Source organism: Pseudodesulfovibrio hydrargyri, assembly GCF_001874525.1.
GTDB classification, from domain to species: Bacteria; Desulfobacterota; Desulfovibrionia; order Desulfovibrionales; family Desulfovibrionaceae; genus Pseudodesulfovibrio; species Pseudodesulfovibrio hydrargyri.
The window spans coordinates 1,805,406-1,861,241 of the sequence record NZ_LKAQ01000004.1 but is presented as its reverse complement, the minus strand read 5'-3'; the positions used below and the strand labels follow the sequence as shown (position 1 = coordinate 1,861,241).

The following is a 55,836-nucleotide window of genomic DNA, read 5'->3' as shown; positions in this document are numbered from 1 at the left end:
GCGACCACGGCGAGGACAAGGGACAGGCCGATCTGGACCAGGGCTCTGGTTGACTTGCTCATGACGTCCCTCCTCTAATATCCGATGTGGATGGAACCGGTCCGCCAGGCGTACAGGCCCATGGCCGTAAAGGTGCCCGCGGCGATGGCCAGGCCGTAGCAGAGCCTGGGCAGGGCCTTTTCCGTGGACGTGGGAGCGAAATTGAAGCTGCGCGTCGCGATGAACACGAGAAAGACGTTGGCGATGTTGCGCAGCACGGCCATCATGGTCTTGCGATCAAAGGCCAGGACGCCGAGCGCGTACACGCCGCCCGCCATGCAGGTGCACAGAAACGCGGTCAGCGTGGCGTCCAGGCCGAGCCAGGCCCCCACGCCGGCCATGAGCTTGACGTCGCCCGCGCCCATCACGCCCAGGAAATAGGGAATGGCCATGGCCGCGAACCCGAGGGCGAAGCCGCTCGCCGCGAACTTCAGCCCGGCGAATCCGCCGAACACGGTGTGCGTGGCCAGCCCGGACAGGATGAGCGGGAAGGTCAGCCAATTGTAGATGCGTTGATTCCTGATGTCGGTGACGGATGCGGCGACGAGTGCCGTTGCCAGCACGGCGGTGACGAGAATATCCATGGTTCCCCCGATGGCCAGGGGCAGACCGACTTGGTTGTCTCCGCTTTCCCCCGGAGACAAAACCGGGGCTCGCGGGACCATCCCGCCAGCCCCGGTTCGGCTGCTCTGGCTGCTTCCGGTTGAAAGTCTAGCTTGCCGGGGTCGTCATGGCCTCGGCCATCTTGGTCTTCACATAGTTGAAGGTGGCGACGACCTGCTCCCCCAGGAGCTGGGTGGCGCCGGCGATGCCGGCGGCGATCAGGGCGGCGATCAGGCCGTATTCGATGGCGGTCGCGCCTTCTTCGTCACGGATGAGGTTCATCAGCTTGGTCATTGTCGTTCTCCTTGGTTTAAATTCGAGTCTTAAATTTTTTTCAGTGCCTTTCAGCACCAGCCACGCCCTCCCTTGAGCAACCCGCGTGCCAGAGCGGAAAACGAGTGAACAGCTTCAATTCAACCACTTGTTATAAAAAGGAATAAAAATTTCCCATTCACAATCAGCCAGCCCCGCCCCCCGTCCGAATGACCTTCCAACGCCTCGAAATCTACGAATAATAGAGTCCCGTCGTGGAACCTTTCACTCCGATCAAATTATTTAGTATACAAATTCAATATGTTAAAGTATCCATTTTTAATAGATCAACTTGTGCAAAGTGGCTCGAAGGGACCTTTCCGGAGTTGAAAGGCGAGGAAATCCCCTGGATGAAGGGAGTAACGAGGTGTGGGAGACCACAAAATGTGGAGGTTGACTCGGCGCACGCCGCCCGCAAGGGGCGGACCGGTTGAGGCTGTTAAGCTATTTTTTGAATAATATCGGATCAATACGGTGCTTTTGCAGCTTGTTCCAAAGGTTCTTGGCCGACACGCCCAGGGCCGTGGCGGCCTCGGTCTGGACGCCGCCGCAGACGCGCAGGGCGTTCTCGATCAAGGCCCGCTCATACTCGATGAGGGCCTGTTTCAGGGGCAGTCCCTCGCCCGTGGGCACGCACACCCCGCTGTCACCGCACGGCCGGGCGTTGGAGAAGGCCTGGTCCACCTCGGCCGGGGTGATCCGGGTGGAGGTGCAGAAGATGGCCGCGCGCTCGATGGCATTGGCGAACTGGCGCACGTTGCCCGGCCAGTCGTAGTTGAAGAAAATCTCCATGGCCTCGGGCGAGACCCCGGCGATGTCCGTGCCGAGCCTGCGGTTGGCCCGGTCCAGGAAGAATTCGGCCAGTTGCGGCAGGTCGGACTTGCGTTCGCGCAGAGGCGGCAGAATCAGGGTGGCCACGTTGAGTCTATAGTATAGATCGCTGCGGAATTCACCGTCCCGAACCCGCTGCTCCAGCTCCTGGTTGGTGGCCGCGATGATGCGCACGTCGTACTGGATGGGCTTGGCCCCGCCCACGCGCTCGGCCTGCTTCTGCTCCACGGCGCGCAGCAGCCGGGGCTGCAGGTGCAGGGGCATGTCGCCTATCTCGTCGAGCATGAGCGAGCCGCCCTTGGCCAGCTCGAACTTGCCCTGCTTCATGGAGGTCGCCCCGGTGAAGGCCCCCTTCTCGTGGCCGAACAACTCGGATTCAATGAGGGTCTCGGGGATGGCCGCGCAGTTGATCTTGACGAACGGGGCCTTGGCCCGCGCGCTCATGGCGTGGATGGTGTCGGCCACCAGTTCCTTGCCGGTGCCGGTCTCGCCCATGATGAGCACGTCCGCGTTGAGTTCGGCCACCCGGCCGATGCGCTCCTTGACGGCCATCATGGGCGCACTATGGCCGATGATGTTGTGCAGCGGGCTGCCCCCGCCGCGCCGTTTCAGCTCGGCCAGCTCCACCTGGAGGCGGCGCTTCTCCAGGGCGCGCCGGACCACCACCTCCATCTCGCGCAGGGAGAACGGCTTTTCGAAATAGTCATAGGCCCCCTGCTGCATGGCCGTGACCCCGGTCTCCTTGGAGCCGAAGCCGGTCATGACGATGACGTCCACACCCGGGGCCGCGTCGGCCAGATGTCCCAGCGCCTCCAATCCGGACATGCCGGGCAGCTGGATATCGTGCAGGATGAGATCGAAACCCGATGCCCCGGCCTTTTTCAAGCCCTCCTCGGCACTCGCCGCGGTCTCCACCGCGTAGCCCTTGTCGGCCAGCGCCTCGACCAGCATTCCCTGAAAGGCGCGGTCGTCGTCGACCACAAGTATTTTCTCGGCCACCGGTTCGCTCCCTGATGGTGTAGTTCCCGCGTGAGGACAACCCTACATGAAACAGGGGCGCTTATCCATAAAAAATAGATAAAGCCGTCCGGACGATTCCTCCACAGGCATCTCCATAGGTGGAACACAAAAAAATTTACCCTGTTTAAACGACATGTTGTGTGCATCCTTCTGACGAAACCATCCTGGTTTGGCACGCACGATGCTTTATACGGTGGAACCGGCCTTCCGCCGGGCCAATTCCGGACTGCAAGGAGAACGGGAATGAGAAGAAGAGATGACAGACGCCAGGGCATCGCCGCAGTCGAATTCGCCCTGCTGCTTCCCGTAATAGTGCTTCTGATCCTGCTTCTGGTGGAGGGCAGCAATGCCATGCATACCTACTCCGCCCTGGTGGAAGCCAGCCGCGAAGGGGCGCGCCATGTGGTCATGGAAGGCGAGAACGCCGACGTGGAGGGCCTTGTGGCCGCCGTCCTCGCCGATCTCGATTCCAATGGCCTGTCCACCAAGGTGACCACCGACACCGTTGCCAACACCGTCACAGTAGAGGTTTCCTATGTTTACCAGATGTTCGGCTCGCAAAGCGGCCAAGACATGTTCGGAAACGACACCGCCCCCACGTTCGTCGCACAGACCACCATGCCGCTCCCGTAAGGGAGCCCGCCGGGGCTCCACCAGCGCCATCATGGCTCTGCTGCTCCCCGTCCTCATCGGGATGGTGGGCATTGCCGTGGACATGGGCAACATGTACATGACCCACACCAGGCTGCAGGCCGCGGTGGACGCGGGCGCCCTGGCCGGGAGCCTGGAGTTGCCCTACGACCCGGATCTGTCCAAGGGCGTGGTCCGCCAGGCGGTGGAGGACATGGTCGCGGACAACATGGAGGGGGCCGTGGTCACGGACATCTCGGCGGGCACCGAAATCCGCAGCGTCAAGGTCACGGCCCGGGCCGAAGTCAAGGTGCTCCTCATGGAGGTCCTGGGCATGGCCGACGGCTATGTGGAGGCCAACGCCATGGCGGGCTTCAACAAACTCGAGGTGGTCTTCGTCATCGACAACTCCGGCTCCATGAAGGGCACCCCCATCGACCTGGTCAAGCGGGCCTCCAACGAGTTGGCCGACCTGCTCATCCCGGACGGCACCACACCGGACACCAAGGTCGGCCTGGTGCCCTTCCGCGGCAAAATCCGCCTTGGCGAAGCCGTGGACGGCTACGCCAAGGGCTGCGTCAACGCGGACGGCTCCCTGAACCAGGGCATCCACGAGGACTTCATGGACGAATACTACGCCCTGCCCTATTACTACCGGTCCTACATCACCCTGGACACCTGCTCCAACATCCCGGCCGTGCTGCCCCTGAGCAAGGACAAGCGAACGATCGTCGCGGCCATCGACTCCCAGACCGCCACCGGTGCGGCCTCGGGCACGGTCATCTCCGAGGGCATCAAGTGGGCGCGCAACATCCTCACCCCAACCCCGCCGTTCACCCAGGCCGGGGACAAGGAGGACTTCCGCAAGATCATGATCGTGCTCACCGACGGCGACACCGAGGACGGCGAGTGCGGCGGGTCCTACCGCGCCTCGTACCGGCCCAACAACTACTGGACCAACGCCTACTACGGCATGGGCGTGGACACCGCCCACTGCAACGACGGCGGCGTGCTCAACGCGGACATGCTCGCCGAGGCCCAGGCGGCCAAGGACGCGGGCATCGAGATCTTCTCCATCCGCTTCGGCTCCTCGGACAACACCGACATCAACCTGATGAAACAGATCGCCTCGAGCAAGCAGGGGACCGACGACCACTACTTCGACGCCCCGTCCGTGTACGACATTCCCGACATCTTCAAGCAGATCGGCAAGCAGCTCGGCTGGCGCCTGCTCTAAGGGAGGTTTAGCCATGCACAAGAACCGCAACAACACCCGCCGAGCAGGGTTGGCAGCCGTGGAAACCGCCCTGATCCTGCCCATCCTGTTCATGCTCGTCATGGCCGTGATCGAAGGCGGCAATGCCGTGTACGCATACATGACCGTGCAGAAGGCCGCCCAGCTCGGCGCCCGCTACGCCGCCACCGGCCGGGGCGCGGAAGAGGGCACCCGGCTGAACGACATCATCGAGGCCACCCAGGCCGGGCTGACCACCCTGAAGCAGTCCAACATAGTGATCTCCGTCCGCTCCTGGCCCGACGTGCGGGCCACGGGTGACGGCATCGACAACGACCCGGGCGCGCCCTGCCAACTGGCCGAGGTGGCCGTGGTCTACAACTACGAGCCGTTCACCCCCCTGGTCGCCCCGCTGCTGCCGGACACCATCCCGCTCCGGGGATTCGACCGCAAGGTCAACGAGCCCTGGAAGCCGTGCAACTAAACCGGTTTTTCCATAGTCCCGAAAAAGGCCCTACCAAGGGCCTTTTTCGGGACTCCACTCCGCCCTCGATCAATATTTGGTATTGATATATGCCTTGACCTGCATTACTTTCCTTTCGGCCCGAACATGCAGAAAGATCAATAAGGGAGTCTTCAGCCGTGGACGATTATCCGGCTATTCTCGGTGTATATTCATTGTCGATCGAGGCCGATGTGGGCACAGGCGGCACTTCCGTCAGACATGAGAACGTCACCTACTGGTACGCCCGCCAGCTCTCCCCCGAACAGTTCGAGATCCAGCCTCTCAACGCGCACCACGTCCCCTCGGGCGTGCGCAGCGTCCTCGGCGAGTTGGACTTCCTGAGGCAGTATACTCCGGAACCGACCTACTACCGGGTGCATACGGTCCCGGCCCTGGAGACCCTGCGGCGCAAGATCGAGATGGGCCAGGACGCCTTTGTCAACGGCGACCTGGATGAGGCCGAACGGCAGTTTCTCAAGGCCCTGATGATCGACGACAGGAACATCGAGGCCCACTACGGGCTGGGCGAGGTCTATTCCGAGAAAAAGGATTTCGACAAGCTCAAGAAGGTCCTGGACACCCTGCTCGGCCTGGAAGAGGCGTTCACCTTCGAGTTCCGCCAAAAGTTCAACTCCTTCGGCATATCCCTGCGCAAAAACGGCCACTACGACGAGTCCATCCGCTACTACGAGAAGTCGCTGGAGATCGTGGACACCGACGAGAACGTCTACTTCAACCTGGCCCGCGTCTATTTCGAAAAAGGGCACAATGACCACTGCGTGACCAACCTCGAACAGGCCCTGAAGATCAACCCCGCCTTCGTCGAAGCGCAGAAGTTCCTCAAATACTGCCAGAAACACGCCTAGCCGACCTTCCCTTCCCCGGGCCACACTTTTTTTCGCACCAGTCCTTGCCAAGTCCGGTTTGGTGCTTATTTATCACGTATGCTCAAGTGTGATCAGCTCGGCGTTTCGCGTCGGGCCTTTCCGTACCTATACCCAGGAGGCGACTATGCCCAACATGGATTATCCCGGACCGTGCCTCTCCTGCATCGATCACAGCTGCGGGCTGTGGGATGAAAACGTCTCGGAGAGCAAGGACGAACGTTCTTCCGAAGAGGAAGACCGCGACCGCAACTAGGACCCCCGACCAAACAGATACACCAAAAAAAGGCCCGGACACCCGTCCGGGCCTTTTCCTTTACCGCGCCTCCGGCGGCCGGGGGAAGGGGAGAGGGGAACCCTTTGAAAAGGGCTTCCCCTCTCCCCTTCCCCCGGACCCCCCATCCCCTCTCCCCTCCTAAACTTTTTTATCGCCGCTTCGCGGGGTTGGCCGCACAAGAAAAGGGCCTCCGACTCTCATCAAGTCGGAGGCCCTTTTTCTTCTCTTTGGAGCGATTCGGGTGCGCAGTACCCGACAGCGGCTCAGTCCCCCGCGCCCGGGATAGGCTTTCGAGAGTGGGTCAGCTGTGCATTTTCTTCCGGCGGGCGCTGACCGCAGCGTAGCCGTCTACGCGAGGATCAGCGCCCGCCGGAAAAAATGTGCAGATGGCCCGCTATCGGAAGCCGCTGGCCTACTCCTTCACAGAACCGGCCAACAAGCCCCGGATGAAGTACCTTCCTAGGAAGATGTAGATGGCCAGCACCGGCAAGGCGGCCAAAATGGAGCCGGCCATGGGGAGGTTCCAGGTGACGGCCTGGCCGCCCGCCAGGTTGGCCAGGCCCACGGTGATGGGGTTGGCCGTGTGGCGGGTCAGGCAGATGCCCCACAGGAATTCGTTCCAGATCTGGGTGAACTGCCACAGGGAGGTGACCACGAACCCGGGGATGGACAGAGGGAAGACGATGCGCAGGTAGATGGAGAAGAAACCCGCGCCGTCCAGCCGGGCCGACTCGATCAGGGCCGTGGGAATCTGGGCGTAGAAGTTGCGGAAGATGAGCGAGGTGATCGGCAGCCCGTAGACTATGTGGGCCAGGATCAGGCCGGGCAGGCCGCCGTACAGGTTCATGGCCCGCAGGGTCTGGAACAGCGGGATCAGGATGACCTGGTAGGGGATGAACATGCCGAACAGGAACAGTGTGAAGATCACGTCCGAGCCCTTGAACTTCCACTTGGAGAAGACGTACCCGTTGAGCGAACCGAGCACCGTGGAGCCCGCCGTGCCGCAGATGGTCAGGATGAGCGAGTTGATGAAGTCCGGCCTGAGCTTGGCCAGGGCGTCGGAGAAGCTCGACCAGTTGACCACGGACGGCCATTCCCAGGCCGTGGGCAGACTGATGTCCGCGGGCAGCTTCAGGGCGGTCACGGCCGCCATATAGGCGGGCATGAGGAAGAACAGGGACAGCAGGGCCAGGGTTCCGTACAGGAACACGTTGCCGAGGGTGAATTTCCGGGCGGTCATCTAGCGCCTCCCCTGCTGGCGGTATTGGCCGACCAGGTAGGGCACGATGAACATGGCCGCGATGAGGAACAGGACGATGGCGATGGCCGCGCCCTTGGAGAACTCGTTGCCCCGGAAGGTGGTCAGGTACATGTTCAGTGCGGGGTGGCCGGTGGCCGCGTTGTCCGGCCCGGTCATGGCGAAGATCAGGTCGAACATCTTCAGCGAGATGTGGGACAATATGATCACCGCCGAGATGGTGATCGGTTTGAGCATGGGGATGGCCACGTGGCGGTAGTAGCCCGCGTGGGACGCGCCGTCGAGCATGGCCGCGTCGCGCAGGTCCTGGGATATGCCGTTGAACCCGGCCAGGTACAGGGCCATGGTGTAGCCCGAGTACTGCCAGATGGTGGCGATGATGATGCCCAGCGTGGCCAGGTTGAAGCCGTGCTCCTCCTCCATGAACAGGGCGTCCGGAAGGATGGAGCCGAAGACCCAGACCAGGGCCCCGAGCACGATGCCGGGGATGAGCCAGCGCTTCATGGCCCGGCCCGCGTCCTTCTTCAGCTTGAACACGCCGACCAGGATCAGGATGAAGGCCGCCACGTAGACCAGGATGCGCAGGATGTCCTGCCAGTTGAAGACCAGGACGGCCGACTGGCTGGACAGCCACTTGAAGGTCAGCGGCTCGAAACCGAGATACTTGGGCAGGACGTTGACTCCGCCCTGGGGGGCGAGCAGCCAGCGCCAGATGGTCCCGGAGACGATGAAGGACAGGGACATGGGGTAGAGAAAGATGGTCCGCAGCAGGTCCTCGCCCTTGGGCTTCTGGTCGAGCAGGATGGCGATGAACATGCCCAGGCCCACGGCCCCGGCCAGGAGCATGACCGAATAGTAGACCGCGTTGACCAGGTCCTGGCGAAAATTGCCGCCCAGAAATCCGGTGAACAGATCAATGTAGTTCTCCAGGCCGACGAAATGCTTCTGCGGTTCGAGCGCCATGGCGCCCGAGCCGCCCCAGTCGGTCATGGAGGTCCAGATGGTGTTGCCGATGAACCCGTAGACGAAGACGCCGACGAGGATCATGGACGGCAGAAGCGTCAGGAACGCTTTCAGTTTATCGAGCGAGGCTTCCCGCATAGGCAAATCCGGTTGGTCGGGCCGCGCCGTGCCGGGAGCTTTCCCGGCGCGGCGCGGCTGGTTCATATTCTAGCTAGATGCCGGCTTTCTTGGCGAGCTGCGCGCACGCCTTGGCAGCGGCCTGGGGGTTCTTGGCCTTCAGGAACATCTCCATGATGGAGGCGAAACCGTTCTTGAAGGTGTCGTTGGCGGCCACGCCGTGGACCAGGGAACCGACCACGCGGTTGCTGTTCCAGTCCTTGGCCGCGGACTGGGAGTACGCGTTGTACTTGGACAGGTCCGAGTCCTTGCGCGCCGAGATGGACCCCTTGAGCGGGTTGAAGGCGTCCGAGCCCTCCTGGGAGCCCAGGACCTTCAGCCAGGCGACGGCGTTGTCGCGGTGCGGGGAGCCCTTGGGCAGGCCGAAGGAGTCGGCCAGGAACATGAAGGTGCCCTCGGTGCCGGGAGAGGCCAGCCAGCCGTACCCCTCGCCCGGGGCGAGCTTCTTGGTGGTGGACATGTAGCCGGCGGCCCAGTCGCCCATGATGTTGAAGGCGGCGCGGCCGTCCACGACCATGTCCGTGGCCTGCTGCCAGGACAGGGAGGAGGCGTCCGAATTGGTGTACTGCAGGACCTTGCCGTACAGTTCCCACGCCTTGACCACTTCGGGGGAGTCGAAGGACAGCTTCCCTGCCCACAGGGCGTCCCAGTTGTCCGCGCCCATGGAGGCCAGGGCCACTGATTCCCACAGGTGGTTGGCGGTCCAGTTCTGGGCCAGGGCCAGGGGCACCACGCCCTCGGCCTTCAGCTTGGGCGCGATGGCCAGGAAGTCGTCCCAGGTCTTGGGAGCCTGCACGCCCCACTTCTTCAGGTTGGCCGGGATGTACCACATGACGTTGGAGCGGTGGACGTTGACCGGCACGGACCAGATGCCCTTGTCGGTGCCGATCAGCTTGATCAGCCCTTCGGGGAAGGCGTCCAGCCAGCCCTGTTCCTTGAACAGCGGGGTCAGGTCTTCCATGCGGTCGGCCTTGACCCAGGTGCCGATGAGCTCCTGCCCGGCGTGGACCTGGAAGGAATCCGGCGGCTCGCCGCCGAGCATGCGGGTCTTGAGCACGGCCTGGGCGTTGACGCCCGAACCGCCGGTCACGGTGGCGTTGATGACCTTCACGCCGGGGTTCTCTTTCTTGTATATCTCGATCAACGCGTCCAGAGCCGGACCTTCGTCGCCTGCCCACCAGGAGAAAATCTCCAGTTCACCCTTCAGATCGCTGGCCTGGGCCGCCTGCGGAGCGCCGATGAGCAGCGCGGCCGCGAACACGATCAACATTTTCGCAAAAGCCTTTTTCATACGTACCTCCTAAAGGTTTGCAAACTCCACTTCGGACAATCAGATATCAAGCAAATCAAACGGTTGTCGAACCGCAAATTTAATAAATCGCCTCTTTCGTCTCCGGGTCGAACAGGACCATCCGGTTGAATTCGAAGCCGATGGGCACGATCTCGCCGGGGTGGGCCACCACCCTGCCCTCGACCTCGGCGATGAGTTCGTTCTCGCCGTCCACCACGATCTCCAGGTGGGAGTGCCCGCCGAGAATCTCGGAGACAACCACCTCGCCCTGGCACATCCACTCCTCGGGCAGCTTCTCGATGCGGTCGCCCATCTTGATGGAGTCCGGGCGAATGCCCGCGAGCACGGGCGAGCCGTCCTGAAGGGGGCCGCCCTGGGCCTCGGCCACCGGGAACTTGGACGGCCCGGCCTGGACGTAGCGGCGTCCGTCCTCCACCCGGAAGGTGCCCTCCAGGATGTTCATGGGCGGGTTGCCGATGAACCGGGCCACGAACGCGTTGGCGGGCCGCTCGAACACGTCGATGGGCGTGCCCACCTGCTGGATGTGGCCGTCCTTGAGGATGACGATGCGGTCGGCCAGGGTCATGGCCTCGATCTGGTCGTGGGTCACGTAGATGGTCGTGGTCGCCAGCTTCATGTGCATCTTGCGCAATTCCATGCGCATCTGGGTGCGCAGCTGGGCGTCCAGGTTGGACAGGGGCTCGTCGAACAGGAAGACGTCCGGCTGGCGGACGATGGCCCTGCCCATGGCCACGCGCTGGCGCTGGCCGCCTGACAGCTCGGACGGCTTGCGGTCGAGATACGGGGTCAGCTCCAGAACGCGGGCCGCCTCGTCCACCTTGGCCCCGATCTCGTCCGCGCCCTGGCCGCGCATCTTCAGGGAAAAGCCCATGTTGTCGCGCACGGACATGTGCGGATACAGGGCGTAGTTCTGGAAGACCATGGCCACGTTGCGGTCCTTGGGCGAGACCTGGTTGACCAGCCTGCCGCCGATGAACACCTCGCCGCCGGATATCTTTTCCAGCCCCGCGATCATGCGCAGCACCGTGGACTTGCCGCAGCCCGAAGGGCCGACCAGGACGATGAACTCGTTGTCCGGGATGTCGAGATCGATACCGTGGACCACTTCCACGTCGCCGTACCGCTTGACCACTTTCTTCAATTGCACGTTAGCCATGTTGACCGTCTCTTTTTGCCTGTGCGCACTGCTGCGCTACTTCACGAAAAACCTGTACAAAATCGTTTGCCTGTACGCCTCGCCCGGGCGCAGCGCGACCTCCGGGAAGGGGGCGTGCCCGGGTGCGTCCACGAACCCCTGGGGCTCGAGGCACAGTCCCGACCGCTCAGCATAAACCGCGCCGCCCTTGCCGGGCAAGCCTTCCGGGATGTGATTGCCGGAATAGAACTGGACGCACGGCTGCGTGGTCAGGACCTCCAGGCCCCGGCCCGAGACCGGTTCGACCACCGAGGCCGCCGGCCGCAGCCCGGCCCGGCTGTCGAGCACGTAGCAGTGGTCGTAGCCGTGGCCGTTCACGAGGGGCAGGAAATCCTGCCGGATGCGCGCGCCGATGGCAACCCCGGCCTTGAAATCGAGGGGCGTCCCGGCCACCTCGGCCAGGCACCCGGTGGGGATCAGTTCCGCGTCCGTCTCCAGGCAGCGGCGTGCCGGAATGGTCAGGACGTGGCCCAGGCAGTCCTCGCCCGGCCTCCCGCTCAGGTTGAAATAGGAGTGGGCGGTCAGGTTGACCGCCGTGGTCTTGTCCGTGGCCGCCGAAAAATCCAGGCGCAGACCGTCGCCTGTCAGGGTGTAGATGGCCGAGACCGCGAGGTTGCCGGGATAGCCCTGGTCCCCGTCCGGGCTCTCGTGGCGCAGGACCAGCGCGGGCCCGACCCGGGTCTCGATGGGCTCCGCCTTCCAGACCCGGCTGTGGAACCCGCCCGCCCCGCCGTGCAGGTGGTGGCGGCCGTTGTTGCGGTCCAGCGCGTACTCCCGCCCGTCCAGGACCAGGCGCGCCCCGCCGATGCGGTTGGCCACGCGGCCCACCAGCCTGCCGAAATAGCATTGGTCGTCCAGGTAGCCGTCCAGATCGTCGTAGCCCAGGACCACGTCGGCCAGGTTCCCGTCCCGGTCGGGCGCGGTCAGCCGGACCAGCGCGCCGCCGAAAGTGGCGATGTCCGCTTCCATGCCCGCCGCGTTGGACAGGGTGTACAGTTCCACCGGAACGCCGTCCCGGGTTGTGCCGAAGGGACGCGAACTCAGTTGCATAATCCCCCCCTTGGGGCGGAGCTGCCCCGCACGCGCAATTCGGTCTTGAGCACCACGGTCCCGGGCACGAAGTCCGCGCCCTCGTCAAACTGGCGCAGCAGCAGGGACACGGCGGTCCGGCCCATTTCAAAGGCGGGCTGGTGCACCGTTGTCAGGGGCGGGTCGATGAGCGCCGCCACCGGGGTGTCGGAAAAGCCCACCAGGGCCACGTCCGCCGGGATGCGCACGCCGGCCTCCTTGAACCGGGTGAACAGGCCCACGGCCACCGGGTCGTTGATGGCCAGGATGGCCTCGGGCAGCTCGTCCATGGCCAGATAGCGCTCGGCCCCGGCCCGCCCATCCTCCTCGCGATACCCGCCGTGCAGATGGAACTTCTCCTCCAGCGGCAGGCCGTGGGCCGCAAGCGCGTCGCGGTACCCCTCGAACCGCTTGCGGTTCAGGGCGATGCCGTCCTGCCCGGCCATGTGGCCGATGCGCCGGTAGCCGGACCGGATGAGATGCTCCACCGCGCCGTAGGAGGCCGCGTAGTCGTCCACCACCACCTTGCCGGTGTCCAGTCCCTCCACCACCCGGTCGAACTGGACCAGGGGCACGTGCTGGCGCATGGCCCGCGAGAGGTGCTCGTGGGAGGTGGTCTCGGACGAGATGGCGATGAGCAGCCCGGCCACGCGGTTGGCCACCAGCGCCTGGACGTTGAGGATCTCGCGGGCCAGGGTCTCGTTGGACTGGCAGACCATGATGGTATAGCCGTTGTCGTAGGCGAGTTCTTCTATCCCACTTATGACGCTGGAGAAAAATTGATGCCGAATGGCGGGTACGATGACCCCGATGACGTTGCTGCGTTTTTTCTGCAGGGACTGGGCGAGCTGGTTGGGGTGGTAGTGATACTTCTCGGCCGCCTCGGCCACGCGTTGCTTGGTGGCCGGGCTGATGTCCGGGTGACCGCGCAGGGCGCGGGATACCGTGGACGGCGACACGCCCAGCGTCCGGGCCAGGTCCTTGATGGTGAACTGGCTCATGCCCGCCCCTCCCCGTCGATCATGTCGAGTGAGATACGCTCGAAGCCGGGCCTGCGGACCTTGAGCGGCATGACCGCGCCCTGCCCGAATATCTCCTCCATATACTGCGCGTAGGCCGCAAAGCACGCATCGGGCACATAGGCCTGGATGGTCCCGGCGAACCCGCCGCCCTGGATGCGGCACGCGCCCCGGCCGCGCAGGAACCGTTCGGTCAGGGTCAGGGCCAGGGGGATGGGCTGGTCGAGCGGATCGGTGGCCGAGATGCAGTTCTGCAGCAGCCGCCAGGAGGAATCACCCGCCCTGCGGACCAGCCGGAGAAAGTCGTCCATGCGCCCTGCGGCCAGGACCTCGGCCTGTTCGGCGGCGCGGTCGGTCTCCTCGATGAAATGGATGAGCCGGAGCACGCCCCGGTCCCCGGCGGCCTCGCGGATGCGCCCGGCATGGGCCAGGACCGCGTCCACGGTCAGCCCGCGCGCGTGGGCCTGGCCCAGGGCGCGGGCGGCCCGGCCCATCTCGTCCGGGATGGCCGCGTAGTCCGGGGTCAGGTCCGCGTGGCTGCCGCCGGTGTCGACCACGGCCAGCCGGTATCCGGTGCGCTCGAAGTCGAAGTCCACCTCCCGCACCACGGGCAGGGCCGGGTCCGCGAAGTCGATGGACAGGATGCCCTGGGCCGCGCAGGAGATCTGGTCCATCAGTCCGCACGGCTTGCCGAAATAGGTATTCTCCGCCGCGCGGCCGGCCACGGCCAGTTCCAGGGGCGTGCACTCCCCCCCGTTGAAAAGCTCGCTGAAAATCCGCCCGACCAGTATCTCGAAGGCCGCCGAGGAGCTCAGCCCCGCGCCCATGGGCACCTCGCCGTCCACGCAGGCGTCGAACCCGGCCACCTTGCGGCCGCTTTCGGCCAGCCCGGCGGCCACTCCGCGCACCAGGGCCATGGAGGTATCCGCCTCACCGGCCCTCGGGCTCAGGTTGCCCAGATCCACAACAATTTCGCCTTCGAACCCTTTGGACCGGATGCGCACCACCCCGTCGTCGTTGCCTCGGGCCACGGCCAGGCAGTCGAAGTGCACGGCGGCGGCCAGGACCACGCCCAGGTTGTGGTCGGTGTGGTTGCCGCCCAGCTCGGTCCGACCGGGAGCCAGGACCAGGACCGCCGGGCCGGGCCCGACACGGGACTCGAAACAGTCCAGAAGGTCGAGATAGCGGGCGCGCTGGGCCGCCACGTCCCCGGGCCGGTACAGCTCGGCCAGGACCGGGTCCAGTGCTCCCCGGCGCAGGGCCTCGGCGTAGGCGGCCGCGGTGGCCATTACGCGCCCTCTCCGGTGCCCGGAGCGTCCATGTAGTGGACCTCGGACAGCTCGCGCAGCCGGGCGGCCGCCGACTCGGCGGTCAGGTCGCGCTGGGGCATGGCCATCATCTCGTAGCCGACCATGAACTTCCTGACCGACCTGGAACGCAGCAGCGGCGGGTAGTAGTGCAGGTGAAAATGCCAGTGCGGATACCCGCCGCCATCGGTCGGGGCCTGGTGGATGCCCATGGAATAGGGGAACGAGGTCTGGAAAAGATTGTCGTAGCGCACGTTCAGCCGGACCATGGCGTCGGCCAGGTCCCTGCGCTGGTCCGGGCTCATCTCCAGGATGTTGGCCAGGTGCCCCTTGGGCAGGATCATGGTCTCGAAGGGCCACAGGGCCCAGAACGGCACCAGGACCGCGAACGAGTCGTTCTCGAAGACGATCCGCTCGCCCCGCGCCAGCTCGGTCTCCAGGTAGGCGCACAGCAGGCACTTGCCCTTGTCCCGCAGGTGCCCGGCCTGGCGGCGGTCCTCGACGGCCGGGTACATGGGCACCCCCCGGGTGGCCCATATCTGGCCGTGCGGGTGCGGGTTGGAGCAGCCCATGGCCGCGCCCCGGTTTTCGAATATCTGGACGTAGCCGATGTCCTCGCGCCAGCCCAGGTGGGCGAACTCGTCGCACCACACGTCCACCACCCGCGCGGCCCGGTCCCTGCCCAACCTGGCCATGGTCAGGTCGTGGCGCGGGGAATAGCAGATGACCCGGCAGGTGCCGGTCTCGGCCTCGGCCACCAGCAGGCCGTCGCTCTGGGGAGCCAGTCCGGCCTCGGGCGGCTCGGGCAGCAGCGCAGCGAAATCGTTGGTGAAGACAAAGGTATCGTCGTACAGGGGGTTGACCGCTCCGCCCGCCCGGCCGTTGCCGGGGCAGAGGTAGCAGTGCTCGTCATAGGCAGGCAGGGCCGCCCGGTCGGGCGCTTCCTGCTGGCCCTGCCAGGGCCGTTTGGTGCGGTGCGGAGAAACCAGGACCCACTCGCCGGTGAGCTGGTTCAGCCGCCTGTGCGGATGGTCCTCGAAAAACATGCCTTCCCCTCAGCCCTAGATGGTCGCCCCGGAGGGAAAGCCTTTCCCAAGGCTCCCGGCCCCTCCGGATCCGGTGCGATCGGCACCGCAAACGTTGCCGCAAACGTTTGCGGTGCGTCTGAAAAAAGATCACAGAAACGACACTTTGTCAACCGGGGGAAGGGAAAAACGATCCCCGTCAAGGGGATGGGGAAAGGTCAGTCCAGGCCGGGATAATCCAGCCTGATCCGGTCGTAGCGGCCGCTTCCGCGCAGCCTGCGCAACCCCTTGTTGAAGCGGGCCATAAGGGCCTCGGCATCGGGCAGGCGTCGGCTGAGGATGAGGTGGTTGGTCTCGGTGAAGATCGGCCTGGGGTTGTAGACGACCCGGTCCGCGCCCGCGCCGATCCGGTTGACCAGGATGAAGAGGCCCACGGCCTTGTTGCAGGCGTAGACGTCCACCCGCCCGGCGATGAGCATCTTCATGCCCGCCTCATAGCTCGAGGCCACGTCCAGCTTGCCCCGACCGCCGGCCATGGCATCCTTAAACGGGAACTCCTCGGCGCTGCCCAGGGTGATGCCCACCCGCAGGTCCCGCACGTCTTCGAGCCTGCGCCAGTCAAAAGGGACGTCCCGGAGGTGGAAAAAGACCCTGGTCGAGGAGAAGACCGGGTCGCTGAACAGGAACCGCTTTTCCCGCACCGCCATGGGCATCCACCCGGCGGACCCCGCGGCGGGCCCGTGATCGGCCGTCTCCAGGGCGCGCCGCCAGGGGAGAAAGGTGAAATCGGCCGCGATCCCCTCCAGGGCGAAGCTCTCCCGGATGACGCGGTTGGCGAATCCGCCGCCGGGCAGGGAGGCGGAATAGAACGGGGGCCACTCTCCGCTGGTCAGGAGGACGGAATCCGACAGGCCGTCGGCCAGGCAGGGAACGGTCAGCAGGAGCAGGCACGGCAGAAGCAGGCGCAGCGGCCGCGCCATGAGGCGCGGCCGCAACCGGTTGTCCCGGAGACGCCGTGCCGGGGCCAAGACCGGCCCCGCTACCCGGCCACCTGGGACAGGACCTGGCCTATGACCGCGGCTGCCAGGATGGAGAAGCACAACCGCGCCTCGGCCTGGCCGAAGAACACGTCGAGATAGATGACGTCGTCATGCTGGAAGCTCGTCCCGGCCACGCCGGTCAGGGGGGGCAGTTCCAGGGTCTCGGAGAGGTCGAACTGCAGGGGAATCATACCCTCGCGCTCCGGGCCCGAGGCGGCCTGCGACATCTCGGTCAGAGCCTCGGCCATGGGGCCGCAGGCGGACAGGGCCACGGGCAGGTACAGCTGGCCGAACTGGAACAGGCAGACCTCGTGGTCCTCCAGCAGCGTGGCTTCGGGCGGATCGGCCAACAACTGAAACAGATAGGGGCCCTTGCCTTCAAACTCGATTCTCTGGCCTTGATCGGACACGGCCCCTCCTAGTCCAGGTAGGAACAACAGTAGTCGGTCACGGTGCTGACCTTGAGACGGAACTTGGCCTCACCCGGGACATTGAAGCTCTGCCCGGCGGTCACGGCCACCCATTCGTCGAAGCCGGGCAGCTGCACGCACAGTTCGCCTGCGGTGATCTCCATGAATTCCGGCTTGTCGGTGCTGAACTCGTATTCGCCGGGCAGCATGATGCCGAGCGTCTTCACGCTGCCGTCATTCAAGGTGATGACCCGGCTGGTGACTTTGCCGTCGAAATAGATGTTGGCTTTTTTGTTAACGGTGACGTTGGCGAATGCGGTCATGCTCTCTCCGGTTGTTGGTGGCTGGGTCGCGGGGATATCCGCGCTTGCGTGGTAACGAATTCCGGTTATACTGGGTGGCGGCAATCACCGTCAACCCTGGGAGAGCCCATGAAGAAAATCCGCATCGGCGTACTGTCCACCGCCAAGATCGGCCGCACCAAGGTCATACCCGGCATGCAGCGGGCCAACAACTGCGAGGTCGCGGCCATCTGCTCCCGCGACGCCCAGGCCGCAAGCCGGGCCGCCGAGGAGCTGGGCATTCCCAAGGCCTACGGCTCCTACGAGGACCTGTTGGCCGACCGGGACATCGACGCGGTCTACATCCCCCTGCCCAACCACCTGCACGTGGAATGGACCCTCAAGGCCATGGCCCGGAACAAGCACGTGCTCTGCGAGAAGCCCATGGGGTTGAACGACGGCGAGGTCAACCGGCTGATCAACGCCCTGGCCGCGCATCCCGACATCAAGGTCATGGAGGCGTTCATGTACCGCTTCCACCCGCAATGGGTGGAGACCAAGCGGCTCGTGGACCAGGGCGCCATCGGCGCGCCGACCGCGATCCAGTCCTTCTTCTCCTATTTCAACAACGACCCCGGCAACATCCGCAACAAGGCCGACATGGGCGGTGGCGGACTCATGGACATCGGCTGCTACCAGGTCTCCCTGTCGCGCCTGCTGTTCAACGCCCAACCCCGGCGCGCCTTCGGCTGGATGGACAAGGATCCCTGCTTCTGCACGGACCGGACCTTCTCGGGCATGCTGGACTTCGGCGGCAGGCTGTCCACCTTCACCTGCTCCACCCAGCTGGCCCCCTACCAGCGGGTCAACCTCCTGGGCGAACAAGGCCGCATCGAAATCATCATCCCGTTCAACGCCCCGCCGGACGCCCCCACGGAAATCCTGCTCCAGCAAGGCGACGAGACCAAAGCCATCACCTTCGACCCCTGCGACCAGTACACCCTCCAGGCCGACACCTTCGCCCAATCCATACTCGAAGACACCCCCGCGCCCATCTCCATCATGGACTCCTTCGCCAACCAACACACCGTGGACGCCCTGTTCCAAAGCGCCGAAACCGGTACCTGGCAAAACTGCTGACCGGCGGTTGGAGCCTCCGGCGGCCGGGGAAAGGGGAGAAGGGAACCCTTTGAAAAGGGGTTCCCTTCTCCCCTTTCCCCGGACCCCCATCCCCTCTTCCCTCCTAAACTTTTTGTTGCCGCTTCGCGGACGGCAACAGAACGATAAAGCTGCCTTCTCCCGCCTCGGCTAAAAACGCCGCCTTCTCATAAATTCTTGACCCGCGTCCTGCCTGGCGGCGTCGGCAACCGTCCCGAAGGGTTCGCGCCGAACGGCCCTCCGAGGCCCATGGACGCCCGGCGCGAACCCTTCGGGACACCGCCGAGCCGGGCCCATCCAACACCCGCGCGAAAAGAGCCGCCTTTCCACTCACGCCCCTTCGCCAAAGGCGACACAAAAGGTTTGGGAGGGTCCAGGGAACCCTTTTCCCAAAGGGTTCCCTGGCCGTCGGAGACGCCCGCCCGGCGAGGGCCCGCCGGAGACATCATCCGTCTATTTGGCGGGGATGTACGTCACGCCCGTGGTAGGCAGCGGCTTGAGCATGCGTTGTTGCCGGACGTAGTCGATGAACGCCTGGGCGTCGACGAAGCCGGTGTCGTAGCTGGACGCCGCGGATTTGAGGATATCGAAGCCGTCGCCGCCCGAGGCGAGGTAGGAATTGGTGACCACGCGGTAGGCCCGGGCCGGGTCGAGCGGTGTCCAGTTGCCCGCGTTGTCGAGGGTATCGATGCAGAGCACGCGTTCGCCTTCGGGGCGGCGCATGTCGGCGGTGTAGCGCAACCCGCCGGCGTAGAGGAACGCTCCGCCGCCCCGGTCCACGCCGGTTTCGAGCGTCTGGCGGACCTGTTCGCCGGTCAGTTCGAGCAGCACCAGGGTGTTGTTGAACGGCAGCAGGGTGTAGGCGGTGCCCATGGTGATGTCGCCCTGGTCCACGGATTCGCGCACGCCGCCCGCGTTCTGCAGGGCGATGTCTGCGGGCTCGCCGGTACCCTCGAGCCGGGCGAGCATGGACCGGCAGACCAGGGGCGCGATGAGGCTGCCGCGCGGCAGGGATTCGCCGGAGTCGGTCGTGCCGGGCACGCGGATGTGCGGCAGGGGCAGGACGGCCTCGCCGATGACCTCGGTGCGCATGGCCTCCACGCCTTCGCTGAACGGGCCGAGAAACTTGCGCGCGACCGGGTCGGCGGGCACCACGGCGGCCTCGGGATCGGCCTGGATGAAGGCCAGCAGTTCGTCGCGCTCCGCGCCCTGGAGCGCGACTTTCTGCCCGGCGTCGTTCTTGCGCTTGAAGCCGTCGGCCAGGATCAGGAGGGGCTTGCCCTCGGCCCTGGTGACATGGCCCTCGTCGTCGAAGGTCAGGTCCAGGCGGCCGAGCACGCGGCCCCATTTCCAGGCCGTGACCACGTACACGTCGTCGCCGTCCGCGCCCTTAACCACGGTCGGGTAGGCGGCGGCCGGGCGCAGGCCCATGGCCTCGATGCCGGAGTTGCCGAGCAGGGTGTGGGAGTGGCCGCCCACGATGACGTCCACGCCCGGGACCTCGGCGGCCAGCCGCTTGTCCGCCTCGAACCCCTGGTGTGTCAGGAGCACGATCTTGTTCACGCCGCGCGCCTGAAGCTCGCGCACGATGAGGGTGGCCGTGTGGACCGTGTCGGTGAATCGCACCTCGCCGGGACTGGAGATGGATTCGGTCTCCGGGGTGATCAGGCCGACGATCCCGATCCGCTCGCCACTTCGCTCGGCGATGACGTAGGGCCGGACCCGCGCGGCCAGGGCCGGGACCGCCGATCCGTCCAGGTTGGCGCAGACCACCGGGACCTTGGTATAGCCGAGGACCCGGGCCAGGTACGGCGCCCCCCGGTCGAACTCGTGGTTGCCCGGGACAAAGGCGTCGAAGCCGAGCCTGTCCAGGAACTCCATCTCGGGTTTGCCCCCGTACTTCATGTAGTAGAGGCCGCCCTGCACCGCGTCGCCCGCGTGAAGCAGGACCACGTCTCCCCTCCCGGCGCGGACCGCGTCCACCGCGCTCTTGAGGCGCGCCCAGCCGCCCAGGCGGGCGTAGACGGGCTTGCCCTGCAGGGCGAGCGTTTCGGCGGTGGGATCCAGGTAGGAATGGGAGTCGTTGACGTGCAGCAGGGTGACGTCAAAGGCGCGGGCCGTGACCGGCCAGGAAAGGATGAGGACGGCCAGGACAAGTCGGGCAGCAAGGCGTATCATGGGAACCTCCGGCTATTACGGGCTGGGTACCAGCATTTCCTTCAAAATGGAATGTCTGCGTGCGGGGAACGGCCGTCCCCAAGGGCGCGGACCGCTGTGTGAACAATTGTGACAATTCCGCAACGCGCATTGTATTGCAACGCGTTTTCCCGGTATGGTCGAAACACTCATACTCAAGGGAGATTCTTCATGAGCAACGACATGACCATCAGCAAATACCTCGAGCCCAAGGAGCTGGCCGCCTTCTTCCGCGAGCTGGCCGACGCCGTGGAGAACGGCGGCCACGACGAATTCGCCTGCGTGGACGACTTCCGCAAGATCAAGATCGGCGTGAAGAGCGAATACGGGCAGATCAGCCTCAAGGCCAAGTTCAAGGCGGCCAAGCCGTGCGCGCCCGATGTCGTGGGCGAGGACGGCGAGATCGTCAAGCCCAAGTACAAGGACCTCAAGAAGCGCATGCGCGGCAGCTTCAAGATGCTGGTCAAGATGGCCCACGAAGGGACCATGCCGCCCAAGGAGGCGGTGGACGCCTTCCTGGCCGACTCGGCCCTGATGGTCACCTACCCCGGATACGGGGACGAGTATTACGAGAGCTACGGCAAGGCGTGCGCGGAGCTGAAAGCGGCCTTCGAATCCGGCGAACTGGAGCGGATGCACGCGGCCGTGGACGCCCTGGTCCATGAAAAGAGCCGCTGCCACGCCAAGTACGACTGAAACACCCGACCCCGGATCATGCCCATGAAACTGATCAAGACCGACCCCAAGGCGTGCGACTGCCGGACCATCCCGGTAGAGGCCGACGAGGAGATCACCGAGGCCGACGAAAAGCGGTTCTTCGCCGTGGTCTCCACCGACCTCGAACCCTGGCAGGTGGAGCAGGTGGTCTCGCCGAAGAACGTCCACGTGCGCCAGGAGAGCCTGCTGGCCACGCACTGGCACCCGGAGTTCGTGCCCATGGAGCACATCCGCGCCCGGGTGGACGCCATGTTCCCCAACCGCACGGACGAGCTGCTCATCCCCACCCAGCACAACCAGCTCATGAGCTGGGACGGCTACACCGGGGTGGAGGTGGACTGCTTTTCGTCCGGCTTCAACCGCAAGGTCCAGCTGCTGCTGCACTTCGCCAACGAGCGGGTCGAGGACGCGGGCGTACTCAAGTCCATGCTGGCCCACACCTTCAAGTACCGCTCGGGCCAGCTGTTCGAATTCATGCACACCATCACCCGGCCGGACGGGGCGCGCATCGAACGCGCGGCCAAGTCCACGGGCGCCGACCGGGAACTTATCGATTTCGTCCGCATCAACGTCTCCAAGGTGGAGCGATTGCTGGACAAACACTGGACCGACGTGCCGCGCCAGTCGGTCAAGAACAAGCTCTTGCGCAACTGGTTCGACGCCATGCGCAAGGAGCTCGGCGATACCGCGACCGATCGCGTCCAGGCCTATCTCAAGGCGGTCAAGCAGCTGGTCAAGGAGGGGTTCGACCTGTCCTTCTTCTACCGGGCCAGCGAGGTCATCGAAGAGGTCCGGGGGCTTGGCGGCTGCATCGTCATCCCCCACCCGGAACAGTTCTGGCCCATTCTGCTGCGCGACTACGACGTGGACGGCATCGAGGTCTGGAACCCCCAGTCACAGGAATACACGGAGTTTCTGATCTCCGTGGTCAACGAACAGAACGGGCGGCGCGCGTCCGGCAGGGACAAGCTCATCTTCATGGGCGACGACTGCCACATGGGCGAGAAGACCAAGCCCGAGGACCAGCAGGACCCGGAAAAGGCGGGCCGCGAGATCGGCTACCAACCGGCCTGGGAGGACCTGCGCATCCGCAAGAAGCTCATCGTCAACAACATCTCCAGACGCTCTGTGATCAAGGAGTACAAAGCCCGCCTGGCGGGATAGGCAGGCAAGGACATCCCCATGGCAGAAGAAAAGTTCGTATTCGATTCGCTGCAGGACTGTGAGTCCATCAAGGAATTCCTCGAATCCCTGATCGAGGGATTCGAAAAGCACTCCATCGACCTGTCCACCAACGGCGACGAGATCCATCTCGCGCCCCAGGGACTGCTCAACTTCACGGTCAAGGCCAAGAAGAAGGGGGCGGAGAACAAGCTGTCCATCAAGGTGTCCTGGAAGGACGCCCCCTCCATCCAACCGGCCGAAGACGCCTTCCTCAAGGTCCGCTGAGCCCATGATGACATTCGAAGGACTGGACGAGAACTTCAAGTTCATCGTCTTCGAGGTGGAGAACCAGGCCCGCTCCACGCAGAAGTTCATGGATGCCCCGTCGCGCAAACGGTACGCCAAGATCACCTCTCGCGACGACTACATCGACAACCTCAAGACGATCATCGAGAACAAGTGCTACTCGCGCATCCACCTGGACCATTCCCTGGACAAGCGCCAGCTGAACAAGATCCGGGCCATCCAGGTCATCTGCGTGAACCTGGAGAAGATCGCCGACTATTTCGTCAACATCGTCAAGCAGATGCAATATCTCGACGACCAGTCCTTCGTGCAGCGCTACGACTACACCGAGGTCTTCGAGATCATGCTCTCCCGGCTGGGGGCCATCCTGGACGCCTTCCACGAGGAGGACATGTCCAAGGCCCTGTACATCTGCAAGGCCGAGCCCATGCTCGACGACGTGTACAAGGTCCGCTTCGACCGGGTCATGAACGAAATGGGCATGGGCCGCGACGCGCAATCCCTGGTCACGGTGCTGTTCATCTTCCGCTATTTCGAGCGGGTGGGCGACGCCCTGCTGAACATCGGCGAGGCGGTCATCTTCTCCCTGCTCGGCGAGCGCATCAAGATCGAGCAGTTCGAGGCTCTGCAGCAGACCCTGACCAAGTCCGGGTTCAGCGACTCCTTTTCCGACATCGACTTCAGCGCCATCTGGGGCACGCGCTCGGGCTGCCGCATCGGCAAGGTGGAGCAGCGCGAGGCCGAGCTGACCTCCGAGGAGAAGAAGCAGGGGTCCATCTACAAGGAGGGCAACCTGGAGAAGATCCGCAAGGAGCGGGAGTCCATCCAGCGCTGGAAGCAGCTCTTCCCGGACCTGGTGGCCGACATCTACGGCTTCCACGAGGACGCGGACAAGGGCTCCATGCTGGTGGAGTTCCTCAACGGCTGCACCCTGGACGAAGTGATCCTGTCCGGCGACGACGAACTGGTCCGCAACGCCCTGTTCATCCTGGAAAACACCGTGCTCGAGACGTGGACGAAAACCATGGTCGACCTGCCCATCAAGACCAATTACATGTGGCAGATACAGTCCCGGCTGGAGGGCGTGCTCCAGACCCACCCCGAGTTCTGGCGCTCTCCCAAGTCCCTGGGCGGGTCCGAGGTCCGTTCCACCGAGGCACTGCTGTCGGCCTGCGCCAATGCCGAGGACGAGCTGGAAGCGCCCTTCTCGGTCTTCATCCACGGGGATTTCAACATCAACAACGTGGTCTACAACCACGAGGCCCAGCAGATACACTACATCGACCTGTACCGTTCGCGGGACTTCGACTACATCCAGGACGCCTCGGTCTTCCTGATCTCCAACTTCCGCGTGCCCCTGTTCGACCGCGACCACCGCGATCGCATCAACGCGGTCATCAAGCAGTTCTACGGGTTCATCCGGGAATTCGCCCAGCGCCACCGTGACGCCACGGTCCAGGCCCGGCTGGCCTTCGCCCTGGCGCGCAGCTTCTACACCTCCACCCGGTTCGAGCTGAACTACAAGTTCGCCAAGGAGATGTACAACCGGTCCATGTTCCTGCTGGAAAAGATCGAGCAATACCGGGGCGGGGCCTGGGAACAGTTCTCCCTGCCCGAGGACGTCCTCTACTACTAGGCAATCAAGGAGCCGTTTCGTGAAGATAGGAGTCATTGGCATCGAGGGCGGCTGGTCCTCGGAAAAACTGGCGGACACCGTGGCCGAGAAGACCGGCGGCGAGCGCGTGCTCATCAACATGGAGGACGTGCGCCTGGACCTGCCTTCGGGCGACGCCTTCTACAACGGGCACAACCTGACGGATTTCGATGCGCTGATCATCAAGAAGATCGGCGCGCGCTACTCCCCGGACCTGCTGGACCGCCTCGAGGTCCTGCGCTACCTGCACGAGAAGGGGCTCAGGATTTTCAGCTCGCCCTACTCCATCCTGCGCGCCCTGGACCGGCTGTCCTGCACCGTCTCGCTCCAGCTCAAGGACATCCCCATGCCGCCCACGACCATCACCGAATCCGTGGACCAGGCCCTGGTGGCGCTTAAGAACTACGGCGAGGCCGTGTTCAAGCCGCTGTACACCTCCAAGGCGCGGGGCATGTCCGTGCTGCGAAACGGCCCGGACGCCCGGGCGGCCATCGAGGAATACCGGGCGGAAAACCCGATCATGTACATCCAGAAGACCATCGACCTGGGCGACCTGGACCTGGGCATCGCCTTCCTGGGCGGCGAGTACCTGACCACCTATGCCCGGTGCAAGACCAACGGGGCGTGGAACACGACCACGGCCTCGGGCGGCAAGTACCGGCCCTACGAGCCCGCGCCCGAGATCATCGAACTGGCCCGCAGGGCCCAGGCCGACTTCAATCTCGACTTCACCTGCGTGGACGTGGCCATCACCGACAACGGCCCCTACGTCTTCGAGGTCTCGGTGTTCGGGGGCTTCCGGGGCATCCAGGAGACCAGCGGCATCGACGCGGCCGCGCGCTACGTGGACTACGTCATGGAGAGACTCAAATGAAGCTGACCGGCACGACCCGCGGGCAACTGGCCGAGGCCGTGAAAACGGCCTGCCCGGCCATCCGTGAACTCCACCTCGATTTGGGCGGCTGCCGCATCAGGGTGGCCTGCTCCACGGACGGACTACACGACGCCCTGACCGACTATTTCAAGGAGTTCCTGGCCGAACCGGGCGAGGCCCGGATCGTCATTTCGGCCCACGAATGCCCGAATGTGGAGAGCGATCTCGCCTTCAACGTCAAGCGGCCCGATCCGGGCAAGACCAAGATCAAGGAGGAGTGGGTCGACCTGCCGGACGGGCGCGTGGTCCGCAAGCGGTTGACCGGCATGCACTTCCTCTTCGGCCAGGGCGAAAACGTGGCGGTGGGGCCGTGCCTGGAGAATGCCAACCAGGTCATCAATTTCGTAAACAACCGGTTCATCGAGTGGAAGCTCAACCGGGGCGGTTTCCTGGGCCACGCGGCCGGGGTGCGTTGGGGAGAACGCGGTATCTCGCTGGCCGGGTTCTCGGGCGCGGGCAAGTCCACCCTGGCCCTGCACCTGATGAGCAAGGGGACCACCTTCATCTCCAACGACCGGGTCATGGTCGAAGCGGACGGCAAGGGGCTGGTCATGTACGGGGTGGCCAAACAGCCGCGCATCAATCCGGGCACGGCCCTGAACAACCCGGACCTGCGCGGCATCGTGGAGCCGGGCCTGCGCGAGAAATTCCTGTCCATGCCCCAGGACGAGCTCTGGCAACTGGAGCACAAGTACGACGCGCTCATCGACGAGTGCTACGGCCCTGGCCGGTTCGAGCTGCGCTGCCCCATGGACGCGCTGGTCATCCTCAACTGGCAGCGGGACGACTCGCCCCTGCGCGCGCGCCTGGTGGACCCCAGGGAGCGCACCGACCTCTTGCCCGCGTTCATGAAGCCCACGGGGCTGTTCTACCTGCCCGACGACCCGGCCCGCCGGGACGATCCGGACGCCGGGGCCTACGCCGAACTGCTGGCCCGGGGCAAGGTCATCGAGATCGACGGGGGCGTGGACTTCGACCGCGCTTCCGATGTATGCTTGCATTTCATGGAAACCGGCCTTCTGCCGACCGACTGACGGAGCGGACAGTGCGCATTCGAGTCACCAGGGACGTCACCATCCCGGACCCCCGCAAGCTTGAGCAGTTCAGGCGGGCCCCCGAACTCGGGCCGTCCGTGCTCTTCTTCAGCGGCGGCACGGCATTGCGGGACACCTCCCGGGAGCTCATCCGCTACACCCACAACTCCATCCACCTGATCACCCCGTTCGACTCGGGCGGCAGTTCGGCGGTCATCCGCAAGGCCTTCGCCATGCCCGCCGTGGGCGACATCCGCAACCGGCTCATGGCCCTGGCCGACCAGTCGGTCAAGGGCAACCCCGAGATATACGCCCTGTTCACCCACCGGCTGCCCAAGGACGGCGAGCCCGACGCCCTGCGCGGGGAGCTGGACGCCATGGCCGCCGGGGTGCACCCCCTGGTCCGGCGCATCCCGGACCCCATGCGCAAGATCATCCGCAACCATTTCTACGAGTTCCTGGAGCGCATGCCCGCCGACTTCGACCTCGGGGGGGCATCCATCGGCAACCTGGTCCTGACCGCCGGGTATCTGTCCAACCGCCGCCAGCTCGACCCGGTCGTCTATCTCTTCTCCAAGCTGGTCCAGGTCTGCGGCGTGGTCCGCCCGACCGTGAACAAGGACCTGCACCTGGCCGTACGCCTGACCGACGGCCGGACCATCGTGGGCCAGCACCTGATCACCGGCAAGGAATCCGCCCCGCTCAAAGCGGCCGTGGAGGACATCTGGCTGACGTCCTCCCTGGACTCCGGGGAGCGCGTGCGCACGGCCATCCGCAACAAGGTCAAGGAGTGGATCGGCAAGGCGGACCTGATCTGCTACCCGCCGGGCAGCTTCTATTCCAGCGTGGTGGCCAACCTGCTGGCCGACGGCGTGGGCCGGGCCGTGGCCGCCAACACCTGCCCCAAGATTTTCGTCCCGTCCACGGGCGCGGACCCCGAGACCCCGGGCATGTCCGTGGCCGACCGGGCCGAGGTCCTCTGCCGCCACCTGCGCGCCGACGCCGGGGCCGGGAACGGCGAGGTCCTGGGCTACGTCCTGGTGGATGCCAAGAACGGCCGGTACGCGGGCGGAATCGACAAGAAACGCCTCGAGGAACGCGGATTCACGGTGATCGAGGCCCCGCTCGTCACCGAGCAGAGCGCCCCGGACATCGACGGGCGAGCGTTGAGCGAATTTTTGCTGTCGCTGTGCTGACGGCCTACCCAAAGGAGGTTGCGAACATGGATAAGCAGAAGATCAGCGTCAAGAAGGTCCTGGAATACAAGGACGCCGTGTCCTACATCGAGGACCTGGCCAAGAGCTTCCGGTCCGGCACCATCGTGCTGGAGAGCGGCGAGGAACACGTGGTCATGAAGCCTGCGGCCCAGGTGGGCATCAAGGTGGAGGCCAAGACCAAGAAAGACAAGCAGAAGATTTCCTTTGAACTGAGCTGGACCGAGGCCGCGTCCGCCGACCTGAAGATCGGCGAGACCGTGCCAGCGGTCCAGCCCGAGGGCGGTGCGCCCGCAATCCAGCCCGAGGCCAAGCCCCCGGCGGCCCAAAAGCCCGCCATGGCCCCGGCCAAGACCGAGGCGGCCAAGGTGCCCGCCAAGCCCGCCCCGACGCCCGTAGCCACCCCCGAAACCAAGGACGCCGCGCCTCAAAAGGATGCGGCCGCGAAGACGGCGGCCCGGAAACCCGTGGCCAAAAAGTCGACCCCGAAAAAGAGCGCGGCCAAGAAGGCGGCCAAAAAGTCCGCCGCCGGGAAACCCCCTGCCGAGAAAGCACCGGCCAAACCCGCCGGGAACAAATAAGACACGGCGCCCAGGCGCAATGTGGAGAAACGACAATGACTGAAACGCACGACCAGAGTTTCGAATGGACCGAGGTGGCCGACCTGTTCGGCATCGAGGAGGAGAATCCCGACCTGCTCGAGGACGAGCGCGACCGGATACTCGAGCGGATCAACTCCCTGAGCTGCCGCTACGGGCGGGAATACGTCATCAAGAAGATCACCCTGCAGACCACGCACTAGACCGATACGGAGCCCCATGCGCATCATCGCCGTACTGAACCAGAAGGGAGGCGTGGGCAAGACGTCCACGGCCGTGAACCTCGGCGGGGCCCTGGCCCGGCAGGACCGGCGCGTGCTGCTGCTGGACCTCGATCCCCAGGCGCACCTGACCTATTCCCTGGGCATCATGGCCCACGAGCTGCCCCGGACCATGGGCGCGGCCTTGATGCGCGAATGCCCGCTCGACGCCGTGACCATGGAGGTCGGACCGCTCAAGGTGGTCCCCGCCTCCGTGGCCCTGGCCGGGACCGAGGTGGACCTGGCCTCGGCAACGGACCGCGAGACGCGGTTGCGCGACGCACTCTCCCGGGCCCGGGACTACGACTTCGCCATCATCGACTGCCCGCCCAACCTCGGCATGCTCACCCTGAACGCCATGGTCGCGGCGGGCGAACTGCTCGTCCCGGTGCAGCCGGAATTCCTGGCCCTGCAGTCCCTGGGCAAGCTCATGGAGACGGTCAAGGCCATCCGCGAGGGCTGGAACCCGGACCTGGCCCTGTCCGGCATCCTCATGACCCGCTACCAGCGCACCCGCAAGCTCAACCGGGAAATCCGGCGCAAGATCAAGGACTACTTCGGCGACGCCCTGCTGGAAACGACCATCCGCGACAACATTTCCCTGGCCGAGGCCCCCAGCTTCGGCAAGGACATCTTCACCTACAAACCCCGCAGCCACGGGGCCGCCGACTACCGGAACCTGGCCCTGGAACTGCTCCGCAGAGGTGCCCCATGAGCGACGAGAGACTCGGGACCAACCCCCTGGACTGGGTCACCCCGGACGCGGCCCCGGCCCGCCCGATGACGGCGAACCGCCCGTCCGACGAAACCACGCAACCCGCTCCCCCGGCCTGCGCCGCCAAGGCCGCCGAAACGGCCGCCCCGCGAACCCCGCTGTTCCGGGCCCACGGGAGCAACGAGGAGATGACTATGGGCAAAGGCAAGATCAAGATCGAACAGACCATGGACACGGCCCAGGTCGTCGCCTACCTCAAGGACCTGGCCGACTCGCTCGAATCCGGCGTCATCCGCGCCGAAAACGAGAACGACTCCCTGGTCCTCGGCGTGCCCGACACCATGCAGGTGGAACTCAAACTCGCCCGCAAAAAAGACAAGGCCAAATGCGAGATCGAACTTGAATGGCTCGACGACGGCTCCCAAGCCGAATCCCTCAAAATCTCCGGCGAATAGCCACCACCATGTGCTAACCAAAGCGGGCCCGGCACTGTGGTGCCGGGCCCGCTTTGGTTCCGCCTCCGGCGGCCGGGGGAAGTCCCCTATCGCTGCTGTCGCCATCTCTAAGGCTTGAAGACTCGCCAAGAGCCGCCGCTCCCCCGGCCCCCCCTCCTTTTCCCAAACTTTTTGTAGCTGCTTCGCGGGGTGCTTCCACCCTATTAGGCCCCGCTTTCCCGCTCTCCCTCATGGAGCGCCTTTGGGGCGCCAGCCCCAAACAGCGGCTCTCCCCTCTCCCTCCCCTCGCACAATGCGTCCTCTTTGGAGCGATTCGGGTGGCAACGCCACCCGACAGCGGCTCTCTCCCCCGCGCTGGCACGGACCAGGGCTTTCGAGAGTGGGTCAGCCGTGCATTTTCTTCCGGGGGCTTTCACCGCAGCGTAGCCGTCTACGTGAGGATGGAAGCCCCCGGAAAAAATGTGCGGATGGCCCGCTATCGGAAGCCGCGCGCCCGCGCGCTCCACAAGCGTAAAAAAAGGGCCCCGGCAACGCCGGAGCCCTTGTTTTTACGCTTGGCAGGAGCGCGCTTACTTGATGAAGAGCATTTCCTGGTAGCTGGGCAGGGGCCAGAGGTCGTCGGCCACAATGCCTTCGAGGGCGTCGGCCACTTCGCGGACGGCGAGCATGGCGGGCAGGGTCTTGGTGACCTTGTACTTGGCGTCTTCCTCGACGGACTTGAAGTCCTCCTTGGCCACGATCTTTTCCAGGGCCACGATGTTCTGCTGGAGGTCACGCAGCTTGTCGGTGACTTCCTGGAGCAGGATGGTGCGGGGCTCGATGCCGGCGGCCTTGATGGACGCGGCGACCTGGGCCAGTTCGCCCTGGTAGCGGATGGCGGAGGGCAGGATGATGGTCTTGGCGACCTTGATGGTCAGCAGGGACTCGGTGACGATGTGCTGGCAGTACTGCTCGTGGTAGATCTCGTAGCGGGAGTGCAGTTCGTCCTTGGACAGGACGCCGTACTTCTCGAAGACCGCGACCACGTCCTTGTCGATAAGGGCGGGCAGCGCGTCCGGGGTGGTCTTCAGGTTGGGCAGACCGCGCTTGGCGGCTTCCTTCTGCCAGGCGTCGGCGTAGCCGTCGCCGTTGAAGATCACGTGGCCGTGCTGCTTCATGATGCCCTGCAGGACCTTCTGGCAGGCTTCCTTGAGGCCGGACTTCTTGCCGCCGGTGATCTTGGTGATCTCGTCGGTGATGTAGTCCAGGGACTCGGCCAGGATGGTGTTCAGGGCCACCTGGGCGCCGGCGATGGACTGGTTGGAGCCGACCGCGCGGAACTCGAAGCGGTTGCCGGTGAAGGCGAACGGGGAGGTGCGGTTGCGGTCGCCGGAATCCATGGGCAGCGGGGGCAGGGTGTCGACACCCAGCTCGAGGCAGCCCTTGGCCTTGCAGCCCTTGAGGTCGCCCAGTTCGATCTGGTTGAAGATCTCGGCCAGCTCCTCACCCAGGAAGATGGAGATGATGGCCGGCGGGGCCTCGTTGGCGCCCAGGCGATGGTCGTTGCCTGCGGAGGCGACCACGGCGCGGAGCAGCTTGGAGTATTTTTCCACGGCGCGGATGGTGGCCGCGGTGACCGCCAGGAACTGCATGTTCTTGTGCGGGGTGTCGCCCGGGGAGTACAGGGAGCCCAGGGAGGCGGTGGAGATGGAGTAGTTCAGGTGCTTGCCCGAGCCGTTGATGCCGGCGAACGGCTTCTCGTGCAGCAGGCAGGCCATGCCGTGCTTCTTGGCCACGGACTTGAGGGTGGTCATGACCATCTGGTTGTGGTCGGTGGCCAGGTTGGACTGCTCGTAGACCGGGGCGATCTCGAACTGGCCGGGGGCCACTTCGTTGTGGCGGGTCTTGACCGGCACGCCCAGCTTGTACAGTTCACGCTCGACCTCCATCATGAAGGAGAGCACGCGGCGCGGGATGGCGCCGAAGTAGTGGTCGTCCAGCTCCTGGCCCTTGGAGGGCTTGGCGCCGAACAGGGTCCGGCCGCAGACCATCAGGTCGGGGCGGGCGAAGAAGAAGTTGCGGTCCACCAGGAAGTATTCCTGCTCCGGACCGGCGTTGGACACGACCATGGAGCCGTCGTCGGCGCCGAACAGCTTGAGGAAGCGGCGGCCGGCCTTGTTCAGGGCCTGGTTGGCGCGCAGCAGCGGGGTCTTCTTGTCCAGGGCGTGGCCTTTCCAGGAGACGAAGGCGGTCGGGATGCACAGGAAGGTGCCGTTGGGGTTCTCGAGGATGTAGGCCGGGTTGGTCATGTCCCAGGCGGTGTAGCCGCGGGCTTCGAAGGTGGCGCGCAGGCCGCCGGACGGGAAGGAGGAGGCGTCGGGCTCGCCCTGGATGAGCAGCTTGCCCTCGAATTCGGCGATGGCGCCGCCCGCGCCGTCGGGGTTCAGGAAGCTGTCATGCTTCTCGGCGGTCAGGCCGGTCAGCGGATAGAAGACGTGGGTGTAATGCGTCGCGCCCTTGGCCATGGCCCATTCGCGCATGGCGGCGGCCACCGGACCGGCCACGGAGGGGTCCAGCTTCTCGCCGTTCATCTTGGTCTTCATCAAGGATTTGTAGACTTCCTTGGGCAGCATGGCCTTCATGACTTTTTCGTTGAAGACGTTGGAGCCGAAGATCTCGGCCGGGGAGGTCTCCGCGAAATTCAGGGTCTCGGTGCTGGGTTGATAGTTGGTCACCGCATTGATTGCGTTCTGACGAGTCTGGTATCCGCTCATGTAATACTCCTTCCAGGCAATTAAATATGGGGTTTTCCGGCGTCCGGCCGGGCCAAAGGGCGCCTGACCCTTATAGTCTAGTCGCCCTTTATACCAAGTTACATGCCAAACAATGAAAATGTCGTATATCCAGGCGGATACGCGGAGGCCGTTTCCCAAAAAACCGATATTTACTACGAAAATGTAGTTTAACCCCGTTTTTCCGTCCTTTTGCCATGACAATTTTGTGATAAAAAACGCTTTTTTTCACAACCATGTCATTTCATTCCCGAAGTCTTTGACGGAAATGGAAAGGGAAAAAGGCCGCAACCACGGGCACTTCGGGGGCTTCCCACAGGCCGCCGGAGCGGCCGCGCAAAAAAGCACAAAAATGGTATCCGGGCGACCTCAAACCGATACCGGACGGGCCGGTTCAGAACGGGGCCGGGGAGACGAATTCCAGGGGGGCGCGGGTCACGGGATGGCGCAGGCGCAGCAGCGAGGCGTGGAGCTTGAGCTGGCCCGGTCCTGTGCCGGTGCCGTAGAGGCGGTCGCCCACGATGGGAAAGCCGAGCCCCATCTCGTGGGCCGAGTGCAATCTGAGCTGGTGCGTGCGCCCGGTGTGCGGCATGAACTCCACCCGGGTGCGGCCGTTCTCCACTGCCAGCCTGCGCCAGCGGGTCACGCCGCGCTTGCCGTTCACCGGGTCATAGACCTGGTACGGACGGTTGTCCGGGTCCAGGCGGAACCTCAGTTCGATGGTCCCGCCCTCTTCCTCGACCACGCCGTCAATGAGCGCGATGTACCGCTTGCCCACCAGCCGGTCCATGAACTGGCCGGACAGGTCGCGGTGGGCCTCGGCGGTCAGGGCCAGGGCGAGCAGTCCCGAGGTGTCCTGGTCCAGCCGGTGGACCGAGGGTTGGTCGATGCAGCCGGGATGGCGGGCCCTGACCCGGGCGGCCACGCAGTCCTGGTTGGCCTCGCCCTTGCCGGGCACGGACAGCAGGCCGGACGGCTTGTCCACGACCACAAGGACGTCGTCCTCATAGACCACGTTCAGCCCTTCGGGGATGTTCACGCGCCCTCCAGACCGCAGAGCATAAAACCGAGGATGCGGCCGCACTTGTCCAGGCAGGACGGATAGAACCGGCCGTGCTCCCGGGAACCCGAGGGGTTGGTCCGGCCGAAGTAGAACTCGGCCAGCCCGAGGGGAGTGAGCCCGTTGGCGGCGGCGTAGCCGAGCAGCTTGGGCGCGCAGCAGTCGCCCGTGCCCGTGGGCGCGTTGCCTTCGGGGTGCACGGCCAGGGGCAGGGGCACGACCTGGCCCCGGAAATTGGGCAGCCGGTACATGGCGTGGATCTCCTGCATCAGGGTCGCGGACGCCCGCCTGCGCTTGTGGATGAGGCGGTCGCGGGCGGGCGAGCCCAGGGGCTGGGCCACGATCTCGCGGCCGAGCACCTTGATGCGCTGCTCGGCCTCGAAGGTGTCCCGCCTGAACCGGGCGGTGTCGATCAGCGGCGGGACCCAGCCGTCCAGTTCCCAGATCGAATTGTACTGACCCGAGAAGGCCTTGAGAACCACGGTCGCGCCGTTTTGGTCGCGGGCCGAAAGCACGCCGAACATCTGCCCTCCGGCCCGGCCGAAGAGGTAGTCGGTGGACAGCCTGGGGTCGGGCTCGGGCGAGTCGAAGTCGATGCGCCCGGCCGCCTCCATGCGGTCGAACAGTTCCAGCGCCGGGCCGCGCGCCGGGCCGATGGGCAGGGCGTGCTCCCGGCCGCAGCGGACGCACCACCCCCGGCAGGCGATGGCGGGGTCGAACTCCCCGAGGGAACGGATCGGTGTTGGCTGCATATTGAAAACGCCCCGCCGCCCTGGGGCGGCGGGGCGGGTATGGCATGGGTATGCGCCGGCGCTATTTCAACCCGGCCGAGCCGCGGAACTCCACGGAGACGATCTCGTATTCGATGCGCCCGCGCGGGGCGTCCACGATGACCTCGTCGCCCTCCTCCTTGCCCAGGATGGCCTTGCCCATGGGCGAGAGCACGGAGATGGAGCCCTTCTTGTGGTCCGCGTCGTCCGGGCCGAGCAGGGTGAAGGTGCGCCGCTCCTCGGTGTCGATGTCCTCGACCACCACGGTGGCCCCGAATATGGCCCGTTCGCCGGAAAGGGCGTCCAGGTCGAGCACATCGAACAGCGGCATGTGCGAATTGATGTAGGTGATGCGCGCCTCGAGCATGCCCTGGCGCTCGCGGGCGGCGTCATACCCGGCGTTCTCGGAGAGATCACCCTCGGCGCGCGCTTCGGCGATCGCCTGGATGATGGCCGGCCGTTGGGCCTTCAGATCTTCCAATTCTTGGGAAATCTTTTCAAATCCCTGTTTCGAAATGGGAATGCGATCCATGGTCAAAAAACCTCTCTAAATTGTATTCTCAGTCGGAGAGTAAAAAAAAGATACAGGCCGCGCGGCGATCCTTAAAAGCCGCGCGGCTGCATGCTCGTCAATCCAACTGACTGCATGTTCAGATAGAACATCCGAACGCCATGGTCAAGTGGCCGCCCCCCGCCCGCGCGCACGGGGCGTTTGGTCGGCCCGTACATATCCTTAATCGAAAGAACAACCTGTTGACACGACCCGGACTTCTAATCCAAGAATAGACTTTTGCGGGAGTGTCGGCTACACCGGTCCCGCCGCTTTTTTGCCGACCCCGTTCGGGGCCGCCACACAACAACAGCCCGCAGCATTCGCCGCGCACCGTCACGGGCGGGCACCGAATCTGGAGGAGAGGATGAAACGGACAACCATGCTGCCGGTCCTGGTCCTGAGCGCCTTTTTGCTCATGTCCGGGCTGGCCTTCGCCAAGGATTTCACCATCGGCCTGATCCTGGTCGGCCCCTACAACGACAAGGGGTACAGCCAGGCCCAGTATGAGGGCGGCAAGTACGTCGAGGCCCACATGGACGGCGCCAAACTGATCTACCTCGACAAGGTCAACCCGGCCGACCGCCCCGGCCTGACCATCCCGCAGGTGGCCGACGACCTGATCGAAAAGGGCGCGGACCTGATCATCGCCGGTTCCGACGACATGAAGGACGGCATCCTGGAGGCCGCGGCCATGCACCCGGACAAGACCTTCGTGCACGTGTCCGGCGACTCCGCCTGGTCCGGCAAGGCCCCGGCCAACCTGGGCAACCTGTTCGGCAAGATGATCTACGCCAAGATGATGGGCGGTTTCACCGCGGCCATGACCACCCAGACCGGCAAGATCGGCGTGGTCGGCCCGCTGATCAATGAAGAGACCCGCCGCCTGATGTCCGCCGCCTACCTGGGCGCGCGCTACGCCTGGACCGAGGTGCGCGGCAAGGACATCAAGGACCTGACTTTCAACGTCAAGTGGATCGGCTTCTGGTTCAACATCCCCGGCGTGACCGCGGACCCCACCCAGGTGGCCGGTTCCCTGTATGACGCCGGTTACGACGTGCTCATCTCCGGCATCGACACCCCCGAGGTCGTGACCGTGGCCAAGCAGCGCGCCGACGCGGGCAAGCGGGTCTGGGCCCTGCCCTACGACTATGAAAAGGCCTGCGAGGGCCAGGGCGGCATCTGCCTCGGCGTGCCCTACTTCAACTGGGGCCCGGGCTTCCTCAAGCTCGCCAAGTCCGTGGCCGACGGCTCCTACAAGCCCGGCTTCGAATGGGACGCTCCCTACTGGGCCGACATCAACGACCACGACAAGTCCCCGGTGGGCTTCATGCCCGGCCCGGGCATGTCCGCCGAGACCAAGGCCGAACTGGCCAGGTTCACCGCCGGGCTCGGCTCCGGCGAGCTGAACCTCTTCACCGGCCCGCTCAATTACCAGGACGGCACCCCGTTCCTCAAGGCCGGGGAAAAGGCCGCCGACAAGCGGATCTGGTACATGGAGCAGCTGCTCGAGGGCATGGAAGGACAGTCCTCCCCCGAATAGGGATGATCGTTCTCAACGACATACATAAGCACTACGGCCGGGTTCGGGCCAACGACGGCATCAGCCTGACCCTCGAACCCGGCCGCATCTATGCCCTGGTCGGCGAGAACGGCGCGGGCAAGTCCACGCTCATGCGCATTCTCGCGGGCCACACCCGGCCCACGTCCGGCGAACTGGTCGTGAACGGCGAGTCCCTGTCCCACCTGACCCCTGCCCTGGCCCGGGAAAGGGGCGTGGGCATGCTCTACCAGGACCCGCTGGACTTCCCGGCCATGCCCGTGTGGGAGAACTTCCAGCTGGGCGCGCCCAAGCGCAGCAAGAAGGAAGTGGTCGACGTCATCGGCGAACTCTCCTTCCGACTGGACGCCTGCTTCCTGCCCGACGAGCCCGTGTCCAGCCTGACCGTGGGCGAACGCCAGCTCCTGGAACTTTTGCGCCTGCTCGACCTGGGGGCCACCACCCTGATCCTGGACGAGCCGACCACCGGCATCACCCCGGAGCAGAAGCAGGACCTCTTCGACCTGCTCATGAAGCTGGCCCGCGAGGAAGGGCACACCATCGTGCTCGTCACCCACAAGCTGTCCGAGGCCTTCGAGATGGCCGACTCCATCTTCATCATGCGCCAGGGGCGGCTGGTCTCCACCCTGAACCCGCCCTACGACGAGCGCGAACTGATCCAGCTCATGTTCGGCGAGGGGGCCGACGGCGAGGTGGAGCCCCTGCCCGAACCGTCCCCCGAGGGCGGTACGCCCCGGCTGGCCATGCGCGACGTGCTCTTTGCCGGGCCCAAGTATTCCATGGGCGGACTGAATTTCACGGCCAGGCCCGGCGAATGCATCGGTCTGGCCGGGCTCGACGGCTCGGGCCAGGAACTGTTCCTGCGCGGCCTGTGCGGCCTGGACCGCATGCCCGGCGGCGCGTTCGACCTGGACGGCGCGCCCTTCGCCACCAACGACTTCAACGCCCTGCGCCGGGCCGGGGTCCAGTTCGTGCCCGCCGACCGGCTGGGGCTGGCCCTGTTCCCGGACCTGAACCTCATGGAGCACATCACCCTGGCCTTTCCGGACCGGGACGGCGACCTGGCCGGTTTCTACCGTTCCCAGTGCGTGGACCGCTTCAACCTCCAGGCCCACCCGGAGACCCGCTCCGTGGAACTGTCCGGCGGCAACCAGCAGCGGCTGCTGCTCTCGCTCATCCCGGACGAGACGAAGCTGCTGCTCATGGAGCACCCCACGCGCGGCCTGGACGCGGGCTCGGCCCGGCAGGTCTGGAACCACCTGAAACGGCGCTGCGCGGACGGAGCCACGTTGATATTCTTTTCCCCGGACCTGGAGGAGGTGCTCGAGCACAGCCACCGGGTCATCGTCTTCTATGACCGGACCCTGGCCGCCGTGGTCGAGGGCGACGACATCTCCATGGAGGTGGTCGGCGCGCTCATGGCCGGCAAGAAGTACGACGAGCTCAAGGAGGCGGCGGCATGAACCGCGATTCCCTCCTGGCCCAGATAGGCTGGCTCGCCCTGGCCCTGCTCCTGGCCCTGCTCCTGACCGTGATCGTGGCCTGGCCCGCCGGGGCACCGCCGCTTGAGACCATCTACGTGCTCTTCAAGGGCGGGGTCAGTTCCTGGTCCAAGGTCGGCCGAGTGCTGGCCGGCTGGGTGCCCCTGACCCTCTGCTCCGCCGGACTGCTCATCCCGTTCACGGCCCGGCTGTGGAACATCGGCGTGGAGGGACAGGTCATCATGGGGGCCATCTTCTGCACCGCGGCCCTGCGCCCCTTCGAGGACGGCGGCGGGACCGGGGTGATCCTCCTGGCCCTGGCCGCATCGGTGGCGGGCGGCGCGTTCTGGGCCCTGCTGGCCGGGCTGCTGCGCGTCTTCGGCCGGGTGCACGAAATCTTTTCCGGCCTGGGGCTGAACTTCGTGGCCCTGGGCGTGACCCTGTGGCTCATCTTCGGCCCGTGGAAGCGGCCCGGCGTGGCCTCCATGTCCGGGACCAAGCCGCTGGACATCTCCCTGTGGCTGCCCAGGCTCGGCAACCTGTCCGTCAGCTGGGTGGGGCTGGTCCTGGCCTGCGCGGCCGTGGTCCTGGTCTACATCCTGCTCCACCGGACCAAGTGGGGACTGAAGATGCGCGCCGTGGGCGAGAACCCCAAGGCGGCCACCCTGTTCGCCCTGGGACCGCGCCGCCGACTGCTCCAGGCCTTCATGCTCTGCGGCGGCCTGGCCGGGCTGGCCGGGGCCACCCAGGTCCTGAGCGTCTACCACCGGCTGCTGCCGAACATCTCGTCCGGCTACGGCTACACCGCCCTGCTGGTCAGCATGATGGCCTCGTTCCGCCTGTCCCTGGTCCCGTTCATCTGCCTGTTCTTCGCCGTGCTCAACGTGGGCTCCATCCAGCTGCCGCTGCAGCTGAACCTGGACTCCTCCCTGTCCGGCGTGATCCAGGGCGTCATGGTTCTGTCCCTGTTCATCGTCCAGGGCCTGCGGCTGTGGCTCAGGCAACGCAAGGAGGCGGATTGATGGACACCTTCGCCCTGACCATCGCCGCCATATTGATGGCCGGAGCGCCGCTGGTGCTGGCCACCCTCGGCGAGACCCTGACCGAGAAGGCGGGCATCATCAACCTGTCCCTGGACGGCTCCATCCTGCTCTCGGCCATGGCCGCCTTCGCCTGCTCGGCCACCTTCGATTCCCCGTGGCTCGGCATGGCCGCGGGCGCGGCCGTGGGCGCGGCCATCGCGGGCGCGCTCGGCGTGATCGGCATCTTTCTCGGCCAGTCCCAGCTGGCCGTGGGCTTCATCCTGACCTTGCTGTCCCGCGACCTGGCCTACTTCCTGGGCCACAACTTTTCCCGCCAGCCCGGGCCGGACCTCGGCCTGTGGACCGTCCCGGGCCTCGGCAAGACTCCCTTCGTCGGGCTGATCTTCGGTTCCCAGTCCCCGGTGGTCTACCTGAGCCTGGCGGCCATCGCCTTTAGCTGGTGGTGGATGTACCGCACCGAGGGCGGCATGCGTCTGCGGGCCGTGGGCGAATCCCCGCGCGCGGCGTTCGGACGCGGCATCCGCGTGCGGTTGGTGCGGCTGTGCTACTGTCTGGCGGGCGGGGCCCTGGTGGGGCTGGCCGGGGGCGCGTACTCCCTGGCCGTGAAGCCCGGCTGGGGCAGGCCCCAGGGATGCGAGGGCGCGGGCTGGATCGCCCTGGCCATCGTCATCTTCGGCGGCTGGCACCCGGTGCGCACCGCGCTGGGCGCGTTCTTCTTCGCCGCCCTACAGGTCTCGGGCATCTACCTCCAGGAGCTCTTCCCGTCCATCCCGGCCCCGGTCTTCCAGGTGGCCCCCTTCCCGATGATGATCCTGACTCTGCTGGCCGTGAACATGGGCCGCGTGGGCTGGGTCCAGGACATCGTCCGCCGCCACCCGTTCCTCAAGGCCCTGTCCAGGGGCTGGTCCATCGAGGCGCCCGCCGCCCTGGGCCAGGACTTCGATCCCAAAAAAGGGCTCTGATCAGCGGCTCCCCCGGGATTACTTCGCCGAGTCTCTTGCTCCGTACCGGGAAATGCGGTAAATCCCTTATAGTCCCTGAATTCATGGAGCCCTGATGGTAATGAACGAACGTCCCACCGTCCTGGTTGTCGACGACAACAGACTGAACATCGACCTGCTGGTGGATGTCCTCAAGGACGACTACAAGCTGCTGGTGGCGCTCAACGGAGTCACGGCCCTGGACATCGTCCGCAATGTGCTCCCGGACATCATCCTCCTGGACATCATGATGCCCGAGATGGACGGCTACGAAGTCTGCCGCAGGCTCAAGAGCGAGGAACGGACCAGCCCGGTGCCGGTCATCTTCATCACCGCCAAGTCCCAGAGCGAGGACGAGGCCAAGGGGCTCGCCCTGGGGGCCGTGGACTACATCACCAAGCCGGTCAACCCGGCCATCGTCCAGGCCCGCATCAGGACCCACCTGGCCCTGTACAACCAGAACCGGGTGCTCGAGGAAAAGGTCCGCCAGCGGACGTTGGAACTGGAGACGAGCAAGGAGAAGGCGGACGAGGCCAGCCGGGCCAAGTCGGCTTTCCTGGCCAACATCAGCCATGAGCTGCGCACCCCGCTCAACCACATCCTGGGGCTGTCCAGCCTGCTGCTGGAGATCGACACCGACCCCGAGCGGCTGGAGCTGATCCGCCCGCTGCACGACGGGGCCGCCCAGCTGGCCGGGCTGTTCGACCAGCTCCTGGACCTGACCATGCTCGAGTCCGACGCGGTCAGCATCGAGAGCAAATTCTTCGATTTCCCCAAGGTCCTGTCCCGGCTGGCGGCCGTGTTCCACGCCTATGCCATGAAAAAGGGGGTCGAATTCGAATTCGTCGCCCACGGCGACCTGCCCGATACCCTGTACGGCGCGCCGCTGGAGACCTCCCAGGCCCTGAACAACATCCTGCTCAACGCCTTCCGCTACACCGAAAAGGGCAAGGTCACCCTGGACGTGCGCATCGACCCGGACCACTTCGCCGGGGCGGCCCAGGACCGGATCATGATCCGCTTCGCGGTCACGGACACGGGCGTGGGCATTCCGTCCGACCGGCTGGAGACCATCTTCCACAGTTTCGAAATCGGTGAAAAGGTCATGACCAAGCGGCTCTCCGGCCCGGGCGTGGGCCTGACCATCTCCAAATACCTTGTCGAAAAGCTGGGCGGAAAGATCCGTGTGGAAAGCTCCCTGGGCGAGGGCAGCACCTTCTTCGTCTCCCTGCCCTTCTCCCTGAACACGGGAGACGAATCCCAGGCCGGCCCGGCCTAGTCCTCCCCCTGTGCAAAGGGCAGGGTGAAGCGGAAGCAGCTCCCCTTTCCGAGCACCGAATCGACCACCAGACGGCTCCCGTAGTGGGCCACGATCCTCCGGCATATGGACAGCCCCAGGCCCGTGCCGAAGACACGGGTGGAGCGGCTGTTCTCGTCCCTGCCCTGATAGAAGATATCGAATATCCGCTCCCGCTCGTCCTCGGAAATGCCCCGCCCGGTGTCGCAGACCGAGAAGGTCACGCCCTCCCCGGCCCTGACCGCGGACAGGGTCACGCTGCCCGCCTCGGTGTTCTTGAAGGCGTTGCTGAGCAGGTTGATGAGCACCTGGTGGATCTTGTCCTCGTCGGCCCGGATGGCCATGGGCTCGGCCAGGGGGTCGACCATCAGCTTCACGCCCGGCCCGTCCTCGTCCGGCGCGCCCGAGGCCTCGGCGGCGCGGTGCAGGACCCGGTCCACGGACAGGATCTTGTCGCGCCACTCCATGCGACCTGCCTCGATCTTGCTCAGGTCCAGGAGGTCGTTGACAAGGCGGCCCAGCCGGTCCGCCTCCACGCGGACGATATTCAGGTTCTTCTCGAACTTGCGGGCCTGGGGGCCCACCGGGTCCAGGGGACCGAGCACGGGCATGAACCGGGTGCGGAAGCGCTTTTCCATGAGGTGCAGGAAGCCGATGATGGAGGTCAGCGGGGTGCGCAGCTCGTGAGAGGCCGAGGCCAGAAACATGGACTTGGCACGGTCCATGGCGATGAGCTCCTTTTCGCTCTGTCTGCGGCGGGCGATCTCGCTTTCCAGGTCCGCGCTGTAGGCGGTCAGCCGCTCCATGAAGGAGTTGAAGTAGCCGGCCATGAGGCCCAGCTCGTCGCGGGAGTGCTGCTCCATGCGCACGGAGAAGTCGCCTTCCGCGGCCCGGGCGAAGTTCTCCTGGAGCCTGTCGATGGGCCGGGTGATCAGCGCGCCGATGCCGAACGAAACCGGGATCATCAGCAACACGGCCACGGCCAGGGCCGTGAGCATGACGTAGCCGATGGAGTCGAGCGGCTGCTGGAAGTCCTCGTAGTAGCTGGACGAGGCAACTATCCAGCCCAGCTCGGGGATGTCCTTGAAATAGACCACCTTCTTCTTGAGCCCGGTCTCGCCCGGGTTGCGCCACATGTAGTCGAAATGCCCGTTGCGCTCGGTGACGATGCGCTCGGCCACGGCGCTCATCATCGGCGAGTCGTAGTCGCGGAAGTGGACCCCGCGCAGATAGGGGTGGATCAGCAGGTAGCCGTCGTGGTCCAGGACAAAGGGGTAGCCGGACCGGCCGGAGCGCAGTTCGAAGAACCGCTGGCGAAAGTCCTCGACGTTGACGATCTGGGCGAATTCCGAGCGGTAGGAAGAGGCGGAGATGATCCAGTCCCAGGGCTCGAAATAGGTCATGTACACGGCCTTGGAGCGTTGCCCGGTCTCCAGCGGCTCCTTCCACTCGTAGGTCATGTATCCTTCCTTGCGCCGGATCTGCTCGCGCACGAAGGACAGGCCGGCCATGTCCACGCCGACCAGGCCGCGCATGTGGTGGACGGCCATGATGCCCTGGCTGTTCAGGCAGTAGACCCTGCCCGTGCGGCCGATGGTCATGCTCAGGAAGGCCTCGCGGGCCCGCTCCCTGGCCTGGGATTCGGTCAGCCGCCCGCGCTGGACCTGGCGGTTCAGATTGCGGGCCTCGTCCAGGCACTTCTCGGACACGGCCCGCATGTAGTTGCGGATGGACACGTCCACCGTGGCGCGGACCATGGTGCGCAGGGCCTCGGTGGTCTTGGCCAGCTCGTTTTCGGTGTTGCGGCGCAGAAGCTCCCTGACCTGGGCGTGGATGATCCCCCCGGCCACCAGGAAGATGACCAGGAAGGCCCCGGCGTAGGCCACGTACAGCTTGGTTCGTATGCGCGAGTCGCCGAGGCGGAGCATGGCCTATTCCCCCGGGTCCAGATGGAAGACCGGCTGGTAGTCGCGCGGCCCGAACAGCCCCTCGTAGGGGTAGCTGGCGATGTTTTCGGTGGTCACCATGGGGATGAACGGCCCGGAGCGAAAGGGGAAATCCCGGCCCGGCACCTCGCCGTTGAAAATGCGGACCATCATGTCCACGGCCATGCGTCCCTGGAACAGATTCAGGTCCGCGGCGGCTGCCAGGACCTCGCCCCGGACGATATGGTCGTAGAGAGAGGGCATGATGTAGGACGAGACCACCTTGACCTTGCCCGCCCGGTTCATCTCCCGGAGGATCTCCGGCGCGGCCTCGGCGGCCACGGCGTTGCCGACCACGAAATTGACGTCCGGATGTTCGGCCAGGCTGCGGCGCAGCAGCCGGGCCTGCTCTTCGCGCCCGGTGTCTCCCCAGGCCACGTCCACCACGTCCACGCGGCCCGGGTAATATTCCATGGCCTCCATGAACCCGCCCAGGGTCTCCGGGGCCCAGCCCGAGTTTTTGGGGCCCGGAAAAAAGGCGATGCGCAGGGTGTCCGGCCCGGCCTTCTCCGCGTGCCCGGCCACGTACTCGCCCACCAGGTAGCCGACCTCGTGGAATGAGACCAGGGCCTTGGCGGACACGGCCGGGGCGAGGATGTCGTTGATCACCTCCACCACCGGGATACCCGCCTCGCGGAGCTTGTCGATGACCGGGCCCGCGCCCTCGTAGTCCACGGCCGCGAGGATGACCCCGTCCACCCCGTCCTTGAGATGGGAGCGCAGGTGCTCCACCTGGCGGGCACCCTCGTTGTAGCCCCCGGCCACGGTCATGCGCACGCCCACGCCCAGCCGCCGGGCCTCGGCGATGATGCCGTAGTTCACGGCGATCCAGTAGGGGTCCTTGAGATGGGGAACGCACACGGCCACGGTATACCGGCCCGAGGGAGCCCGGGGCGGAACCCACTCCTCGAGCTTGGGCCGGTTCAGGCTGACCGCGGCATGGCCCGGCTCCTTGCGGCCCGGATCGTAGATGCCGTACCAGCTCTTGACCTGGATGGGCCACCAGGCGGGGTCCTTGGACGCGCCGAGCGCCGGCGCGGCCGCCGCGAGCAGGGCCAGGACCAGCAGCCCGCATGCCGTGCGCGGGACGGTGAGGAGGCGAAGCCGATCCGAAATCATGTCGCGCCCCCCGGGCAAACCTGGGCCAGGGCCTGCTCCAGCTTCGCCATTTCAATGGGTTTGACCACGTATCCGTCCATGCCCGCGTCGAGGAACTTCTCACGGTCCCCGACCATGGCGTAGGCGGTCACGGCCACGATGGGAATCCGGGCCGCCCCTTCCCCGGCCTTGCCCGCGCGGATGGCCCGGGCGGCCTCCACCCCGTCCAGGACCGGCATCTGGATGTCCATGAGAATGACGTCGAAGGACGCGGTCGGCAGGGTTTTGAGGACCTGCTCGCCGTTCTCCACAGCGACCACGGAATGCCCGTTCTTTTCCAGCATGCGCCGCATGACCAGGCTGTTGACCCGCTCGTCCTCGGCCAGAAGGATGGACAGCGGCCGGACCCGGGCCCCGGAGACGGCCCGGTCCTCCTCGGCCGCGCGCCCGTCATCGTCCCCGACCCCGAAGGGCAGGGACACGTACAGGGAGGTGCCCTGGCCCAGCTCGCTCTCGATGGTCATGGACCCGCCCATGAGGCCGACCAGGTTCCGGCAGATGGACAGCCCGAGCCCGGCCCCCTGGTGCTGGCGGTTGTATCCGTGGCTGACCTGGGTGAAGGCGTCGAACAGGACGTCGACCATTCCGTCCGGGATGCCCATGCCGGTGTCGGCCACGGTGAACAGGATGCGGTAGCCGCCCGAGGCCGTGTCCAACAGCCGGTGCGCGGACATGACGATCCGGCCCGAGGCCGTGAACTTGAAGGCGTTGCCCAAAAGATTGGTCAGGACCTGCTGGAGCCGGACGGCGTCCCCGACCACGCGGCGCGGGACGTTCTCGCCCAGCTCGCAGACCAGGGAAACCCCGGACTGGGTCGAGGTCAGCTTGAACAAGTCGCAGACTTGCTCGCAGGTCTCCACCAGGTCGAAGGGGGCATTGCGCATGACCAGCTTGCCCGCCTCCACCCGGGACAGGTCCAGGATGTCGGTCAGCAGGTTCAGAAGCCGCCGCGTGGACTGCAGGGCGGCCCCGGTGTACTCGGTCTGCTCGGCGCTCAGCCCGGTGGAGTGCATGAGCTGGAGCATGCCCATGATCCCGTTCAAGGGGGTCCGGATCTCGTGGCTCATGTTGGTCAGAAATTCCGTCTTGGAACGGCTGTACGCCTCGGCCTGCTCCTTGGCCTCGCGCAGTGTGTCCTGGTCCCGCTTGCGCTCGCTGAAGTCCTCCAGGGTGGCGATGACCTCCGTGGGCGAATGGCCCGGGTTCACGGGATTGAACTGGATGTGCAGGAAAGCCTCCCGGTTGCCGGTCTGCGAGGTGTAGTAGTCCTCGTAGGCCGAGGGGTGCCCGGCGAGGGCGGTCTCCAGGGCCCGGCGCATCTTCTGGTTGGCGCCGTCCAGGAGGCTGAAGCCGATGAGCGCCTCCCTGGTGGACCCCATCATCTCCACGAAGCGGTCGTTGCAGTCCAGGATGCGCCCTTCCCGGCCGAAGCGGATCATGCCCAGGGGCGAATTTTCGAAAATGACCCGATGACGGCGCTCGCTGTCCTTGAGCTTGTCCTCGGCCCGCTTGCGGTCGGTGATGTCCCGGAACTCCACGGCCCGGACCATGCGGCCCTTGTAGGGCATGTTCTTGGCCGTGATCCGCAGGGGGTACTCCTCGCCGTTCTTGCGCAGTCCCACGGTCTCGTAGGGGCGCTCCTGCTGCTGCTCGACCCTCTCGCCGATCTCCTCGCGCACCGATTCGGCCACGAGCAGGAGGCCTTCCATGCCGACCAGTTCCTCCTGGGTGTATCCGGTGATGTCCGAGAGCCCCTGGTTGCAGTCGAGCAGGATTCCCTGGTCGTGGATGAAGATGCCGCCGAAGGAGGCGTTGTGCAGGACCTTGAAGCGCAGCTCGCTCTCCTTGAGCTCGTCCAGGATGCGCTTGCGTTCGGTGATGTCGCGGGCCACGCCGAGCACGCCGATGAGCTTGCCGTCGCTGTCGTACAGCGGGGTCTTGATGGTCTCCAGATACTCCACATGGCCGTCGTCCCGGTAGGTGACCTGCTCCTCGTTGACGCACGGTCTGCCCGACTCCATGGCCGTGCGGTCGTGCCTGCGGAAGAACTCGGCCAGTTCGGCGTCCACGAAGTCGAAATCCGTGCGCCCGATGATGTCCGCCTCCCTGGCACCGTACAGCCGCTCGAAACGATGGTTGCAGAACAGGAAGACCCCGCCCACGTCCTTGACCCAGACCAGTTCGGGCATGGTCTCCATGAGGGTGCGCAGGTGGGCCATGTTGACCTTCAGCGCGCTGTTGGCCAGGTCGGCGGCCATCTTGGCCCGGCGCAGCTCCTCCTCTGCGGTCTTGCGCGCGTGGATGTCCTGGAGGGTTCCGACCATGCGGACCGGGCCGCGGGCGTCCCCGGACTCGGCCACCTTGCCCCGGTCCAGGACCCACTTCCAGCTCCCGTCCGAGGCTTTGATGCGAATCTCGCATTCAAAGGCGTCGCGCCTTTCCACGGCCCCCCACAGGGCCTTCTCGATGACCTTCTTGTCATCCGGATGGACCAGCCGCCCCCAGGACGCATAGTCGCCGCCAATGGAGTCCGGGGGGTACCCCAGCAGGGTGGTCAGCTGCGGGCTGACGAAGACCTCCCGGGTTTCGCAGTTGAGGTCCCAGACCGAGTCGTTGGCCGCGTCCAGAGCGAGCTTGAGGCGCTCCTCGCTGACCTGGACCGCCTCGCGGGCCTCCTCCTGGGCGGTCAGATCGATGCCCAGGCTGGTCACGTCCTGCAGGTTGCCCTCGGCGTCCAGGCTCAGGACGTTGAACCAGGACACGGTCCGCCGGATTCCGTCGCGGGTGATGATGTCGTTCACGTGGCAGGAGTGCGGGCCCACGTCCCTGCGGGCCATGGTGGCCAGAAACAGCTCGCGGATGCCGGCGCGCAGGTCCTCGGGCAGAAAAGTCTCGAACCAGCTCTTTCCGCGCACCTCCTCGAGGGTCCAGCCGGTCAGCGCCAGCAGGTGGCGGTTGGCGAAGACCACCCGCCCCCGCGTGTCCAGGCTGACGCCGATCTGGGGCACGTGTTCGAGGACGTTGCGCCAGCGCCGCTCCGAATTCGACAGCTCGGCCTCGAGTTCGGCGATGCGTCGTCCGCACTGCTCAAGATTCTCGTATTCCACCAGTTCCTCCGAGGGTTAACCGGTCGTCGGTCGCGCACTACGGCGCCTCCCCATCCCCGTAGCATGAAACGAGGGGGGACGGAATACGATTAGAATCGGGCGCGGGCAGCCCATTACCGGCCGCCGCGAAATGTGCTATACTGCCTGAAACGAGCGAAAGACCGATTCGTACCCTCAGCCTCGCAACGCCCAGGAACCGCCATGACCATCCCCCTCCCGCCCAATCCCCACGCCGTCGCCGTCCTCCTGCTGACCGGACTGGCCCTGGTCCTGTTCAGCCGCGACAAGCTCCCCCTGGAGACCTCCAGCCTGGTCATCCTCGTCTGCCTGGCCGTGGGCTTCGAGGCCGTCCCCTTCGAGGAAAACGGCGCGCGCCTGCGGGCCGTGGACTTCTTCCTCGGATTCGGCAACGAGGCCCTGGTCGCGGTCTGCGCACTGATGATCGCGGGCCAGGGCATCCTGCGCACCGGCGCGCTCGACCCCGTGGGCCGCTCCCTGGCCCGGTTCTGGCGGGTCAGTCCGGGCCTGTCCCTGCTCCTGACCCTGCTGCTCGGCGGGTTCATCAGCGCCTTCATCAACAACGTGCCCGTGGTGGTCCTGCTTCTGCCGGTGCTCATCAGCGTGTCGCTCAAGACCGACACCCCGGCGGCCAAGGTGCTCATGCCCATGGGCTTCTCCACCCTGCTCGGCGGCACGACCACGACCATCGGCACCTCCACCAACCTTCTGGTGGTGGCCGTGGCCATGGAGATGGGGCTGGCCCCGTTTCACATGTTCGACTTCGCCGTACCGGCCGTGATCGCGGGGTTGCTCGGCGCGGCCTACCTCTGGCTCGTGGCCCCGCGCCTGCTGCCCGACCGCAAGATATGCCTGACCGACGCCTCGCCCCGAATCTTCACCGCCCACCTGGCCGTGGCCCCGGGCGGCCCCCTGGACGGGCAGCCCCTGCTCAAGGCCCTGGACATGACCGGCAACAAAATGAAAATCGACGCCCTGGAGCGGGGGGAGGGCAACAAGCTCATGCTCCTGCCCGACGTGATCCTGGCCCCCGACGACCACTTGGTGGTCAGCGATACGCCGAAAAGACTCAAGGAATTCGAGAAGATATTGAGTGGCACCCTATACCCGGCGGGGTCCGAGGACGAGCCCGTCACCGAGGACAACCCCCTGCGCGAACCGGACCAGCAGATCACCGAAATCGCCGTGTTCCAGGGGTCCAGGCTGCACGGAACCACACTGAACGACTACCATTTTTCCGAACGCACCGGGCTTGTCGCCCTGGCCATCCACCGCTCCGGCAAACGCTATGAGCGCATCGAGGACCACGTCGGCGACCTCCAGCTGCGCGTGGGCGACATCCTGCTCGTCCAGGGCCCGCGCAGGAACATCGCCGAACTGAAGCGGAACACGGACTTCCTGGTCCTCGACTCGACCATGGACCTGCCGTATTCGCGCAAGGCTCCCCTGGCCCTGGCCATCATGCTGGCCGTGATCGTGGCCGCGGCCGCGGGCCTCCTGCCCATCGCCATCAGCGCCACGGCGGGCGCCCTGCTCATGATCCTGACCGGCTGCCTGACCTGGCGCGACGCCACCCGGGCGCTGAGCGTCCAAGTCGTCCTCATCGTGGTCACCAGCCTGGCGCTGGGCACGGCCATGATCAAGACCGGCGGGGCCCAGTACCTCGGCTCGGTCTTCGTGGCCCTATCCGGGAACGCCTCGCCCGCCATGGTCTTAAGCGGCCTGATGCTGCTCATGGCCGGGCTGACCAACATCATCTCCAACAACGCCACGGCGGTCATCGGCACGCCGATCGCCGTGTCCATCGCCCGGCAGATGGGGCTGGCCCCGGAGCCCTTCGTCCTGGCCGTGCTCTTCGGGGCGAACATGAGCTATGCCACGCCCATGGCCTACAAGACCAACCTGCTGGTCATGAACGCGGGCGAATACGCCTTTTCCGACTTCCTCAAGGTCGGCGTGCCCCTGGTCCTGATCATGTGGGGGGCGTTCTCGTTCCTGTTGCCTTTCTTCTACATGTGACGCATTCTGGCGCATACGGGGCCCCGTCCCCGCGCCGCAACCGGCCCGCTCCGTCGGACGGGCCGACAATCAACAAGCGATGCCCATGAAGAAACCCAGAGAACCGAAAATGATCATCGGCTGGCGGGAGTGGGCCGGACTGCCGGACCTGAACGTGCCCGCCATCAAGGTCAAGGTGGACACCGGCGCCCGGACCTCGGCCCTGCACGCCTTTAACGTCGAACCCTTCGAGCGCGACGGCGTCCGCTACGTGTCCTTCAACGTCCACCCCCTGCAGGGCGACGATAATCTGGTCATCCCGTGCACGGCCCCCCTGCTGGACCGCAGAAAAGTCACCAATTCGGGTGGACAAAGCCAGAACCGCCATGTCATAGCCACCACCCTGCTTCTGGCCGGACGGGCCTGGCCCATCGAACTGACCCTGACCAACCGGGACGAGATGAAGTTCCGCATGCTCCTCGGACGCAACGCCATGTCCGGGCGGCTGGTCGTGGACCCGTCCTTATCGATGCAGGCCGGAAACGCTCCCGGCAAGCGGGCGTATGCAAATCGGAACAAAGGAAAACTGCCCATATGAAAATCGTCATCCTCTCGCGCAAGGCCAGCCTGTATTCCACCACGGCCCTGGTCGACGCAGGCAAGGCGCGCGGCCACCAGGTGGAGGTCATCAACCCTCTGCGCTGCTACATGAACATCACCTCCCACAGCCCGTCCATCCACTACAAGGGCGAGCGGGTGGAGGCCGTGGACGCGGTCATCCCGCGCATCGGCGCGTCCATCACCTTCTTCGGCTGCGCCGTGGTGCGCCAGTTCGAGATGATGGGCGTGTACAGCCTGAACGAGTCCATCGCCATCACCCGCTCCCGCGACAAGCTGCGCAGCCTGCAGCTGCTCTCGCGCAAGGGCATCGGCCTGCCGGTGACCGGCTTCGCCAGTTCCACCCAGTTCACCGGCGACCTCATCGACGTGGTCGGCGGCGCGCCCCTGGTGGTCAAGCTGCTCGAGGGCACCCAGGGCATCGGCGTGGTCCTGGCCGAGACCCGGCACGCGGCCGAAAGCGTCATCCAGGCCTTCCAGGGCTTGAACGCCAACATCCTGGTCCAGGAATACATCAAGGAGTCGCGCGGCACGGACATCCGCTGCCTGGTGGTCGGCGGCAAGGTGGTCGCGGCCATGCGGCGCACGGCGGGCAAGGGCGAGTTCCGCTCCAACATCCATCGCGGGGGCAGCGCCGAGCCGATCAAGATCACCCCGGAGGAGCGCTCCACCGCGGTCCGGGCCGCCCGGATCATGGGGCTGAACGTCTGCGGCGTGGACCTGCTGCGGTCCAACCACGGCCCGGTGGTCATGGAGGTCAACTCCTCCCCCGGCCTGGAAGGTATCGAAAAGGCCACGGGCATCGACATCGCGGACAAGATCATCGAATTCATCGAGAAGAACGCCAAGCCCGGCAAGACCAAGACGCGCGGCAAGGGCTAGGCCCGGCGCGGCCCCACGGGAGGACCTGCAACATGACCAGAGCGTCCGTCACCATCGGCGGCCAAAAAGTGGCCCCGGGCAGCCGCGCCACGGTGCTCCTGCCCGTGCCCGACACCTTCCTGCGCCAGGGCTCGGCCATGCCGGTCCACGTCTTTCACGGCAGGCGCGAGGGCCCGGCCCTGTTCGTCTGCGCGGCCATTCACGGCGACGAGCTCAACGGCGTGGAGATCATCCGGCGGCTGCTGCGCCTGAAGAGGCTGAACCAGCTGGCCGGGACCCTCTACGCCATCCCCATCGTGAACATCTACGGGTTCATGGCCAACACCCGTTACCTGCCGGACCGCCGCGACCTGAACCGGTTCTTCCCCGGCAAGGAGGGCGGATCCCTGGCCTCGGAGCTGGCCTCGGTCTTCTTCGAGAACGTGGTCAGAAAATGCGGCTACGGCATCGACCTGCACACCGGCTCCAACCACCGCCGGAACCTGCCGCACATCCGGGGCGACATGGAGGACCCGGCGGTCCTGTCCATGGCCGAGGCCTTCGGCGCGCCGCTCGCCCTGGACCTGTCCGGCATGGAGGGTTCCCTGCGCGCGGCGGCCAAGGACAGCGGCGTGCGCGTCCTGCTCTTCGAGGCGGGCGAGCCCCTGCGCTTCGACGAATTCTCCATCCGCGCCGGGCTGCGCGGCATCACCTCGGTGCTGGAATCGCTGGGCATGCTCCCGGCCGGGAAGCGCAAGCGCCGCCAGGTCCCGCTGCAGATCGCCACGGACCGGGCCTGGTGCCGGGCCCCGGCCAGCGGGCTGTTCCGGGCCGTGGCCAAGCTCGGCCAGCACGTCGGGCAGGGCGAGGTCCTGGGGACCATCCACGACCCCTTCGGCGGCAGGTCCACGGACCTGGTCGCGCCCCGGGACGGGGTGATCATCGGCGACCAGTCCCTGGCCTCGGTCTACAAGGGCGACGCGGTCATGCACATCGCCCGGTTCGACGCGCCGCGCCAGGCCCAGGCCTCGGTGGACGAGTATTCGGAAATGGTCATGGACGCCAGGATGGCGCGCTGACCGGAAAGGGGTTCAATGCGTTGGCCTCACTTGGGTCCCATCAGGAACCAGAACAGGAAGCCGAGCACCGGGAAGAGCAGCACCAGCACGATCCACAGGACCTTGCTTCCGGTGCCCGCCGAGCTCTGGAAAATCTTGACCAGCGCATAGACGTCCAGCACCAGAACGACCAGTCCGAGCAATCCGCCAAATCCCATCATAGCATTCCACTCCAGCGTTCAAGTGAGCTTTCCTCCGCCTTTCCCCGAGCCGTTCTCCAAGGAAGACGATACGCTACCTTAACACGTTTTGCTCCCCGCGCACAACGTGGAATGCGGGATCACGCCTCCCCTTCCCGGCCCGGGCCGGCCTCCTGCAACAGCACCCGCCGCTTGGGCAGGCACTCGGGGTGGTGCTCGTTGAGATACCCGATCAGCCCCTCGCGGACCAGGCAGCGCAGGTCCCATGCCTTGGACGCGTCCGGGGCGCTGACGATGGCACGCAGGGTCATGGACTGTTCCCCGGCGTCGGTCACCTGGAGCACGCAGGTCTTGCCGTTCCACAATCCGCCCGCCCCCTCGCACAGCCGGGTCAGTTCGGCGCGCAACGGTTCCAGCGGGGTGGCGTAGTCCACGTGCAGGAAGACCGAGCCGATGATCTCGGCCGACTTCTTGGTCCAGTTCTGGAACACGGTCTCGGTGAAATAGGTGATCGGCACCACCAACCGGCGCATGTCCCACAACCGGACCACCACGTAGGTGAAGGTGATCTCCTCGATACGCCCCCACTCGCCCTCGACGATGACCACGTCGTCCAGGTTGATGGGGTGGGCCAGGGCGATCTGGATGCCCGCGATGATCGACCCGAAGGTCTTCTGGGCCGAGATGCCGAGCACGATGCTGAGCACCCCGGCCGAGGCCAGCATGGTCCCGCCCAGCAGGCGGAAGCGTTCGAACTGCATGAGGACGGCGGCCGCCGCCGCGAACCAGATCATGATGACGATGATCCTGTTCAGGATGCGCACCTTGGTCTGGACCTCGCGCGCGCCCAGATTGTCCTCCACGTCCATGTCGTAGCGCCAGCGGACCAGGCCGGTCAGGGCCGACATGACCAGGGTCGCGGCCCAGGCCGCCAGGAGGACCCAGGCCGTGTTCATGGCCGTCACCGCCGGGCCGGACCAGCCGGACGGCAGCTGGGACGGCGCGGCCAGGATGGACAGGGCCAGGGCCGAGGCGAAGATGGTCAGAAACAGGACCACCCGGCGCTTCATGGACCGCGACAACAGCTCGCGCAGGTCGCGCCACCGCCGCGCCTGGCCGCCCTTGAACAGGCGGATCAGCATGAACGCCCCCGCCCCGACCACCAGCGCCAGGAGGACCCTGACGAGCCAGCCCGCCGTATCCGTGGAAACCATGCGACAACTCCCTTGATGACTTTTCCGGTGTGAAAACGGTTTCATCCGGTTTCAATACGATATATCATACTTCGAGTTTCCGGCAACGGCGGCGTGCGCAACGAACCTTGCCGCCACAATGACCAACCGGAGAAGCCCATGGCCCGATTCCTGAAAAAATACGACCAGACAGCGGGCAAACCGCCGGGTTCGCTCATCTTCGTCGGCCAGCAGAAGACCGACGAGCCGCGCCTGCGGATCATCGACTACGACGAGAACACCCTGCGCGACGAAATCGTCCCCGACGCGAACTCGCTCGCCCCCTGCCGGGCCAGCCGGACCACCTCCTGGCTCAACGTGGACGGCCTGCACGTGCCCGAGGTCATGGAGCGCGTGGGCGCGGCCTTCGCCATCTCCCCGCTTATCCTCGAGGACATCGTCAACACCGGCCACCGGCCCAAGATGGACGAATCCCCGGACATGGTCTTCATCACCCTGAAGATGCTCTCCATCAACGAGGACCGTGACCGCATCCTGTCCGAGCAGCTCTCCTGCGTGCTCACCGGGCACTGCCTGGTGACCTTCCAGGAACAGCCCGGCGACGTGTTCGAGCCCGTGCGCGAACGCATCCGCCGCCAGTCCGGCAGGCTGCGCCAGCGCGGCCCGGACTACCTGCTCTACGCCCTGCTCGACTGCGTGTTCGAAAACTACCTCAAGGTCATCGAAATTCTGGGCGACCGCATCGAGGCCTTTGACGAGGACCTCCTGGACGGCCCCTCACCGGAGCTGCTCGAGGAGATCAACGTCTACCGCCGCGAGATGGCCTTCGTGCGCCGGGCCGTGCGCCCGGCCCGGGAGATCGCCCTCAAGCTGGTCAAGACCGAAAACGAGCTGGTCACCGACGAGATCACCCCGTACCTGCGCGACCTCGAGGACCTGGCCGAACAGATAGCCGAGGCCGTGGAGACCTACCGCGAGATGCTCAACGACCACCTGAACAGCTACAACATGGCCGTGGCCAACCGCCTCAACGACGTCATGAAGTTTTTGACCATCTTCGCCACCATCTTCATCCCCCTGTCCTTCCTGGCCGGGGTCTACGGCATGAACTTCGAGTTCATGCCCGAACTGAAGATGCGCTACGGCTACTTCCTCCTCCTCGGCGGCATGGCCTGCGTGGCCGTCGGCATGCTCCTCTATTTCAAGAAACGGAAATGGATATAATCCCCGAAAAAGGAGGCCCGATCATGGAAAACACCCCGTCCCCCATGGACCAAAACCAGCCCGAATCCGGGCTGACCACCTGGCAAAAAATCCGCCTCGGCGCGTTCGCCGCTCTGGTCGCCCTGTTGATCGTCTTCCTGCTCCAGAACACCGAACAGACCCAGGTGGCGTTTCTGTGGTTCACCTTCGCCACCTCGCGCATCCTGCTCCTGCTCGGCACCCTGGCCGTGGGCGCCATTCTCGGCGCACTGCTGACCTACCGTCTGTGCGCCAAAAACAGGAAATCGCAGCCCAAGCCGCCGCCGTTCTCCTGATTGTCCTGTTCCCTCTTGCGGTTCCCGGAAAACAGGTTATCTTCAGAAGAATGGACAGAACGAGTACGATAACCCGAGGATACAGATCATGACACAGACAAAATTCCTGCGCGTACTGTACGCGCCCGCGGCCCTGCTGCTCATCCTGGCCCTGGCCGCCACCGCCAACGCCCAAACCTGGAAGGTCGACCCGGACCACTCCGCCGCCCACTTCTCCATCCGGCACATGATGATCGCCCAGGTACGCGGCATGTTCCCGGCCGTGACCGGCACCATCGACTTCGACCAGGACAAGCCCACCGCCTTCGACATCACCATCGACGTGAACAGCATCGACACCGGGGTCGAGGCGCGTGACGCCCACCTCAAGAGCGGCGACTTCTTCGCGGCCGAAAGCCACCCGACCATGACCTTCAAGAGCACCCGGGTCCTGCCGGCCGATAACGGCTTCTCCGTGGCCGGCATCCTGACCATCAAGGGCACCCCGCGCGAAGTGCAGCTGAACCTCACCGGCCTCAACGACCCGCGCGTGGACCCCTGGGGCAATACCCGCCGGGGAGCCACCGCCCTGTTCTCCATCGACCGCCGCGACTACGGCGTGGACTGGAACGCCCCCCTGGACGGCGGCGGCTTCATGGTCGGCAATACGGTCAACATAGCCGTGGACCTCGAAGCCATCCAACCCAAGTAGACAACGACAACCGAAAAAGTCCCCGTGCGCTCACGCGCACGGGGACTTTTTTTGTCGCCTCCGGCGGCCGGGGGAAGGGGGGAGGGAAACCCTTTGAAAAGG

Annotated in this window: 54 protein-coding genes (1 of these 54 cut by a window edge); 29 read left to right on the top strand and 25 right to left on the bottom strand. The window is 65.4% G+C overall.

Annotated features, from left to right (window positions below):
• From cpaB to BerOc1_RS12940, 4 genes are all read right to left on the bottom strand, one after another.
• Nucleotides 1-62, bottom strand: partial view of a Flp pilus assembly protein CpaB gene (gene cpaB / locus BerOc1_RS12955; protein ID WP_071546093.1) — the start only. Its footprint begins 751 nt before the window's first position; the window shows 62 of its 813 coding nt (coding positions 1-62); the start codon lies at nt 60-62; its stop codon lies beyond the left edge, outside the window.
• Between the two features lie 12 nt (nt 63-74).
• Entirely contained in the window at nt 75-623 is a 549-nt protein-coding gene (locus BerOc1_RS12950; protein WP_071547116.1) for an A24 family peptidase, read from the bottom strand.
• 127 nt (nt 624-750) lie between these two features.
• A complete protein-coding gene (locus tag BerOc1_RS12945; protein ID WP_071546092.1) occupies nt 751-936 on the bottom strand; it encodes a Flp family type IVb pilin in 186 nt (61 codons plus the stop codon).
• 462 nt (nt 937-1,398) lie between these two features.
• Nucleotides 1,399-2,784: a sigma-54-dependent transcriptional regulator gene (locus tag BerOc1_RS12940; protein ID WP_071546091.1), complete on the bottom strand. Its 1,386-nt coding sequence runs from the start codon at nt 2,782-2,784 to the stop codon at nt 1,399-1,401.
• Nucleotides 2,785-3,048: 264 nt separating this feature from the next.
• Here BerOc1_RS12940 and BerOc1_RS12935 point away from each other — a divergent pair, with 264 nt between their 5' ends.
• From BerOc1_RS12935 to BerOc1_RS19430, 5 genes are all read left to right on the top strand, one after another.
• Nucleotides 3,049-3,438 (top strand): TadE/TadG family type IV pilus assembly protein, encoded by a 390-nt coding sequence (locus BerOc1_RS12935; protein WP_071546090.1) that lies wholly within the window; start codon nt 3,049-3,051, stop codon nt 3,436-3,438.
• Nucleotides 3,341-4,672 (top strand): TadE/TadG family type IV pilus assembly protein, encoded by a 1,332-nt coding sequence (locus tag BerOc1_RS12930; protein ID WP_084641502.1) that lies wholly within the window; start codon nt 3,341-3,343, stop codon nt 4,670-4,672. Before BerOc1_RS12935 ends, BerOc1_RS12930 begins: the two co-directional genes overlap by 98 nt.
• A gap of 13 nt (nt 4,673-4,685) precedes the next feature.
• A complete protein-coding gene (locus tag BerOc1_RS12925; protein WP_071546089.1) occupies nt 4,686-5,153 on the top strand; it encodes a TadE/TadG family type IV pilus assembly protein in 468 nt (155 codons plus the stop codon).
• Between the two features lie 158 nt (nt 5,154-5,311).
• Entirely contained in the window at nt 5,312-6,040 is a 729-nt protein-coding gene (locus BerOc1_RS12920) for a tetratricopeptide repeat protein (protein WP_071546088.1), read from the top strand.
• 145 nt (nt 6,041-6,185) lie between these two features.
• Nucleotides 6,186-6,314: a hypothetical protein gene (locus tag BerOc1_RS19430; protein ID WP_278248069.1), complete on the top strand. Its 129-nt coding sequence runs from the start codon at nt 6,186-6,188 to the stop codon at nt 6,312-6,314.
• Nucleotides 6,315-6,747: 433 nt separating this feature from the next.
• On the opposite strand, the gene BerOc1_RS12915 is transcribed toward BerOc1_RS19430, so the two are convergent.
• The 11 genes from BerOc1_RS12915 to ppnP all read right to left on the bottom strand — a co-directional run bounded on the left by BerOc1_RS12915 (nt 6,748) and on the right by ppnP (nt 17,432).
• On the bottom strand, nt 6,748-7,575 hold the full coding sequence (locus BerOc1_RS12915; RefSeq protein WP_071546087.1) for a carbohydrate ABC transporter permease: 828 nt from the start codon (nt 7,573-7,575) through the stop codon (nt 6,748-6,750).
• On the bottom strand, nt 7,576-8,694 hold the full coding sequence (locus BerOc1_RS12910) for a carbohydrate ABC transporter permease (protein ID WP_071546086.1): 1,119 nt from the start codon (nt 8,692-8,694) through the stop codon (nt 7,576-7,578).
• Nucleotides 8,695-8,767: 73 nt separating this feature from the next.
• Nucleotides 8,768-10,024 (bottom strand): ABC transporter substrate-binding protein, encoded by a 1,257-nt coding sequence (locus BerOc1_RS12905; RefSeq protein WP_129586537.1) that lies wholly within the window; start codon nt 10,022-10,024, stop codon nt 8,768-8,770.
• A gap of 79 nt (nt 10,025-10,103) precedes the next feature.
• Nucleotides 10,104-11,201, bottom strand: a complete 1,098-nt coding sequence (locus tag BerOc1_RS12900) for an ABC transporter ATP-binding protein (RefSeq protein ID WP_071546085.1) — start codon at nt 11,199-11,201, stop codon at nt 10,104-10,106.
• 36 nt (nt 11,202-11,237) lie between these two features.
• The gene (locus BerOc1_RS12895; RefSeq protein WP_071546084.1) at nt 11,238-12,290 is read right to left on the bottom strand and encodes an aldose epimerase family protein; all 1,053 of its coding nucleotides are present in this window, start codon (nt 12,288-12,290) and stop codon (nt 11,238-11,240) included.
• Nucleotides 12,281-13,309, bottom strand: coding sequence for a LacI family DNA-binding transcriptional regulator (locus tag BerOc1_RS12890; RefSeq protein WP_071546083.1), 1,029 nt, complete (start codon nt 13,307-13,309; stop codon nt 12,281-12,283). The genes BerOc1_RS12895 and BerOc1_RS12890 overlap by 10 nt, the downstream gene beginning before the upstream one ends.
• Complete coding sequence (locus tag BerOc1_RS12885; protein ID WP_071546082.1) at nt 13,306-14,616, bottom strand: galactokinase; 1,311 nt, start codon at nt 14,614-14,616, stop codon at nt 13,306-13,308. Before BerOc1_RS12885 ends, BerOc1_RS12890 begins: the two co-directional genes overlap by 4 nt.
• Entirely contained in the window at nt 14,616-15,680 is a 1,065-nt protein-coding gene (locus BerOc1_RS12880; protein WP_071546081.1) for a UDP-glucose--hexose-1-phosphate uridylyltransferase, read from the bottom strand. The genes BerOc1_RS12885 and BerOc1_RS12880 overlap by 1 nt, the downstream gene beginning before the upstream one ends.
• Before the next feature lie 197 nt (nt 15,681-15,877).
• Entirely contained in the window at nt 15,878-16,639 is a 762-nt protein-coding gene (locus BerOc1_RS12875) for a substrate-binding periplasmic protein (RefSeq protein WP_084641496.1), read from the bottom strand.
• A gap of 59 nt (nt 16,640-16,698) precedes the next feature.
• Nucleotides 16,699-17,109, bottom strand: coding sequence for a hypothetical protein (locus BerOc1_RS12870; RefSeq protein WP_071546080.1), 411 nt, complete (start codon nt 17,107-17,109; stop codon nt 16,699-16,701).
• 8 nt (nt 17,110-17,117) lie between these two features.
• Nucleotides 17,118-17,432 (bottom strand): pyrimidine/purine nucleoside phosphorylase, encoded by a 315-nt coding sequence (gene ppnP / locus BerOc1_RS12865; RefSeq protein WP_071546079.1) that lies wholly within the window; start codon nt 17,430-17,432, stop codon nt 17,118-17,120.
• Nucleotides 17,433-17,540: 108 nt separating this feature from the next.
• On the opposite strand from ppnP, the gene BerOc1_RS12860 reads away from it, so the two are divergent.
• The gene (locus BerOc1_RS12860) at nt 17,541-18,530 is read left to right on the top strand and encodes a Gfo/Idh/MocA family protein (protein WP_071546078.1); all 990 of its coding nucleotides are present in this window, start codon (nt 17,541-17,543) and stop codon (nt 18,528-18,530) included.
• A gap of 471 nt (nt 18,531-19,001) precedes the next feature.
• Here BerOc1_RS12860 and BerOc1_RS12855 read toward each other — a convergent pair whose 3' ends face one another.
• Nucleotides 19,002-20,726, bottom strand: a complete 1,725-nt coding sequence (locus BerOc1_RS12855; protein WP_071546077.1) for a bifunctional metallophosphatase/5'-nucleotidase — start codon at nt 20,724-20,726, stop codon at nt 19,002-19,004.
• A gap of 189 nt (nt 20,727-20,915) precedes the next feature.
• On the opposite strand from BerOc1_RS12855, the gene BerOc1_RS12850 reads away from it, so the two are divergent.
• From BerOc1_RS12850 to BerOc1_RS12800, 11 genes are read left to right on the top strand one after another with little or no spacing between them, the layout of a single operon-like run.
• Nucleotides 20,916-21,440, top strand: coding sequence for a GAK system XXXCH domain-containing protein (locus BerOc1_RS12850; protein ID WP_071546076.1), 525 nt, complete (start codon nt 20,916-20,918; stop codon nt 21,438-21,440).
• A gap of 24 nt (nt 21,441-21,464) precedes the next feature.
• Complete coding sequence (locus BerOc1_RS12845) at nt 21,465-22,625, top strand: PHP domain-containing protein (protein ID WP_371912960.1); 1,161 nt, start codon at nt 21,465-21,467, stop codon at nt 22,623-22,625.
• 18 nt (nt 22,626-22,643) lie between these two features.
• On the top strand, nt 22,644-22,910 hold the full coding sequence (locus BerOc1_RS12840; protein ID WP_071546074.1) for an amphi-Trp domain-containing protein: 267 nt from the start codon (nt 22,644-22,646) through the stop codon (nt 22,908-22,910).
• A 4-nt stretch (nt 22,911-22,914) separates the two neighbouring features.
• Nucleotides 22,915-24,567 (top strand): phosphate signaling complex PhoU family protein, encoded by a 1,653-nt coding sequence (locus BerOc1_RS12835; RefSeq protein ID WP_071546073.1) that lies wholly within the window; start codon nt 22,915-22,917, stop codon nt 24,565-24,567.
• A 19-nt stretch (nt 24,568-24,586) separates the two neighbouring features.
• Nucleotides 24,587-25,459 (top strand): GAK system ATP-grasp enzyme, encoded by an 873-nt coding sequence (locus BerOc1_RS12830; RefSeq protein WP_071546072.1) that lies wholly within the window; start codon nt 24,587-24,589, stop codon nt 25,457-25,459.
• Nucleotides 25,456-26,553 carry an HprK-related kinase B gene (locus BerOc1_RS12825; RefSeq protein WP_071546071.1) on the top strand — a complete coding sequence of 366 codons (1,098 nt, stop codon included), beginning with the start codon at nt 25,456-25,458 and terminating at the stop codon, nt 26,551-26,553. The genes BerOc1_RS12830 and BerOc1_RS12825 overlap by 4 nt, the downstream gene beginning before the upstream one ends.
• Before the next feature lie 11 nt (nt 26,554-26,564).
• Nucleotides 26,565-27,749, top strand: coding sequence for a GAK system CofD-like protein (locus BerOc1_RS12820; protein ID WP_071546070.1), 1,185 nt, complete (start codon nt 26,565-26,567; stop codon nt 27,747-27,749).
• A gap of 26 nt (nt 27,750-27,775) precedes the next feature.
• On the top strand, nt 27,776-28,348 hold the full coding sequence (locus BerOc1_RS19425; RefSeq protein WP_071546069.1) for an amphi-Trp domain-containing protein: 573 nt from the start codon (nt 27,776-27,778) through the stop codon (nt 28,346-28,348).
• Nucleotides 28,349-28,383: 35 nt separating this feature from the next.
• Nucleotides 28,384-28,569: a hypothetical protein gene (locus tag BerOc1_RS12810; RefSeq protein WP_071546068.1), complete on the top strand. Its 186-nt coding sequence runs from the start codon at nt 28,384-28,386 to the stop codon at nt 28,567-28,569.
• A 16-nt stretch (nt 28,570-28,585) separates the two neighbouring features.
• Nucleotides 28,586-29,341: a ParA family protein gene (locus tag BerOc1_RS12805; RefSeq protein WP_071546067.1), complete on the top strand. Its 756-nt coding sequence runs from the start codon at nt 28,586-28,588 to the stop codon at nt 29,339-29,341.
• Complete coding sequence (locus tag BerOc1_RS12800) at nt 29,338-29,796, top strand: amphi-Trp domain-containing protein (protein WP_071546066.1); 459 nt, start codon at nt 29,338-29,340, stop codon at nt 29,794-29,796. The genes BerOc1_RS12805 and BerOc1_RS12800 overlap by 4 nt, the downstream gene beginning before the upstream one ends.
• 569 nt (nt 29,797-30,365) lie before the next feature.
• Here the strand turns inward: BerOc1_RS12800 and BerOc1_RS12795 are convergent.
• The 4 genes from BerOc1_RS12795 to greA all read right to left on the bottom strand — a co-directional run bounded on the left by BerOc1_RS12795 (nt 30,366) and on the right by greA (nt 34,929).
• Nucleotides 30,366-32,549 carry a glutamine synthetase III family protein gene (locus BerOc1_RS12795; RefSeq protein WP_071546065.1) on the bottom strand — a complete coding sequence of 728 codons (2,184 nt, stop codon included), beginning with the start codon at nt 32,547-32,549 and terminating at the stop codon, nt 30,366-30,368.
• A gap of 412 nt (nt 32,550-32,961) precedes the next feature.
• Nucleotides 32,962-33,606, bottom strand: a complete 645-nt coding sequence (locus BerOc1_RS12790) for an RluA family pseudouridine synthase (RefSeq protein WP_071546064.1) — start codon at nt 33,604-33,606, stop codon at nt 32,962-32,964.
• Nucleotides 33,603-34,379, bottom strand: coding sequence for a hypothetical protein (locus tag BerOc1_RS12785; RefSeq protein ID WP_071546063.1), 777 nt, complete (start codon nt 34,377-34,379; stop codon nt 33,603-33,605). Before BerOc1_RS12785 ends, BerOc1_RS12790 begins: the two co-directional genes overlap by 4 nt.
• 61 nt (nt 34,380-34,440) lie before the next feature.
• Nucleotides 34,441-34,929 carry a transcription elongation factor GreA gene (gene greA, locus BerOc1_RS12780; RefSeq protein ID WP_071547112.1) on the bottom strand — a complete coding sequence of 163 codons (489 nt, stop codon included), beginning with the start codon at nt 34,927-34,929 and terminating at the stop codon, nt 34,441-34,443.
• Nucleotides 34,930-35,314: 385 nt separating this feature from the next.
• Between greA and BerOc1_RS12775 the strand changes: the two genes are divergently transcribed.
• The 5 genes from BerOc1_RS12775 to BerOc1_RS12755 all read left to right on the top strand — a co-directional run bounded on the left by BerOc1_RS12775 (nt 35,315) and on the right by BerOc1_RS12755 (nt 41,291).
• A complete protein-coding gene (locus BerOc1_RS12775) occupies nt 35,315-36,490 on the top strand; it encodes a BMP family lipoprotein (RefSeq protein ID WP_071546062.1) in 1,176 nt (391 codons plus the stop codon).
• A gap of 2 nt (nt 36,491-36,492) precedes the next feature.
• Complete coding sequence (locus BerOc1_RS12770; RefSeq protein WP_071546061.1) at nt 36,493-37,971, top strand: ATP-binding cassette domain-containing protein; 1,479 nt, start codon at nt 36,493-36,495, stop codon at nt 37,969-37,971.
• Complete coding sequence (locus BerOc1_RS12765; protein WP_071546060.1) at nt 37,968-39,011, top strand: ABC transporter permease; 1,044 nt, start codon at nt 37,968-37,970, stop codon at nt 39,009-39,011. The genes BerOc1_RS12770 and BerOc1_RS12765 overlap by 4 nt, the downstream gene beginning before the upstream one ends.
• Nucleotides 39,011-39,994: an ABC transporter permease gene (locus BerOc1_RS12760; RefSeq protein ID WP_071546059.1), complete on the top strand. Its 984-nt coding sequence runs from the start codon at nt 39,011-39,013 to the stop codon at nt 39,992-39,994. The genes BerOc1_RS12765 and BerOc1_RS12760 overlap by 1 nt, the downstream gene beginning before the upstream one ends.
• 100 nt (nt 39,995-40,094) lie before the next feature.
• The gene (locus BerOc1_RS12755; RefSeq protein WP_165610819.1) at nt 40,095-41,291 is read left to right on the top strand and encodes a hybrid sensor histidine kinase/response regulator; all 1,197 of its coding nucleotides are present in this window, start codon (nt 40,095-40,097) and stop codon (nt 41,289-41,291) included.
• Here the strand turns inward: BerOc1_RS12755 and BerOc1_RS12750 are convergent.
• The 3 genes from BerOc1_RS12750 to BerOc1_RS12740 are packed head-to-tail and all read right to left on the bottom strand — an operon-like array spanning nt 41,288 to nt 47,559.
• Complete coding sequence (locus BerOc1_RS12750) at nt 41,288-43,237, bottom strand: cache domain-containing protein (RefSeq protein ID WP_071546057.1); 1,950 nt, start codon at nt 43,235-43,237, stop codon at nt 41,288-41,290. The genes BerOc1_RS12755 and BerOc1_RS12750 overlap by 4 nt on opposite strands.
• Nucleotides 43,238-43,240: 3 nt before the next feature.
• Complete coding sequence (torT, locus tag BerOc1_RS12745; RefSeq protein WP_071547111.1) at nt 43,241-44,413, bottom strand: TMAO reductase system periplasmic protein TorT; 1,173 nt, start codon at nt 44,411-44,413, stop codon at nt 43,241-43,243.
• Nucleotides 44,410-47,559: a PAS domain-containing hybrid sensor histidine kinase/response regulator gene (locus BerOc1_RS12740; RefSeq protein ID WP_071546056.1), complete on the bottom strand. Its 3,150-nt coding sequence runs from the start codon at nt 47,557-47,559 to the stop codon at nt 44,410-44,412. The genes torT and BerOc1_RS12740 overlap by 4 nt, the downstream gene beginning before the upstream one ends.
• A 201-nt stretch (nt 47,560-47,760) precedes the next feature.
• On the opposite strand from BerOc1_RS12740, the gene BerOc1_RS12735 reads away from it, so the two are divergent.
• The 4 genes from BerOc1_RS12735 (at nt 47,761) to BerOc1_RS12720 (ending at nt 52,133) form a co-directional block, all read left to right on the top strand.
• Complete coding sequence (locus tag BerOc1_RS12735) at nt 47,761-49,596, top strand: SLC13 family permease (protein ID WP_071546055.1); 1,836 nt, start codon at nt 47,761-47,763, stop codon at nt 49,594-49,596.
• 85 nt (nt 49,597-49,681) lie between these two features.
• Nucleotides 49,682-50,173, top strand: coding sequence for an ATP-dependent zinc protease family protein (locus BerOc1_RS12730; protein ID WP_242652987.1), 492 nt, complete (start codon nt 49,682-49,684; stop codon nt 50,171-50,173).
• Complete coding sequence (gene rimK, locus BerOc1_RS12725; protein WP_071546053.1) at nt 50,170-51,075, top strand: 30S ribosomal protein S6--L-glutamate ligase; 906 nt, start codon at nt 50,170-50,172, stop codon at nt 51,073-51,075. The genes BerOc1_RS12730 and rimK overlap by 4 nt, the downstream gene beginning before the upstream one ends.
• A gap of 32 nt (nt 51,076-51,107) precedes the next feature.
• Nucleotides 51,108-52,133 carry a succinylglutamate desuccinylase/aspartoacylase family protein gene (locus BerOc1_RS12720; protein WP_071546052.1) on the top strand — a complete coding sequence of 342 codons (1,026 nt, stop codon included), beginning with the start codon at nt 51,108-51,110 and terminating at the stop codon, nt 52,131-52,133.
• 26 nt (nt 52,134-52,159) lie between these two features.
• Here the strand turns inward: BerOc1_RS12720 and BerOc1_RS12715 are convergent, their stop codons facing one another.
• Both BerOc1_RS12715 and BerOc1_RS12710 read right to left on the bottom strand, forming a co-directional pair.
• The gene (locus BerOc1_RS12715; RefSeq protein WP_071546051.1) at nt 52,160-52,333 is read right to left on the bottom strand and encodes a PLD nuclease N-terminal domain-containing protein; all 174 of its coding nucleotides are present in this window, start codon (nt 52,331-52,333) and stop codon (nt 52,160-52,162) included.
• A 119-nt stretch (nt 52,334-52,452) separates the two neighbouring features.
• The gene (locus tag BerOc1_RS12710) at nt 52,453-53,526 is read right to left on the bottom strand and encodes a mechanosensitive ion channel family protein (RefSeq protein WP_071546050.1); all 1,074 of its coding nucleotides are present in this window, start codon (nt 53,524-53,526) and stop codon (nt 52,453-52,455) included.
• A gap of 138 nt (nt 53,527-53,664) precedes the next feature.
• Here BerOc1_RS12710 and corA point away from each other — a divergent pair, with 138 nt between their 5' ends.
• The 3 genes from corA (at nt 53,665) to BerOc1_RS12695 (ending at nt 55,734) form a co-directional block, all read left to right on the top strand.
• On the top strand, nt 53,665-54,729 hold the full coding sequence (gene corA, locus BerOc1_RS12705) for a magnesium/cobalt transporter CorA (protein WP_071546049.1): 1,065 nt from the start codon (nt 53,665-53,667) through the stop codon (nt 54,727-54,729).
• A 23-nt stretch (nt 54,730-54,752) separates the two neighbouring features.
• Nucleotides 54,753-55,043: a LapA family protein gene (locus BerOc1_RS12700; RefSeq protein ID WP_071546048.1), complete on the top strand. Its 291-nt coding sequence runs from the start codon at nt 54,753-54,755 to the stop codon at nt 55,041-55,043.
• 88 nt (nt 55,044-55,131) lie between these two features.
• A complete protein-coding gene (locus tag BerOc1_RS12695; RefSeq protein WP_084641490.1) occupies nt 55,132-55,734 on the top strand; it encodes a YceI family protein in 603 nt (200 codons plus the stop codon).
• The last annotated feature ends 102 nt before the right edge of the window (nt 55,735-55,836 follow it).

What these genes read in the sequence shown, in the direction of transcription:
- BerOc1_RS12950 (WP_071547116.1), bottom strand. Translation starts at nt 623, where the DNA reads ATGGATATTCTCGTCACCGCCGTGCTGGCAACGGCACTCGTCGCCGCA.
- BerOc1_RS12945 (WP_071546092.1), bottom strand. Translation starts at nt 936, where the DNA reads ATGACCAAGCTGATGAACCTCATCCGTGACGAAGAAGGCGCGACCGCC.
- BerOc1_RS12935 (WP_071546090.1), top strand. Translation starts at nt 3,049, where the DNA reads ATGAGAAGAAGAGATGACAGACGCCAGGGCATCGCCGCAGTCGAATTC.
- BerOc1_RS12930 (WP_084641502.1), top strand. Translation starts at nt 3,341, where the DNA reads ATGTTTACCAGATGTTCGGCTCGCAAAGCGGCCAAGACATGTTCGGAA.
- BerOc1_RS12925 (WP_071546089.1), top strand. Translation starts at nt 4,686, where the DNA reads ATGCACAAGAACCGCAACAACACCCGCCGAGCAGGGTTGGCAGCCGTG.
- BerOc1_RS19430 (WP_278248069.1), top strand. Translation starts at nt 6,186, where the DNA reads ATGCCCAACATGGATTATCCCGGACCGTGCCTCTCCTGCATCGATCAC.
- BerOc1_RS12915 (WP_071546087.1), bottom strand. Translation starts at nt 7,575, where the DNA reads ATGACCGCCCGGAAATTCACCCTCGGCAACGTGTTCCTGTACGGAACC.
- BerOc1_RS12910 (WP_071546086.1), bottom strand. Translation starts at nt 8,694, where the DNA reads ATGCGGGAAGCCTCGCTCGATAAACTGAAAGCGTTCCTGACGCTTCTG.
- BerOc1_RS12905 (WP_129586537.1), bottom strand. Translation starts at nt 10,024, where the DNA reads ATGAAAAAGGCTTTTGCGAAAATGTTGATCGTGTTCGCGGCCGCGCTG.
- BerOc1_RS12900 (WP_071546085.1), bottom strand. Translation starts at nt 11,201, where the DNA reads ATGGCTAACGTGCAATTGAAGAAAGTGGTCAAGCGGTACGGCGACGTG.
- BerOc1_RS12895 (WP_071546084.1), bottom strand. Translation starts at nt 12,290, where the DNA reads ATGCAACTGAGTTCGCGTCCCTTCGGCACAACCCGGGACGGCGTTCCG.
- BerOc1_RS12890 (WP_071546083.1), bottom strand. Translation starts at nt 13,309, where the DNA reads ATGAGCCAGTTCACCATCAAGGACCTGGCCCGGACGCTGGGCGTGTCG.
- BerOc1_RS12885 (WP_071546082.1), bottom strand. Translation starts at nt 14,616, where the DNA reads ATGGCCACCGCGGCCGCCTACGCCGAGGCCCTGCGCCGGGGAGCACTG.
- BerOc1_RS12880 (WP_071546081.1), bottom strand. Translation starts at nt 15,680, where the DNA reads ATGTTTTTCGAGGACCATCCGCACAGGCGGCTGAACCAGCTCACCGGC.
- BerOc1_RS12875 (WP_084641496.1), bottom strand. Translation starts at nt 16,639, where the DNA reads ATGGCGCGGCCGCTGCGCCTGCTTCTGCCGTGCCTGCTCCTGCTGACC.
- ppnP (WP_071546079.1), bottom strand. Translation starts at nt 17,432, where the DNA reads ATGACCGCATTCGCCAACGTCACCGTTAACAAAAAAGCCAACATCTAT.
- BerOc1_RS12860 (WP_071546078.1), top strand. Translation starts at nt 17,541, where the DNA reads ATGAAGAAAATCCGCATCGGCGTACTGTCCACCGCCAAGATCGGCCGC.
- BerOc1_RS12855 (WP_071546077.1), bottom strand. Translation starts at nt 20,726, where the DNA reads ATGATACGCCTTGCTGCCCGACTTGTCCTGGCCGTCCTCATCCTTTCC.
- BerOc1_RS12850 (WP_071546076.1), top strand. Translation starts at nt 20,916, where the DNA reads ATGAGCAACGACATGACCATCAGCAAATACCTCGAGCCCAAGGAGCTG.
- BerOc1_RS12845 (WP_371912960.1), top strand. Translation starts at nt 21,465, where the DNA reads ATGAAACTGATCAAGACCGACCCCAAGGCGTGCGACTGCCGGACCATC.
- BerOc1_RS12840 (WP_071546074.1), top strand. Translation starts at nt 22,644, where the DNA reads ATGGCAGAAGAAAAGTTCGTATTCGATTCGCTGCAGGACTGTGAGTCC.
- BerOc1_RS12835 (WP_071546073.1), top strand. Translation starts at nt 22,915, where the DNA reads ATGATGACATTCGAAGGACTGGACGAGAACTTCAAGTTCATCGTCTTC.
- BerOc1_RS12825 (WP_071546071.1), top strand. Translation starts at nt 25,456, where the DNA reads ATGAAGCTGACCGGCACGACCCGCGGGCAACTGGCCGAGGCCGTGAAA.
- BerOc1_RS19425 (WP_071546069.1), top strand. Translation starts at nt 27,776, where the DNA reads ATGGATAAGCAGAAGATCAGCGTCAAGAAGGTCCTGGAATACAAGGAC.
- BerOc1_RS12810 (WP_071546068.1), top strand. Translation starts at nt 28,384, where the DNA reads ATGACTGAAACGCACGACCAGAGTTTCGAATGGACCGAGGTGGCCGAC.
- BerOc1_RS12805 (WP_071546067.1), top strand. Translation starts at nt 28,586, where the DNA reads ATGCGCATCATCGCCGTACTGAACCAGAAGGGAGGCGTGGGCAAGACG.
- BerOc1_RS12800 (WP_071546066.1), top strand. Translation starts at nt 29,338, where the DNA reads ATGAGCGACGAGAGACTCGGGACCAACCCCCTGGACTGGGTCACCCCG.
- BerOc1_RS12795 (WP_071546065.1), bottom strand. Translation starts at nt 32,549, where the DNA reads ATGAGCGGATACCAGACTCGTCAGAACGCAATCAATGCGGTGACCAAC.
- BerOc1_RS12785 (WP_071546063.1), bottom strand. Translation starts at nt 34,379, where the DNA reads ATGCAGCCAACACCGATCCGTTCCCTCGGGGAGTTCGACCCCGCCATC.
- greA (WP_071547112.1), bottom strand. Translation starts at nt 34,929, where the DNA reads ATGGATCGCATTCCCATTTCGAAACAGGGATTTGAAAAGATTTCCCAA.
- BerOc1_RS12775 (WP_071546062.1), top strand. Translation starts at nt 35,315, where the DNA reads ATGAAACGGACAACCATGCTGCCGGTCCTGGTCCTGAGCGCCTTTTTG.
- BerOc1_RS12770 (WP_071546061.1), top strand. Translation starts at nt 36,493, where the DNA reads ATGATCGTTCTCAACGACATACATAAGCACTACGGCCGGGTTCGGGCC.
- BerOc1_RS12765 (WP_071546060.1), top strand. Translation starts at nt 37,968, where the DNA reads ATGAACCGCGATTCCCTCCTGGCCCAGATAGGCTGGCTCGCCCTGGCC.
- BerOc1_RS12760 (WP_071546059.1), top strand. Translation starts at nt 39,011, where the DNA reads ATGGACACCTTCGCCCTGACCATCGCCGCCATATTGATGGCCGGAGCG.
- BerOc1_RS12755 (WP_165610819.1), top strand. Translation starts at nt 40,095, where the DNA reads ATGAACGAACGTCCCACCGTCCTGGTTGTCGACGACAACAGACTGAAC.
- BerOc1_RS12750 (WP_071546057.1), bottom strand. Translation starts at nt 43,237, where the DNA reads ATGCTCCGCCTCGGCGACTCGCGCATACGAACCAAGCTGTACGTGGCC.
- torT (WP_071547111.1), bottom strand. Translation starts at nt 44,413, where the DNA reads ATGATTTCGGATCGGCTTCGCCTCCTCACCGTCCCGCGCACGGCATGC.
- BerOc1_RS12735 (WP_071546055.1), top strand. Translation starts at nt 47,761, where the DNA reads ATGACCATCCCCCTCCCGCCCAATCCCCACGCCGTCGCCGTCCTCCTG.
- BerOc1_RS12730 (WP_242652987.1), top strand. Translation starts at nt 49,682, where the DNA reads ATGAAGAAACCCAGAGAACCGAAAATGATCATCGGCTGGCGGGAGTGG.
- rimK (WP_071546053.1), top strand. Translation starts at nt 50,170, where the DNA reads ATGAAAATCGTCATCCTCTCGCGCAAGGCCAGCCTGTATTCCACCACG.
- BerOc1_RS12720 (WP_071546052.1), top strand. Translation starts at nt 51,108, where the DNA reads ATGACCAGAGCGTCCGTCACCATCGGCGGCCAAAAAGTGGCCCCGGGC.
- BerOc1_RS12715 (WP_071546051.1), bottom strand. Translation starts at nt 52,333, where the DNA reads ATGATGGGATTTGGCGGATTGCTCGGACTGGTCGTTCTGGTGCTGGAC.
- BerOc1_RS12710 (WP_071546050.1), bottom strand. Translation starts at nt 53,526, where the DNA reads ATGGTTTCCACGGATACGGCGGGCTGGCTCGTCAGGGTCCTCCTGGCG.
- corA (WP_071546049.1), top strand. Translation starts at nt 53,665, where the DNA reads ATGGCCCGATTCCTGAAAAAATACGACCAGACAGCGGGCAAACCGCCG.
- BerOc1_RS12700 (WP_071546048.1), top strand. Translation starts at nt 54,753, where the DNA reads ATGGAAAACACCCCGTCCCCCATGGACCAAAACCAGCCCGAATCCGGG.
- BerOc1_RS12695 (WP_084641490.1), top strand. Translation starts at nt 55,132, where the DNA reads ATGACACAGACAAAATTCCTGCGCGTACTGTACGCGCCCGCGGCCCTG.